We start from the raw sequence: 54,711 nt of genomic DNA, 5'->3' as shown, positions 1-54,711 counted from the left end.
AACGCTGCTCAACCCCATAGCCTGTACATGATGACCACGAACGAAAGAAGACGATGACTACACAACGCAAACGTCGGGTGCTGCTGAAACTGTCCGGTGAAGCTTTCGGCGGTGGCCAGCTTGGAGTCAACCCGGATGTCGTCTCGTCGCTGGCGAAGGAGATCGCCGCTGCAGCGGCGGATGTCGAAATCGCGATTGTTGTCGGTGGTGGAAACTTCTTCCGGGGTGCTGAGCTTAGCCAGCGCGGAATGGACCGCGGTCGTGCTGACTACATGGGCATGCTGGGTACGGTTATGAACGCCCTCGCCCTTCAGGACTTTCTTGAGCAGGCAGGAACAGCAACGCGCGTGCAGTCCGCGATCGCGATGACGCAAGTCGCCGAGCCATACATCCCATTGCGGGCCGAGCGCCACCTTGAGAAGGGTCGCGTCGTGATCTTCGGTGCTGGTGCAGGCTTGCCTTACTTCTCCACCGACACCGTTGCCGCCCAGCGAGCCTTGGAAATTGGCGCCGAAGAAGTTTTGGTTGCTAAAAACGGTGTGGATGGCGTCTACGACTCCGACCCTCGCAGCAACCCGGATGCTCGCAAGCTCGACTCGATCAGTTTTCAAGACGCTCTTGTGCAGGGTCTCAAAGTTGTCGACTCAACCGCATTTAGCTTGTGCATGGATAACGCGATGCCCATGCTCGTGTTTGGTATGGAACCGAAGGGAAATCTCACCCGCGCAATCGTGGGGGAACAGATCGGAACCCGCGTTCACGGCTAACATGCTGCGACCCTGACCTCGTCGCCCGACAAAAGCGATGTCGCTCAACAAGTTCAACGAAGCCCAACAACCCCGAGCTATGCGTGAATCGCGTGCGTCCTGCAGCCATCGTTGTGGCGACTGCACGCTAAACTCGGGTGAGACTAAGAGGAGTGCCAGTGATTAGTGATGTTCTAGCCGAGGCTAGTGAAAAAATGAACAAGGCAGTGGAAGCTGCCAAAGACGACTTCGGCACGGTGCGCACTGGCCGTGCCAACCCTGCGCTGTTCCAAAAAGTTCTCGTGGATTACTACGGAACGCCGACGCCGTTGCAGCAGCTAGCGTCGATGGTTAACCAAGAGGCGCGCACGCTGCTCATTACGCCGTTCGACAAGTCCGCTCTGAAGGACATCGAGAAGGCAATTGCTGGAGCACACCACTTGGGCGCCAGCGTTGGCAACGATGGCAGCGTTATTCGCGCCACGCTTCCTGAACTCACCGAGGATCGCCGCAAGGATTTTGTCAAGATTGTTCGCGATAAGGCGGAGCAGGCTCGTGTGGCGTTGCGCAATATTCGCCGCAAAGCTAAAGACGACCTCGACGCGCTGACTGAAGTTGGCGAAGACGAGGTTGCTCGCGCCGAGAAAGAACTTGAAGCAAGCACCAAGGCTCACGTAGACGCCGTCGACGACGCTCTCAAGCGCAAAGAGACCGAGTTGCTCGAGGTCTAATGGTTTCCGAATTCGAAGCTCAGGTTAGAGCGACAAACGACAAAATTAACGCCCGCACTGGGCGCCCATTGGCGATGGCTCTCACCGTAGGGCTAGCGCTTGGGCTTTCGTTGTTGTTCAGCCTGATCTTCGTTAAAGAGCTCTACATGCTCTTTGCCGGTGTGCTCGTAGCATTCACCGCTTTCGAGCTCGCCAGCGCGCTGCGGTTTGCAGGTCTTAATATCCCGCGCGTACCGACAGTTATCGCTGGCGTTGCGGTAGTTCCTGCATCGTTCTATTGGCTTGCCGAGGGGCAGTGGTACGTCACACTCGCGGGTATTGCCTTCGTTAGCCTTTGGCGGCTCGTCTACCTAGTTCGACCGAGTCATCGCGGTTCAGTTCGCTCTGTGCTGAGGGATCTGGGTGCTGGCGTTTTCGTCATGCTCTACGTTGCATTCTTGGCAAGTTTCACGGTGCTTCTCACGGCTCAAGACGGTGGCCAGTGGTGGACGTTGGCACTGTTGATCGTTGTCGTAGTGAGCGATATTGGTGCCTACGCCAGCGGGCTTTCTTTCGGAAAGCATCCGATGGCACCAAAAATTAGCCCGAACAAGACCTGGGAAGGTTTTGCTGGCGCCGCGCTTGCTTCGGTTATTGCCGGAGTGCTGTTGGCGCTCTTTATGCTCGGTCAGCCCGTCTGGGTCGGAATCATCTTTGGGCTCGTCATTCTCGGCACCGCAACGATGGGTGATCTAGCAGAGTCACTAATCAAGCGAGACTTGGGAATTAAAGACATCAGTACGTGGCTTCCCGGGCACGGAGGCTTCCTTGACCGCGTCGATTCTTCGCTCTTGTCGGCCGCTGCCGGCTATGCGCTGTTTCTTATCTTCACGTAAGGCAGAATAGAACTGTGAGCACCACATTCCCCCGCACCCGCAAGTCAAAGTTGGGCTACAACGTTGACCAAGTCGAGGACTTCCTTGAGGAGGCGCGCAGCGCCTACACCTCGGAACGCACTGACGCTGCTGTGGTTTCGTCGCGCACTATCCGCAAGTTGGCTTTCGTTATGCAAAAGGGCGGGTATTCGCCACAGCATGTCGATTCCGCTCTGGAACGTCTCGAAGATGCATTCGCTTCGCGCGAGCGCGACCGGGCGATCGCCGAGCTCGGTGAGTCGGCCTGGTACGCGAATGCCCGATCCGAGGCTCAAGAAATTCTGAACCGTCTAGCGCGTCATGCGGGCAAGAAGTTTTCCCGCGTTAGTTCCTTCACGACGGGTTACGCAGTTAAAGACGTCGATGCTTTCGCTGAAGAACTTGCCAGCTACTTTCAGCACGGCGCTCCGCTCACGATCGAACGTGTTCGCACGGTCGCATTTCGCAGTACAAAGGGCGGCTACCGTGAGTCTCAAGTCGACCATTTGCTCGACTCCGTGATTGACGTGATGCTCGCGGTTCGCTAGCTCCCGCCTGTTTTTCAGGTCTGTGCGCTAATATCGCAGTTATTGTGGTAAAAAATTCGCGAGCAGCAATCCTCCGCGCTCAGGCTAAAAGCCAGAGTGCGGATCTTTCTGGTCGCCACAAACGCTCCTCGTGGAGTCTTCCTGTCTTCGCATCGCTGGCGAGCTTGGGCTTCGTAGCCGCCTTTATGGTGGTTCCGCCTAATCCGGTTACTACAGTGTCTGCTGCCAGTGTTCCAGCGACAACTATTGAGCGCGCCGAAGTGCAGTCGATTACTATCGCCGAGGGATTCGTTAACGAAATTTCTCGCGATAAGTTCGCCATCAAAGAAATCGTGGTCGAACCTGTGCTCCCTGATGCGCCGACAGCGCCGACAGCGCCGGCGGCCGGAGTGCCTGATCCCGGCACAGCCCAAGCGATCGCACAATCCATCCTCGCTTCGCAGGGCATGGGCGCCGCGGAGTACAACTGCTTGGTCAGCTTGTGGAACCGCGAGTCGGGCTGGAACGTTTACGCCATGAACTCGTCGAGTGGTGCCTACGGCATCCCGCAGGCACTTCCGGGCAGCAAGATGGCCAGCGCTGGCGCCGACTGGGCGACAAACCCGGCGACCCAGATCTCTTGGGGCCTCAGCTACATTGCTGGCCGCTATGGCACGCCCTGTGGCGCCTGGGCTTACTCTGAGAGCCACGGCTGGTATTAGGTTCATTCGATCCAACGCATAAGCTTGAACTATGCCTCGTTCAAATCGCCCCCGTGGGAGGCGTCGCCCCGATGATGACCGCGGTGACCTGAACCAAGTGCTGTACGGTTCTCGACGAACCGAGAACAAGTCCGACGGCGAATGGAACGTTCAGCCCGTCTCGGCAAGCAGCGCGGCCAAGCTTTATACCTGCCCCGGATGCTCGCAGCCTATCTCCGTGGGAGTCGCACACACTGTCACGTGGCGAGCTGACGGAATAATGGGCGCAGCTGACGACTTAGCGGCACGACGTCATTGGCACCAGCACTGCTGGAAAATTAGATTGTGAGAAACCACCCGTGAGTGAAGCCATCAGAGGTGCCACCGAACTTCCCGCCAAGCGCGAGGAGATCGAACTGCAGACAAGTGACGGATTCACCCTTGTTGGCGAACTCTCGATACCGGAGTCTGGACATATCGCCGCGACTCTGGTTACGCTTCACCCGCTGCCGACAGCCGGCGGGTTCATGGATTCTCACATCATCCGCAAGGCGGCAGCACGTCTACCTGCGCTGGCAGACGTTGCGGTACTGAGGTTCAACTTTCGCGGCGTCAGCTCTCCGCGGGGAACATCAGAGGGCAGCTTTGGTGAAGGCGAGCTTGAGCAACATGATCTTGCCGCGGCGATGGACTTCGTGCACGAACGCGGACTGCCTAACGTCTGGCTCCTTGGCTGGTCATTCGGCACCGAGGTGACTCTCAAATTCGGTCGCGAGCACCCCATCACCGGCGCAATTCTGCTGTCGCCGCCACTTCACCGTGCCAGCGAGAGCGACGTTGCTGCGTGGGCTGGCGATGACCGACGTCTGGTCGCGATCATTCCCGAACTTGATGACTATCTGCGCCCGGAAGAAGCTGCGAAGCGTTTCGCTTCGGTGCCGGAACACGAGTTCGTAGCGGTCGAGGGCGGTAAACATCTCTGGGTGGGGGAGGCGCAAACCTACCGGGTGCTCAGCGAGATCGCAGAACGGCTGAACCCTTCGGTGTTACCGCTGCCGCGAACGTGGCCTCCGGAGCCCGTTACCTCGCTCTGAACGCGAAGACCGCATCCGGCTAAAGTTCTGCTTGGCGAGGAACGACTACCTGTTGCACAACGAGCAAGATTGCTGCGGCAACCGGGATCGCAATGAGGGCGCCCAAGATTCCCAACAGCGTTCCGCCTGCGAGGGCGGCGATGACGACAAGAGCGCCCGGCAGTTTTACGGCCTTGCTCATGATGCGGGGATTAAGCAGGTACGCCTCTACCTGCATGTAGATCAGGTAGTAGATCCCGACGGCTATGACACTCGGTGGACCGTTAAAGAGCAGCACCAGCAGGGCGATCACTACTGAACCGCTAAGCGTTCCCACGAGAGGGATGAGTGAGCCCAGGAAGGCTATGAACGCTAGGAGCGCTGAATATTTCACTGGCAGATCGAACGCCGGGAAGATCCACGTGAGCACGATGAATGACAGCACACCATTGACGAGGGCAAGGGAGCCCTGGCCAATTACGTAGCGGCCGACCGCAGTGCTGACTTGTTCAGCAAGGTCGATGAACTTGGCTCTTTTGGTCGCCGGGACCAGTTGATAGATCCCTGACTTGATGTTGTTGATTGACGACACGAAGTAGATCGTCAGAATAAGCACGATGATTGCGCCGGTAATACCGGTCGCGATTCCAATGCCAACGGCAAAGACGCCGCCGCCAATCGTAGTGAAGTCGAGTTCGGTAGCCCAGGTAGTAAAACCATCGAGTAAGTCTTCAACGTTGAGCCACGGAAAGGCAGTCTCGATATTTTCTTTGATCGTTCCATCAAAGAACGCCGTTACTAGGCGTGGAATCGCTCGGGATGCGTTGCGCACTTGTTCAGCGATGACGGGAACGATCGCGAAAACTAGCCCAGCAAACACTCCGAGCACGCCTGCGAGCACGGTGAGGATCGCTGTCCATCGAGGAAACTTTTTCGTCTCTAACCACGTCACCAAAGGGTCGAGGCCGAGCGCTAAGAAGAGGGCCGCACCAACATAGGTGAGAATCGTCGCCAAGGAGATGATTGTCTGGCCGATTCCGACCGCAACGAGTACGCCAAGGCCGCCGAGCAAACCGAGGCGGAAAGGGTTGAGAATCTTCATGGCGTGGCTCCGTTCAGCCTTGAGCGACGCGCTGTCAGGCTGTCCGCAATTCTAGAGGCCCGCAGGCAAATTACCGGCCAGCTTCCTCGGCTTGGTTGAGAACTCCGCGAAGGTTCTCAAAGTAACCGGCAACCGTTTCACGCTCCGTTTTGATCTTTGTCAAGCGCTCTTCTGCATCGCTAATTAGATCGTTGGAACGCTTCTCGGCGTCGTCCATCAACGACTTAGCGCGCTGCTCGGCATCGGCAATCTCAGCAGCGGCCCGCTCGGATGCGTCGGCGAGAATCGACTTCGCTTCGGCCTGCGAATTGTTGTCAAGCTCCTCAGCTTCGTGTCGTTTGGCATTTGCTTCGCGAACGGCTTCGCCCAACTGTGCTTGAGCTTCTTCGAGGTAGTTCTGGGTTTGCGTTGAGGCTTCTCGGTGCTGAGCCAGGAATTCCTTTTCGGCGTCATCGCGACGAGTAGCAAGCTCTTGCTCAAGTTCGATGCGTGCGGTTTCAGCTTCTCGTTCGATTGTGGTGCGGGTCTCTTCAAGCTGATGCTTGATGGATGCGCGAGTCGATTCAACTTCGTTCGCGAGTTCCGCACGCTGGCGTGCGACGTCGCGGTTGAGGTCTGCTGTTTGTTTCTGCACATCGTGGGCAAGTTTCGCGCGGGTTTCGCTGTCTTCGGTTTCGAGCGCGGTGCGCTTGCTGTCAATCTCGGCATCGAGGTCGGCGTGACGGCGAGCCATTTCTGCTTCGAGACCCGCGGTTCCGTTGGCGATTTCTGCTTCGAGCTCGTTACGCCGCGCAACCATCTCGGCTTCGAACTCAGCCCGTGCGGTCGTCGACTCTTTGGCGAAGAGCGCACGGGCGGTAGCGATCTCTTCCTCGAGGCCGGCTCTGGTGGTTTCGACATCGCTCTCCAAGGCTGCCTGCGTAGAGCTGACTTCCTTGGCGAGTGCCTTCTTGGTAGTTGTGACCTCGCGGACGAGTGCCTTCTTTTGCGCGGCCAGCTCTGCAGCCAGTTCGCTCCGCGAGGTTTTGACGAATGCTTCGAGTTCGGCGCGGGTCGTGGTGACCTCGTCGTCGAGTTCTGCTTTCGCGGTGGCAACTTCTTGCGCCAGATTTGATCGCGTGGTCGTGACTTCTTGTTCAAGCGCCGCCTTGGTGACCTTCACTTCCTGCTCAAGAGCAGTCTGCGTGGTCGTGACTTCTTGTTCGAGCGACGCCTTGGTGCTGGTCACTTCGTGTTCTAGGGCAGCCTGTGTAGTCGTGACTTCATCGTCGAGTGCTGCGCGAGTCGAGGTGACGTCGCTTTCGAGCTGCGCCCGACCTTCACGTTCGTCGTGTTCCCACTGCTCGCGCGCTTCGGTGAGTTCGCTCTCCAGTGCCGCGCGTGCGGTGAGGACGTCTTTCTCGAGCTCGCTGCGCACGCTAGCGGCTTCGGACTCCGCTGCAGTGCGGGTGGCATTAGTTTCTGCCTCAAGAGCCGCGTAGGCGGCATCCAGTTCAGCTTTCTGCTTGGCCTGAGCAGCCTGAGTCTCGTTTACGAGCTTGGCGTGCGCTGAATTTGTTTCGTTGGCGAGCTTGGTGTTGGCCGCTTTGGTGTCGTTCGCGAGAGTTTCTCGCGCAGCGATGGTTTCCGCTTCGAGTTCGGCGCGGGCGGTTTCTATCTCGCGGGCGAGATCTGTGCGAGCCTGCTCGACATCGCGTTCAAGGTCTTCACGCTGCTTGGTGTTCTCTGACTCGAACGTAGCGCGGCCAAGCTCAGCGTCACGAGCAAGGGACTCTGCGGCTTCACGGGCTTCGGCCACTTCAGTGGCCGTGCTTGCTCGAAGTTCAGCCATTGCGCGCTCGGTCTCGGCACGTAAGGCGGCGGCCTCACGCTTGGCCGAGGTGCGAGCATCCGCGGCTTCGGTAGCAACCGCCCCGCGAATTGTGGAGGCTTCGCGTGCAGCGTCTGTAGTGAGCTGCGCAGCTTCTTCGCGTGCGCGGGCGATGAGGCTTTCTGCCTCGGCGCGAGATCCTGCACTCAGGGACTCTGCTTCACGAGTGGCATCAGCCAGGATGCGCTCTGACTCGCTGGCGGTCTCATTGCGCAAGCTTGTGGTTTCCGCCTGAACGGCCTTACGCATCTTCTCGGCGTCAATATCTGCCTGGCTGATCAGCTGCGTCGAGTGCTCTTCAGCGACGCGGAGCATGCTCTCGAGCTTCGATCCGAGACCGCTATAGGTGGGGCTGCCAGTTTCGTCGAGCTCTGCCTGAAGATCCTCATTAACGGCAAGGAGTCGCTTTACCTCTTTTGTAGTCGAGGTGCGGTCGGCTTTTGCGGCGACAAGTTCGCGACGAAGTTCGCCAATTAACTTGTCGACATCCTCTTTCTTGTAGCCGCGCATTTCGGTGCCGAAATCAGTATCGTTGGCGGCCAAGACGTCTCCTCGAGGTCAGCGGAAAGGACCTTTAGAGTTTAGTGGTGTGAAGCGGCTAAACCGTCATTCCGGTTTCGCGGCAAACTGGGCACTCAACGTTCTCCCGGCTAGTTCCCAGACGCTGAGCTAGGCTCCCGCACGCCCATCCGCTATTCTTGAACGTCTTTGTTGTTGCCTACCCGCCTAGATCGGGCCCTCAACCTGCAGACCGAACTGAGGTTCCGCCACGGTGGCGAAGGGTTTCGTGACGCAATTCACTGTAGGCAACGCGAAAGGAGAGATAGTGAGATTTGTTCTCGCCATAGTTAGTTTTATGCTCGCGGCCGTAATGATTGGCTTCGGCATCGCGCAGCAGACCATTCTTGCGACGCCTGACGAGGTCAGTGTGTCGGCCGAAACAGACAGCACGGCACCGCTGACAGTGGTCGACGGCGCCGCATTTAACGCCTATTCGGGCAACCAGACCATTAGTGTCGCTGGTCCCGGACGCATCGTCGCAGCATACGGCCGCAGTACAGACGTTGTGGCGTGGGTTGGCGATGCTAGCTACAACATGGTCACCGTTGATCCCGATTCAGGCGAACTGGTCACCGAATCAATCGTCGGCAGTGAACAAGAAGTTCCTGATCCCTATGATTCCGATCTCTGGCTCGAAAACTACACGGCAGATCTCGAACTCGCTTTGACCGTCAAGATCCCTAGAGATGTCTCGTTCATCCTTGCGGCTGACGGTGTGAAGCCAGCGCCCAACTCTGTGTCGCTTTCGTGGCCGCTCGACAACACCACTCCGTGGGCAACGCCCTTGATTATGGGTGGCGCCGCGGTGCTTCTGCTCGGTTTGATCCTTCTTATGTGGGCAGTGCATCACATGCGTCGGGCTGGTGGGCCTCGCCGCAAGCCACAGAAAATGCCCAAGGTGCCCAAGAAGCCGCGCTACAAGCAGTCCAAGCGTTCTTCGAGAGGTTCTACCAGTGGCAGCATGCACACCACGACGCGCATTGCCGTGCCGGCGGTTCTCCTCAGCGCGCTTGTGCTGAGCGGATGCACGGTCTCTACGCCTCTCAGTGGTTCAGGCGATGCCGGTGTTCCGAGCCCGACCCCAACTTCTACCTCAGCAGGCAGCGAAACGACGCCGCCAGCCGCCACCGTGCGCCAGATCGAGAAGATTGTCGCGCGAATCAGCGCAGTCTCGTTAGCCGCAGATGAATCGCTCGATGCCGACCTCATCAAGACACGCTTTACTTCAGCCGCTCTTGAATACCGCGCCGCGAACTACACAATGCGTACTGCAGATGCAGCCATTGCGGCGCCGGTCGCTATCCCCGACGGGCCAGTGCAGTTGACGTTGCCGCAACAAACTGAGTCGTGGCCGCGTACCGTGTTCACGATCATCCTCGATGAGGCTGACACCACTGTCGCGCCAATTGCTTTGTTCCTCGAGCAGGCGTCACCGCGCGAAAACTACAAAGTCAGCTACTCGATGAACCTCGAGCCCTCGGTAGTGTTCCCGGATGTTGTCGCGGCAAGCGTGGGAACGTCACGGCTAGCCAAAGACAGCGGGCTATTGCGATCATCGCCCACTGAGGTAGCACTCGACTACGCCGAAATTCTCGAACAAGATGTCGACAGTGACTCCTACTTAGACTTCGATCCCGAGGGTGACAGTCTGCGCGTAAACGTCGGTCTCGCGGTGAAGCAGGCGGAGCAGGCGGAGCTTTCGAGCACCGCAACGCTTACCTACGGTCACGAGCTCGGCTCGGCTGATCCCATTGCTCTAGCGACCATCGATGCTGGAGCAATTGTGGCCGTGCACCTTTACGAAACGAAGGTGGCGAAGCCAAAAGAAGAGGGTTCTGCGGTGACCTTTAGCGGTCAGACGAAGGCGCTATCGGGAATCTCAATCACCGAGACAGGAATTCAATCCACCTACGGCGATCAGTTACTCTTTTATGTCCCGGCCGCAGGTAGCGGCGAGAAAATCGTCTTGCTCGGATACACCCAAGGACTTGTCGCAGCATCGGAGTTAAGTTGACAAACGCCCCATTGAACGCCGCCAGTTTGCGCGGAGCCGTCGACCTTTCATCATTGGTTCGTCAGCACAACACCCCTGCCGGTACGCCGGCTCCACCCGCTGATGGTGAAGCTCAACAACCCAGTGGTTTCGCGACCAACGCGAACGATGCATCCTTCTCGCAAGTGCTCGAGCTCTCTAACACTGTTCCGGTGATCGTAGAGTTCTTTGGTCAGGGCATTGAGCCCACGCTTGAACCCACGATTGCGGCATACGCCGGCAAATTTGCGTTGGTTACCGTTGACGCAACCAACAACCCGCAGCTTGTGCAGGCCTTCCAGGTGCAGCAAGTGCCGACCGTTGCCGCGGTGATCGCTGGTCGTCCCGTGCAACTCTTCGCGGGTGTCATGCCAGAGAACGACCTCAAAGAGGTGCTGGAGCAGGTGCTGCAGCTGGCGGCACAAAATGAGGTCACCGGTACGCTTCCGGCTGGCGAAGCATCCGAAGAAGAAGCTCCCGAGCCGGTCGAAGAACCTCTACCACCGCTGCACCAAGAAGCCTTCGACGCAATCTCCGCTGGCGACTTTGCGACTGCGGTCGCAAAGTACGAGTTGGCAATCGCGCAGAACCCTCGCGACCAGCAAGCGGTTGCCGGTCTCGCGCAGGTTTCGCTGCTTGCCCGCTTGGAGAATGAGACTGCGGAGTCCGTGCGCAGCGCAGCTGCTCAAGATCCGTCCGACGTCGCTGCGCAGTTGGCTGTTGCCGATCTCGATGTTTCTGGCGGACATCTCGGTGATGCTTTCGCCCGTCTGCTTGAGTTGTTCCCCGCAGCCGATGCCGAAGGCAAGAATGCTATTCGCACGCGGATGCTCGAGTACTTTGAAATCGCTGGATCCGAAGACTCTCGCGTTACTGAGGCTCGTCGGCGGCTGACGCTGCTGCTCTACTAGGGTCGACCCCGCTCAGTGCCGATTGCTGTCGCGGGCGATAGCGGCGATCGTGGCTCTTGTCGCTCGGGCGAGATCGTGTGGTGTTAGTTCGATGTCGAATCCACGTCTTCCGCCACTGACGAAAACGGTATCGAACAGAGCGATGGTTTCATCGATTACGGTGCGATGGGCAGTCTTTTGCCCAATTGGGCTGATGCCGCCGACGACGTAACCAGTGCGGCGCTGCGCGACGATCGGGTCAGCCATCACGGCCTTCTTGCCGTGAAAAACCGCAGCGAGCGCCTTGAGATCTAGCAGTCCAGAGACCGGAACAACGGCGACTACCATTTCGGCGTCGATAGAGACCATGAGCGTCTTGAATACCCGAGCTGGTTCGATGCCTAGTTCCCTTGCTGCTTCGGCGCCGAATTCGGTGGTGGTCGTGCGGTTCTCGTACGGGTGAGCGGTGAAGGTAATTCCTTGAGCGTCGAGGGCGACCGTCGCCGGGGTTCCGAAGGCCACTAGACGTCACCGGCATCACTTGGCGTAGTGAGAAGATCGAAGCACGGGTGCATGCGATCTAGAGTAATGACACGCGAGCATCCATGTGGAGTGCACGAGGAAAATACGGAGTTGCTGTGACTATTTATCTGGACCATGCGGCCACGACGCCCATGCGTCCTGCTGTCGTTGAGGCATTCGCCGCAGCACTTCCGGTGGTGGGCAATCCTTCATCAATTCATTCTCAGGGCCAGTTCGCAAAACGAATGCTGGAAGAGGCACGGGAGACGGTCGCTGCCAGTGTCGGCGCAGATTCTGTTGAGGTGACTTTCACCTCCGGTGGAACTGAGGCGATTAATCTCGCCATTAAGGGGCTGTTCTGGGCACGCAATTCGGGCGCCGTAGCGCGACCTCGAATTCTTGTGGCGCGTGCTGAACACCATGCAACGATCGATGCTGTCGAATGGATGCGGGAGCATGACGGTGCGGTGCTGGACTGGATTCCGGTCGACGCGTTCGGCCGCGTAGATGTTGACTATGTGCACGCTGCATTGGCGGATGATGTTGCGCTGATCACCATGCTCTGGGCTAACAATGAGGTGGGGACTGTGCAGCCGGTCTTTGAGGTCTCTGCGCTTGCTGCCGCCAGTGGAGTGCCGATGCACGTCGATGCGGTGTCGGCTTTTGGTTATGTTCCGCTCGATTTTCATGCGGCGGGTATTGCGGCGTTGAGTGTGTCGGCCCACAAGATCGGGGGGCCCGTCGGGGTTGGTGCGCTCGTGATTGCCCGTTCGGCGACCGTGACACCGCTGATTCATGGTGGCAGCCAACAGCGGTCGCGGTCGGGAACGTTGGATGCGCCCGGTGCCGTTGCTTTTGCGGCCGCGGCGCAGGAGGCGACTCACGATCTCGCCGCGACCGCTTCTCGGTTGATCGAGCTGCGAGATTCACTAATCGCTGGAATTCGTCAGGCTGTTCCGGATGCGGTGCTCCGGGGCGATTCCGACGACAGGCTGCCGGGGAATGTGCACTTTACATTTCCGGGTTGCGAGGGCGATTCGTTGTTGTTCTTGCTGGATGTTGCGGGGTTCAGTGTGTCTACGGGATCGGCCTGCCAAGCAGGCGTGCCTGAGGCAAGTCATGTGTTGCTTGCGATGGGCTTAGACGAACCCGCGGCGCGGGGAGCGCTCAGGATTTCTTTGGGGGAGACGACGACTGCTGATGAGATCGCGCAGTTCGTGGAGGCGCTTCCGCGGGCGGTTGGGCAAGCAGCGGCCGCCGGGTATTCGAGCCGCGACACGGTTCTTGGGCATTATCCGGGCGCGTAGTGTCGCCTGCTGGAGCTAAGCATTGACAACAATTCCCGACACCTGTAAGTTTTTTCTGACAGATGAAGGGAAGCTCGTGAACTCTGAGGAGCTCGGTGCTTGGTTGGCCGCGGTTGCTAACCCGCAGCGCATGCGAATTCTTGCGGAGCTCTCCGGCGGGCAAAGGCACGTCAGCGACTTGGCCAGGCGGGTAGGAATGTCGCGGGCACTTTTGTACATGCACCTCGCGAAGCTCGAAGAGTCTGGCTTTGTTGCCGGACACCACGAGCTAAGCGATGACGGCAAGGCGCTCAAGTTTTTCGAAGTCGTGCCATTTAGGGTCACGGTCACTCCCGCATTGCTGGCGAGAGCGGTGACTCAGTCGGCAAACCAACGTGACGCTCTCGAGGCGCCCGAAGACCAACACAACAATGATTCTCACAAAGGAAAATGATGGAAATCTTCTATAGTCTCTGGTTCTGGATCGGCATCATCGCGGTGGTAGGCATCATCGCGGGTGTCGTTATTCATGCCCTCGATAAGAAGGCGGAGATGGCAAAACACCTTGCAGATACGCAAGCCGGCGGCGATTATCGCGCTCTGGCAGAGCAAACGCTTGAAGCCAACCAAGCGCTCATTCAGCGACTTGATGTCCTCGACGGCCGACTGGCGGCAGTCGAAAAGACGCTCACTGACATCCCGCAGTAGGAACTTGCCCAGCAACACGTCTCGTACACTGGTTTTATGAAGGTTTTAGCGGCGATGAGTGGCGGAGTGGACTCCGCGGTTGCTGCCGCGCGGGCAGTCGAAGCAGGGCATGAGGTTGTTGGGGTGCATTTGGCCCTGAGCCGGCAGCCCGGCACGTTGCGCACCGGTGCCCGCGGCTGTTGCACAATCGAAGATTCGATGGATGCGCAGCGGGCGGCCAACATGATTGGCATCCCGTACTACGTGTGGGATTTCTCCGAGCGTTTCAAGCTCGATGTTGTGGATGATTTCATTGCCGAGTATTCGGCTGGTCGTACGCCGAACCCGTGCATGCGCTGTAACGAGCGCATCAAGTTTGCAGCGCTCCTTGAGAAGGCTGTCGCCCTCGGGTTCGACGCTGTCGCTACCGGTCACTACGCCAACATCGTTGAAGATGAAAATGGCAACCGCGAGCTTCACCGAGCTGCGGCTTGGGCGAAGGACCAGTCGTACGTGTTGGGGGTGCTCACCACTGAGCAGCTTGCCCACAGCATGTTCCCGTTGGGGTCTACGCCCTCAAAGGCGGAAATTCGTGCTGAAGCTGCCGAGCGCGGTTTCTCGGTAGCGAACAAGCCTGACTCGCACGACATTTGTTTCATCCCTGACGGCAACACTCGCGGCTGGTTGGCTGACAAGGTTGGCGCTGAGCAGGGCGAGATTCTTGACCGCAATGGCGAGGTTCTCGGCAAGCATGAAGGTGCTGTCGCGTTCACGATTGGCCAGCGCAAGGGTCTGAACGTTGGTTACCCCACGGATGACGGCAAGCCCCGTTTCGTGTTGGAAATCCGTCCCAAAACCAACGAGGTTGTTGTCGGGCCGCGCGAAGCTCTTGCGCTCTCTGAGGTGGCTGGCACTAAGTTCTCCTGGGCTGGTCTTGACCCGCTCGCCTCCGGATTCATTCGCGAGTCGGGTGAAAGCTTCGAATGTCACGTTCAGGTGCGCGCTCATTCTGACCCGATGCCGGCTACGGCCCGCATTGCTCCGGCTACCGAGGGCGTCGACAATGTTGGCGACGCGATGGGCCCCGAGCTCATTGTGCGGCCGCATGAGCCGCTCATTGGCGTCTCACCCGGCCAGACTGCCGTTATTTATGTGGGCACACGAGTGCTCGGGCAGTGCACTATCGCCCGTACTGTCTCTGCGGTTCCTGTCGAGGTTTAGGCTGCTGAATTCTGTGTCACTTCGACGTTGTGCAGCTTTAGTCAGAGGCGATGTTTAGACTTGCCTAGTGGCCAACAACACCGACAAATCTGGTTCAGCGAGCACGGCTGACGCGCCCGTTGCCGAGACTACTGATCCGCGTCTTGCCGCGGCACGCAACGACGTCGCGGCGTTAACGTCGCGCATCCTCGAACTGCGCGATGCCTACTATGGGCGCGATGAAGTGCTTGTTGACGACGCTGAATACGACGGGTTGATTAAGCAGCTCGGGCAGCTAGAGCTCGAGCATCCTGAGTTGCAAAGCCAAGACAGCCCAACATTGAGCGTTGGTGGGAGAGCGGCGACGCTGTTCGATCCGGTCGAGCATGTCGAGCGAATGCTCAGCCTCGATAACGTTTTTTCGCTAGAAGAGTTTGCCGAATGGGCCGCAAAAGTTCGACGCGACTCTGCCCGCAACATTGACTTCTTATGCGAGCTTAAAATCGACGGGCTCGCGATAAATCTGCGATACATCGATGGAGTCCTCGTGAGCGCCGCCACTCGTGGCGATGGTCGAGTTGGCGAAGACGTCACCGAGAACATCGTGCGGGTGCAAGGCATTCCGCAACGGCTAGAGGGCACCGGTCACCCGCCGATTGTTGAAGTGCGGGGCGAGGTCTTTATTCCGCTTGATTTGTTCCGTGAACTCAACGCCGAACAGATTCGTATTGGCGACAAAGTTTTTGCGAACCCGCGCAATGCTGCCGCTGGATCCCTTCGCCAAAAGTCAGAAGGCAAGTCAGAAGAAAAGCTGGCGAACATGCGCCGCCGTTTGTCGTCGTTGCGGATGCTCGTTCACGGCATTGGCGCGTGGGACGGCACTCGTGAGGGCTTTGATCCCATTCGCAGCCAGAGCGAAATCTACGGCGTTTTGTCAACCTGGGGGCTGCCGACGAGCTCTCACTTTTCCGTTGTTGATTCTGGTGAGAAAGCAGCCGACTTTATTCGCTATTTCGGCGAACACCGCAACAGCGTTGAACATGAGATCGATGGCATCGTCATCAAAGTCGATGAATTGGCCCTTCACGATGAACTTGGCGCAACCTCGCGAGCCCCCCGTTGGGCAATTGCCTATAAGTACCCGCCTGAGCAGGTAAACACCAAACTGCTGGACATTGTGGTTGGCATCGGTCGCACCGGTCGCGCCACTCCATACGCGGTCATGAAACCAGCGTTGGTCGCGGGATCTGTCGTGCGCCAGGCAACTCTGCACAATCAGGATGTCGTCAAGCGCAAGGGTGTTCTCATCGGGGACACCGTTGTGTTGCGCAAAGCAGGAGACGTGATTCCCGAGATCCTCGGCCCGGTGGAGGAGCTTCGCGACGGCACAGAACACGCGTTCGTCATGCCAACGCACTGCCCCGAGTGCGGCACGCCGCTTCGCGCCATGAAAGAGGGCGACATCGACTTGAGGTGCCCTAATGCGCGCAGTTGTCCGGCCCAGGTGCGGGGACGCATCGAACATGCCGGTAGCAGAGGCGGTCTCGATATTGAGGTTCTTGGCGAAGTGGTAGCGCGAGCACTCACGCAACCTCGTTCGCCAGAAGTTCCCCCGCTCCTCAACGAGGCGGGGCTGTTCGACCTCACGGTCGAAGACCTCTTCCCGATCGTTGTCGCAGTCCGTGATTCAGAAACGGGCGAAGTCGTCACCAACGACGATGGCACAGACCGGCTAATCACACCATTTCGGCGCCTGCGCAAAACTAGCGGAGCGGGGGCGGATGCACCATTCGACGCCGAGGCTGCGCAATTCGGCGGCGATGTCAACGCTGTTCCCTCGAGCAACGCGATTAAGCTCGTCGCCAACCTGCAGGAAGCGAAGACCAAGCCGCTGTGGCGCCTCTTGGTCAGCCTGAGCATCCGCCATGTCGGCCCGGTCGCTGCACGGGCACTTGCTGACTATTTCGGTTCGCTAGAGGCGATCCGTGCCGCAACTCGAGAGCAGTTGGCCGCCGTCGACGGTGTGGGCCAGATCATCGCTGATTCTGTCGGCGACTGGTTCGATGTTGACTGGCATCAGGAGATTGTTGCCCGCTGGGCGGCCTCCGGAGTTCAATGGTCAACTCCCGGTCACCCGGGCCCCGGTGCAGCGCAGTCACAGGACGGCCCGTTGGCTGGCCTCACGATCGTCGCGACCGGCAGCCTCGATGGATTTACGCGAGAAGGGGCTCAGGAAGCAATCATTGCTGCCGGGGCAAAAGCGGCATCGAGCGTGAGCAAGAAGACTGATTACGTAGCCGCGGGGCCCGGTGCAGGCTCAAAGTTAACAAAGGCGGAAGAGTTGGGGATCACGATTCTTGACGCCGCACAGTTTGCGCGGCTCCTGACCGGGGGGCCATCAGCTCTCGACGATCGGTAGTCGCTGAGCAATGCGAGCGTTCGCCCCCAAAGTAGGGACGTTCTACCCTAAGATTGCGCTAACGAGATCGCGTGCGGGGATGGCATGCGCTCGACGTTCCTGAGGGGAATTCCCGACATTGCTGTTAGAAATCGCAATTGTTTTGACCACCTCGGTTGTCGGCTTACCCGCCACCGGGGCTATCGGCGTCCCCTCGGTAATGTCTCAATCAGTCGTGACCAGCGACGCGCCGCCCTCCTTTGTCGGCCCGGTTCTTGAACCTGGCGCTGGCGTTTTTGCGCTGTCGAGCGGCGGCCCCGCTTCTTTTGGGGCGCAGACATTGACGACGTTGTCTCGACTTCCTGCGAGCAGCATTTCTCAGTATTTTGCCGCCCGTCCGGCGGCGGTCGAGCAGATTCTTGCTGCCCAACCACCCGCTCAAGAGGTCGCGCTGTGGTGGGGTGACCTCGACGCAGAACGCCGAACCTCCTTAGAGCTCGTCGCTCCCCGTTTGGTCGGAAATCTTGAAGGTGTTCCGTACACAATTCGTGATACCAGCAATCGCACAATGCTCAGTCAAACTATTTCTGATCTCACCACTGTGATGAACTCGGATGCCGGTCGTGCCGTTCAACAGAGCGCTCACCAGCAGCTCAATATGCTGTCGTCGATCTCCGAGTCCCTCACGGCTGACGCAGCAAATCCTGAACGCACTCTCGTGACACTTGACGTTTCTGGCCAGGGCCGCGCTGCGATCGTTTTGGGAGATCTCAACGAAGCCGACTACGTGAGCTTCTTGGTTCCTGGCATGTTCTTCACTATTGAGGGCCAAATGTCGTATTGGGTCGACGCGGCCAATGAGTTGTACTGTCAACAACAAATCTGGCTCGATCGCATCGAATCTGAGTCACCGTTCGTTCACAACGAATCAGTCGCGACGGTCGCTTGGATCGGCTATGACACGCCCAACCTGACCAACGTCGGCGCTATCGACAATGCGGATCAGGGCAGGGACACCCTTGCTGCCGCAATTCTTGGGTTGCAAGCCGAGCGCGGAAATGATCAGCCCTACATTTCAATCGTTGCGCACTCGTACGGAACAACCGCCGCGATGATGGCGTTGTCGGAATACGATTTCGAGATTGATGCTCTGGCGCTTGTCGGATCACCAGGAAGCCCTGCGGAATCTGTTGCCGACTTGCATGTTCGCGATGGCAACGTCTTTGTGGGGGAGGCGGCGTGGGATCCGATTCCCAACAGTTCGTACTTCGGCCCCGACCCGGGAGCGGCATCGTTCGGTGCCAAGTCGTTAAGCGTCAGCGGCGGCGTCGACATCATTACGGGGCAACCGTTAGCTGCCTCAGTCGGCCACAACGAATACTTCACACCGGCAGCGAAGCAATGCGAAACTTCGCGCTGTTGTGCATTGGCAGAAGTGATCTCGTCGTCGCTGAAGGTGCCCCCACCGTCTATCGCGCATTTTCGCTGGCATCGCACCGAGAAAGCTGATGGGCAGACGACGAGCCCAGCTTCGTCGGCTTCGATCGATCTCGTTCGTGCGCGGTCGTAGTGCTCAGTAATACTGCGGTGAGCGTTGATCGTCTTGCCCTGTCGCTCCTCGCCGCTCGCTAAGCCGAATACACTTATACGGTTCCCTGTCTGTTTCCCATCTTCGGAGCTCCATGACTGACACCAATCCGGGTGCGATCACTACCGAGGTCGTCACGCACCTCGCATCGCTGGCCCGCATCGCCCTTACTCAGGAAGAAATCGAGAAGCTCACTGGTGAGCTTGGCACGATTGTTGATTCCGTGGCCAAGGTCAGCGAGGTCGCAACCGACGAGGTTCCGGCTACAAGCCACCCGATTCCGCTCAGCAACGTCTTCCGCCCTGATGTCCCTGGGGTGACGCTCACTACCGAGCAGGCGTTGGCAGGAGCACCCGAACACGATGGTTCACGTTTTGCGGTTAGCGCGATTCTGGGAGAAGAGCAGTAATGGCAGATCTGAACGACCTCACCCGCATGTCGGCATCCGACTTGGCTAGCAAGCTGAGCTCGGGCGATGTGTCTTCGGTCGAAGCAACCCAAGCGCACCTCGACCGCATTGCCGCGGTTGACGGCAAGGTCAACGCGTTCCTGCACGTGTCGGCGGATGCGCTGGCCAACGCCAAGCGCATCGATGAGCGTCGCGCTGCGGGGGAGTCGCTCGGCGAGCTCGCCGGGGTGCCAGTCGCTGTCAAAGACGTGCTCTGCACGATCGATATGCCGACCACCGCGGGGTCAAAAATTCTTGAAGGCTGGGTTCCGCCCTACGACGCCACAACAGTGGCTAAATTGCGCACGGCTGGTTTGATCCCGCTCGGCAAGACCAACATGGATGAGTTCGCCATGGGGTCGTCAACCGAACACTCCGCCTATGGCCCCACGAAAAACCCGTGGGATCTCGACCGCATTCCCGGTGGTTCTGGTGGTGGCTCCGCTGCTGCAGTTTCCGCGTTCGAAGCACCGCTTGCTCTCGGGTCTGACACGGGCGGATCGATTCGCCAGCCAGCCTCTCTCACGGGTTCGGTTGGCGTGAAGCCCACTTACGGCGGAGTTTCTCGCTACGGCGCTATCGCTTTGGCATCGTCACTTGACCAGGTGGGTCCCGTTTCGCGCACCGTTCTCGACTCTGCTTTGCTGCATGATGTCATCGGCGGGCATGACCCGCGCGACTCAACGTCGCTCAAAGAGCAGTGGCCGTCGTTCGCTGCCGCGGCTCGTGCCGGTGCTGCCGCCGAAAGCCTCAAAGGACTCCGCGTTGGTGTGATCAAGCAGCTCGACAGCCCCGGCTTCCAAGCTGGTGTCTCGCAGCGGTTCCACGAAGCGCTGCAGTTGCTCACTGACTTCGGTGCTGAGATCGTTGAAGTGGATGCTCCCCACTTTGAGTACGCCGTTGAGGCGTACTATCTCATCCTTCCCGCCGAAGCTTCGAGCAACCTCGCGAAGTTCGACTCGGTACGATTCGGTCTGCGCGTGACGCCAGAGGGTGGCGGAACGGTCGAAGACGTCATGGCGGCAACCCGCGAGGCTGGTTTTGGTGCTGAGGTCAAGCGCCGCATCATCCTCGGTACCTACGCCTTGAGCGCCGGCTACTACGACGCGTACTACGGCAGCGCTCAGAAGGTGCGCACGCTCATCCAGCGCGACTTCGCTGCGGCTTTCGAGAAGGCGGACGTTCTCGTCTCGCCCTCGGCGCCCACCACCGCATTCAAGCTCGGTGAGAAGCTCGAAGACCCGATGGCGATGTACCTGAACGACGTCACCACGATTCCGGCAAACCTGGCCGGCATCCCCGGCATGGGTCTTCCGATGGGACTCGCGCCCGAGGATGGTCTGCCGACGGGATTCCAGATTATGGCTCCGGCTCGCGGCGATGCTCGGCTCTATGAGCTTGGCGCAACGCTTGAGCGTTTGCTTGAGCAGCAGTGGGGGCACACGTTGCCTAGCCAGGTTCCTTCCCTCGGCTAGATAGCTTTGTTTCTGTCGACCGACCCGTGTTCTCCTAGAGTGCGGGTCGGTTGCGTTAACGCGAATGCGTTCTTTGGTTGGGGCTAGGTGTTGTCGGCCGCTTGTCGCTCGCGATGCGCAATCTGGTTCATTCGGTTTCCGCATCGGATGGTGCAGAAGCGGCGTGAGCCGTTGCGCGAGAGATCAGCCATGAGTCCTTCGCAGTCTGGGGCTTCGCAGCGACGCAGCCGCCACATAGCGTCGGAGCGCACGACGTCGACGAGGGCGAGGCCGACCTCGGCCTGAATGCGCTCGGCAAGTGGTGCTTCGGGATCGTTGGCGTGCAGGTGCCAGTCGAAGTCGTCGTGCCGCGCCAGGAAAGGCAGTGCGTTTGCTTCGGCGAGCATGGCGTTGATTTCGATGGCGGCATCGTCGCGTGTCAGCTTCCAAACGTCGCGGATGCGGTCCCGAACTGCGCGCACTTCAGCGACTTCGGTGTCATCACGGTCAATGCGACCACTGAACCGAAACTGCATGACGAGAGAGTGCACTTGGGCGGCCGTGCCGAGCTCATCCTCGCCTGATCTGCTGGCGACCTGGTGCGTGTTTCCGAGTAAAACAGCGAACTCAAGGCTCTCTACCGTGTCAGGGGCAAACTGCAATTTGACTCCTTATTTCTTTCGAGACTAACGTCATCAGAAATACACGTCAATCTCGTTCGAAGCAGTCGCCAATGAAACGCTCAACCACAACTCTCGGAATGCTCATCGCCCTCGTCGCCGCGGCAAGTTTTGGCCTCTCTGGAGCCCTCATTAAGCCGGTGCTCGAGGCAGGGTGGAGCCCAGCAGCAGCAGTGACGCTTCGAGTGCTTATTGGTGGAACAGTTCTCGCCCCGTTCGCCATCGTCGCGCTCAGGGGGCGCTGGATCGCTCTCTGGTACGCGCGCAGTCGCATCCTTTTGATGGCAATCATCGGCGTCGCCGGCACTCAACTCGTCTACTTCGCGGCCGTCGAGCGCATCCCCGTCGGTATTGCGATTCTTTTGGAGTACATGGCGCCGCTGCTGCTGGTTGCATTTGCGTGGGTCACAACTCGGCGGATGCCCAAAGCGGTCGTACTCATTGGTTCCGTCGTAGCTCTGGGCGGATTGGTCCTTGTCGTGTCTCCTGAGGGCTCGGGAGCTCTCGATCCCATCGGAATCATGTTCGGTGCGAGCGCGGCGATCGGTGCCGCCGTTTACTACGTCGTCGCAGCACGCTCGAGCGAGGGTCTGCCCGCGGTCGCACTGGCGGCGGCCGGGCTGCTTATTGGCGGCATCCTTCTCGGTCTCGTTGGTCTGGTCGGAATTGTGCCGTTCGATATGCCGATGGTGGATGTCGCGGTGCTCGGCATCGTGGCGCCGTGGTGGGTTCCGCTGCTCATCGTGGGTATCGTCGCGACCGGTATCGCGTATTCGACGAGCATTATGGCCAGCGAGATGCTCGGTTCCCGACTCGCGTCGTTTGTCGGATTGCTCGAGGTCGTCACGGCGGCGATTTATGCCTGGCTGCTGATCGGCGAAAACTTGTCGCTGACGCAGTTCATTGGGGGAGCGCTCATTTTGGCGGGAATCGCGTTCGTTCGCTCAGAGAAGTCCGAAGAGTTCAGCGACTTCACGATCGAGGCTGAGGCGATCCCGAGTGACGATGACGAACCAATTTTGGCGCCAGCATCCGCGCCGCTCGAACCGGGTACCGATACGGTGCCGCTGCGCCACGTACAATCATCTGGTGGCTAAAGCTGAATTGATGGACTACGACAAAGCACTCGAACTATTTGAGCCGACGCTCGGTTTCGAGGTGCATGTTGAGTTGAACACCCAGACCAAGATGTTCTCGGATGCGCCGAACCCGGCAGCATCTGGTGCGGAGCATGCCGAACCGAACACGATGATCACTCCGGTGGATCTCGGTTTGCCCGGCAGCTTGCCTGTTGTCAACGAAGAGGCGATCAAGTATTCGATCTCGCTTGGCCTCGCGCTCGGTTGCCAGATTGCGCCGAGTTCGCGCTTCGCCCGCAAAAACTATTTCTACCCTGACTTGGCGAAGAACTACCAAATCAGCCAGTTCGATGAGCCGATTGCCTTTGAGGGCTCGGTCGACATCGAACTCGAGAGCGGTCGCACGATCACGATTCCGATCGAGCGCGCGCATATGGAAGAAGACGCCGGCAAGCTCACTCACGTGGGCGGCGCCACCGGTCGCATCCAGGGGGCTGAGTACTCGTTAGTTGACTACAACCGTGCGGGCGTTCCGCTGGTCGAGATCGTCACGCACATGATTACGGGCACTGAGGCGGATGCTCCCGAGGTCGGCAAGGCGTACGTGTCGGCCATTCGCGACATCGTTCGTTCGCTCGGTATTTCTGAGGCACGCATGGAGCGCGGCAACTTGCGCTGCGACGCCAACATTTCGCTGAGCCCGCGTGGTTCGGGAAAGCTCGGAACGCGCACCGAAACCAAGAACGTGAACTCGATGCGCAGCGTTGAGCGCGCGGTTCGTTATGAGATCCAACGCCAGGCGGCCATTCTTCAGAAGGGTGGCACGATCACTCAGGAGACCCGCCACTGGCACGAAGACACTGGTGTCACGAGCGCTGGTCGCCCCAAGAGCGACGCTGATGACTACCGCTACTTCCCAGAGCCCGACCTGCTTCCCGTTGAGCCTTCGCTCGCCTTGATCGAAGAGTTGCGTGCAGCTCTTCCTGAGCCGCCGGCCGAGCGTCGTCGTCGACTTCAAGCGGCGTGGGGCTTCACTGATCTCGAATTCCGCGATGTCAACAACGCTGGCCTGTTTAGTGAGATCGAAGCGACGATCGAGGCTGGCACTACGGCAGCTCAGGCGCGCAAGTGGTGGACGGGCGAGATTGCTCGACTCGCCAACATCCAAAGTGCAGACCCGAGTTCGCTGATTACCCCGGTGGATGTCGCGGCTCTCGTCACGCTCATCAACGATGGTGTTCTCAACGACAGCCTGGCCCGCCAGGTTCTCGAGGGTGTTATCGCTGGCGAGGGAACGCCGGAGGCTGTTGTCGAAAGCCGTGGGCTCAAGCTTGTTTCTGATGATGGACCGCTTATCGCGGCGATCGATGAAGCGCTTGCCGCTCAGCCTGATGTTCTTGCGAAGATTCGTGATGGCAAGGTTCAGGCTGCCGGCGCTGTTATCGGTGCGGTGATGAAGGCGATGAAGGGCCAGGCTGACGCCGCTCGTGTGCGTGAACTGGTCTTGGAGCGCGCCGCAGCCGAATAGCGGGAGCAGCGCATGTCGGCTGCAGGCGGTAGCGTTACAGTCATGTCTGACACTGCTGAACTCGTTGTTGAAATCCATGTTCCTCTCACCCCTGATACCAATGCGGCAGAGGGCGAGACTCGTTTTCCTTGGATTGAGACCTTGGTTGAATTCACGACTGAGCTCGATGAGGGTGGCGAGATTTTCGTTGTCGAAGAGGGCGATGTTTTCAATGATGCCTATGTCATCGTGATTACGGGTGCCGATGAAGCGACCCTGACGGGCATCGCGAATCGAGTCGCGAATCTTCCGGGCATCCCGACTGGCGTGTTTGCCATGATTACGGATGCTGATGCTGAAGAACTCGGCCAGGGCACGACGGTCGAAATTTCTTAGCGGCACTCGCGCTCCACTCTTAGTCAAATTTGTGGGAATTGCGAGGGTGGCGGCGTAAGCTGATCAAGCACCGCAGCCGCCAGCCACCGCGCGTGATTGTTTCACCGCGCTGACGAGGGGCGATCCGCCCCGTCTGCAGTAGCTTCGTACTACTGAAGAGCATCAAACATGACGAGCAAGACCCCGGTGGGCGCACCGATTGACGCGGAATCCGCTCCGACGAGCATCTTTGGCCCGCAACTGGTGTGGACGACGGTGGGAGCGTTCGCGCTCATTTTCTTGGGGGCGTTCGAGACTCTCGCGGTCACGACGATCATGCCAACGATTAGCCGCGATCTCGATGGTCAGTCGCTATACTCCGTCGCGTTTTCTAGCACGCTCGCTGCGAGTGTGATCGGCATGGTGTTAGCGGGCCAATGGTCAGATCGCACAGGACCGGCAAAGCCTCTAATCGCCGCAATGGCGGTCTTCATGGTCGGCCTTCTCGTGGCCGGTTTCGCCGGAGCGATGGGCATTTTTATTGTCGGTCGCTTTTTGCAGGGGCTCGGCTCGGGTGCACTTATTGTGGCGCTCTATGTTGTCGTGGCCCGGCTGTACCCGTCAGTGTTGCATCCGAAGATTTTTGGGTTGTTTGCTTCGGCTTGGGTCTTGCCCTCGCTGATTGGTCCGCCGCTTGCGGGAGTTGTCGCCGAGCAGATCAGCTGGCACTGGGTGTTCTTCGGCGTAGTTTTTCTGGTCATCGCCGCTGGTGCAGCAATTCTGCCGGCAGTGCGCGTCTTGATGCGTCAGCCGGCGTCTACCGGGCAGAAGTCGTCCGGTAAGCGCGCCGTCGTCTGGGCATTGGTGGTTGCGGTTGCTGTGATGGGAATCAGTTTGGGCGGCGAACGCGAGGGGGCTCTCGCGTGGCCTTTGGCGTTCGGCGCCTTAGTGGTCGCGATCATCGCGCTGCGGCCTTTGCTGCCCGCCGGATCCTTAATCGTCCGCCGGGGGCTTCCTGCCACGATTGTCTTGCGCGGATTGTTTGCCGCCTCTTTCTTCTCGACCGAGGTGTACCTGCCCTATCTCCTCAACGAGCGCTATGGTTTGCCGGCGTGGGCTGCCGGGCTCATCCTCACCGTCGGGGCAGTTTCGTGGGCTACTGGCTCCGCTCTGCAGGGACGCCTGCCGGAATCGGTCTCGCACGGCTCAGTTGTCGTGATCGGTTCGCTGCTCTTGAGCGTCGGCATCGCGACCCAGTTTGTTACCGCCCATTTCATGCTTTCGCTGTGGATCGCGGCTGTGGGCTGGCTCGTCGCTGGAGCCGGCATGGGAATCGCTTTTCCGCGGCTGTCGACGCTCGTACTCAGCCACTCGAGCACTCGTGATCAAGGCTTCAATAGCGCTGCTTTGTCGATTGCGGATGCTGCGGGTGGCGCCGTCGCGATTGCGTTTGGTGGTCTCGTTTTCGCTGCCGCCGGCGGGCTCGTGAACGGTGCCGGATTCGTGGCAGCTCTTGGCCTCGCCGCAGTCTTGGCTGTGGCATCCATTCCGGTGGCTCTGCGCGTTCGCACGCGCTAACGCCGCACGTTCTAACAGGGAATGAGCGCGGGCCGAGGCTCACAGAGTACTCGGAAAACTGGCGTCGGCAACCCGCGGTAAACCGCACTAGATTGCCCAGTGTTAAGCAGTGTTTCGGTCTATTACGTCACGGCCGCGCGCCCGCGGGGGATTGCGATTACCGTCGCCGCATGACACTTCTTACTAACGAATCCACGTTCACCGATACCGCCACCGATCGCGCCGCTCGCCTCACTGCAGCGGGTGTAGCCTGGAACTCGCGTATTGCCGCGAAGCCCGCCGCTGCAGAACTCACCTATGCCGTCACCGGCAAGGGAGAGGGTTCTGTTGGCACCGTTCTCAAGGCCGGAAATCACGTGTTCCACATTGATGAGCCCGAAGGGCTCGCCGGTGATGATCTCGCGGCAAGTCCAGTTGAGATCGCGCTCGGCGCACTCATCGCGTGCCAGGTCGTTGTCTTTCGCCTTTACGCTCAAGCCCTCAGCATCCCGTTCGACGACATCTCGGTGAAAGCCGAGGGTGATCTCGATGTGCGCGGCCTCTTTGGAATTGACGAGAATGTGCGCAACGGGTTCGGTGCAATTCGCTTGAACATCACGATCACCGGCCCAGAGTCGCAGGAACGCTACGACGAGCTTCGCGAAGCTGTCGACGCTCATTGCCCCGTACTCGACCTTTTCGCCAACCCCACTGCGATCACAACCCAGCTCGTTAGGGGTTAGCCGACCGCCGCTGCAACCTGAAGTGTCAGGGGACGCGGTTGCTGCCGGTCGTTGAGGCTGACAGCAACCGCATTCCCGCCGAAGCGTTCTCCCCAAAGGGGGCCACTCAACACGTCTGAGCCCGTGCTGGCGCCGATAGGCTGGATCCATGAGCCGTACCTTCGAACGTCGACCATGGATTCGCAGACGTTCGAGCAAGATCGGTATCACCGCACTGGCGCTTGGCATCATCGCCGCCCTCGTGTGGACCCTCAGCCCGTGGCCAGCCACCCTCCTCATTCGAGCACTCTTCGATTCGAATGCGGCCTCGACCGTTGAAGAGCTGGAACGGTACGCCACTGACGTGCCGCTAACTGAAACTCTCGACGAAGAGTACGGCGACTCGGGAGCCGATACTTCGCTCGATGTCTATTCGCCCGCCGAGTCATCCGGCCCGCTCACTACCGTCGTGTGGATCCACGGTGGAGCCTGGATATCGGGCGACAAATCAAACGTCGCCCCCTACGCCCGCAATCTGGCTGCCGAAGGTTTCACCGTTGTGGCCGTCAACTACACCGTGTCACCCGAAGCTACCTATCCGACGGCGCTCAACGAGCTCAACGACGCGCTGGCCTACATTCTCGATAATGCCGAACGACTGCGAGTCGATCCCCAGAACATTGTGTTCGCGGGTGACTCTGCCGGTGCTCAATTAAGCGCACAGCTGGCTACGGCCGTTACTAACCCCGCCTACGCCACAACCGTGGGAATCGCGCCGAGTCTCTCGACAGACCAGCTCCAGGGGGTCATCCTCAACTGCGGTATTTACGATGTCAGCGGCATTCCCAATGCACCGGGGCTTGGCGGCTGGGGTTTCCGCATTGCACTGTGGGGTTACGTCGGCGTGAAGGACTGGTCGAGCACGCCAGGAGGCGAGCAGATGTCGGTACTCGATGACGTCACAGCTGACTTCCCGCGCACATGGATTTCGGGAGGCAACGCCGACCCGCTCACGGCATCGCAATCAGTGCCGTTCGCGAAGACACTTTCTGAACTGGGAGTCGACACGACAACACTGTTCTACCCGGAAGATCACACGGAGCAATTGCCCCACGAGTACCAGTTCCACCTCGATTTCGAGGACGCACGTTCGGCCTTCGACTCCACGGTGACTTTCCTTAACTCCATCGAGGGCTCACGGGCCACGAGTCAATAGCGGGCTGGCGGACAGTCGCGACTCGCGACCGAGGGCTACTCTCGAGGTATGAAGCCCGCATTCGAATTCACTTCTGAGCTGACGCCGTGGGCGTCGAAGCCGAGCGTGCACTTTCTTCAGGTGCCGCCGGAGGTGGGGGTCGAAATCAAGGAGATTCCGTCGCCACCCCGAGGGTTCGGCGCGATAGCCGTCGAGGTCACGATCGGGGCAACAATCTGGACAACGTCGATCTTTCCCGACAGCAGTCTGGCCGACAGTTTCTTCTTGCCCGTCAAAGTTGCTGTGCGGCGCGCTGAGGACTTGGAGGCCGGTGATACGGCCGAGGTTACGATCCAGTTAATCTAACGTCGGGCATGGTCTGCTGCGGCGGCACCCAACTTCGTTGACCGGCGCGCGAGTCGACTAGGCGGGCCAGACACCGATAATCAGTGCCATGACAACGATTGTCACGAATTCGTGGCTCACGTTAAGAACGGTGAGGCCATTCGGGCGCCCATCGAACTGATCGTGGGTGATGAATCGAGCGGCGGTGAATCCGCCCCACAGCACAATGCTCGTCAGCAGAGTATTCACGAAGAAGCTGCCGCCGTAAAAGTCGAAGGCGATAAACGCAGCGCCAGCGAGAACCCAGGCGGTAATGAAACTCACGATGACGGTAACGACAATCGGACGGATGGCATCCGCAGCGTTTCCACTCGGCGTGATTCCGGCGGCCTTCATCCAGTAGTTGCCAAAGACCCGTGGCGTGTACCAAATCGTGCCCACGATCATGCTTGAGAGCGTCGCGAGGATTACAGCGATGTAGTTAATTTCGGGAACCATGACAACCTCCGGTTGATAATTGGTGCCCGAATCCTACTCCGTCGATTAGCTAGCCGGTGATGCCTTCTTCGAATCGCTGAATAGGGTCGTACCAGCCCTGTTCAAGAACGTAGCTTTGGAATTGCTTGTCTAACCCGAGGATCACGGCGAGACCCACGACGAGCAAAATAATTCCGACAATGCGCTTGAAGACGCCGTTCGGGTTGGCGAGCCAACCCAATTTGCGAGCGAACGCTTGACCTAAGAATGCGATCATCAGCAGTGCGATCGCGAGCCCAAGCGCGTAAACAACGATGTAGAGCAGACCTTCGCCGAACGAAACGGGAAGCACTGTTGCAAGTATGAGCGCATAGGTGGGGGAGCAGCTGCTGAAGGTGGGGCCGAGGGCGGCACCGAGCATCACATCGCCACCGAGGCCACCGCGCGAGTATGAGCGGTTCATCACGGCATTTGCACGGTTCTGGATACCAGTGGCGAGCATGAAGCGTTCCCAGAGTGCGGGGAACACGAGCGTAAGGCCGAAGATGATCAGGATGCCGCCAGCGATAACCTGCCAGACCAGTTGCGGAACGCCCAAGAGCGCCGTTGTTGCCTTGAGGAGCAGCGTGAAGAGGATGACGGAGCCCGCAAGACTGAGGGCGATAACCACCGGACGAAACCACTGACGTTCGGCGACGGTCGAGTTGCTACTGGTACGGGCGATGGAGCCGCCGACGATCACGGGGAGAAGCGGAAGCACGCAGGGCGCCGCGACGGTGAGAACTCCCGCCACAAACGACAGCAGTATGAGGCTGAGCATCGCAGCCTAGTTGAGCGCGGTAAGAACGGCGTTCAACGTGGGGTCTGCGTAGGCAACGAAGTTTTCGTGAACCTTCGCGCCGTCGGAGTCAACCTCGACGAACGTTGTCTGCTGAGTGACGCCATACTCGGCGCGCAGATCTTGGTTGGTGTCGTAGTCGACTTTTACGATGGTGATTCCCGAGGGAACGCCTGAGGCTTTGATGTCACCGTCGGCAGAAACGCACTGGGGGCACCAGGTGGCGTGGAAGAAGAGTATGACGCGGCCATCCGCATCCGCAATTGCGGCCGGGCTGTAGTCGACGTAGTTACCACCGCCATCATTGGCAACCGGAGCGACCTCGTCTGTGCTGCTGGAGCTCTCGGAGGCGGGAGAGCTACCGTTCGAGGAGTTCACGTCGGCAGTGTCATTCGAGTTCTGGGCTGTGACGATCGCGACCGCTGCAACAACAATGACAGCAAGAGCAATAATGACGGCGAGGATTCGCTTATTCATGCTCACCAGTAACGTACGGAGTATCAGAAATGTTCCGCTGTGAGCAAAATTTTCTGGTTATACCCAGACTTCGGCAGTGTGCGAAAAGAGGCGCAGATCGCCGAAAGTTAGTGCACCCGTGAATCTGGCTCGCGTATACGGCAGTAAAACCATCAATGCTGCGCCCGCGCGGTGCTCGATTCGAACCTCAATCGCGTCCGTCTTTTGGGCGGCAATCCTGGTGTTCGAGACGATCGCGCTGCAGCGAGAGATGTTGGCCATCTGACGCAATTGCGTGACGGTTTGGTTGAGCAACGCCTGGGCGTTCGGATGCTTCTTACGTAAAGCGTCATCCGCTGTCATTTCTAATACTCGTCCGCTGCCATCGGTCATGAGAGCGAACGTCATGAACTCGCTGGCGTGGCCAAGATTAGCTCGGGCCACTTGTAGTGCGGAGTCGAGAATTCGATCAACGTCGGCCTGTTCGTCGGCGTTAAGCGCGTCCCTCCACGATTGCATATCCAAACCGTAGCGACTCGATTGCCATCTTGTCCCACGAAGCGCCCAAATCACCCGCGTTTTGGTGTCAAAGCCCATTGGTGCGGTTCGGTTGCATTTCGGGCCGCTTGCGGCACGTTGGGTGGTGCTGCGCTAACGTCGAATCATGCAAAAGGCCCAACTCACCAGTGCTCAGCGTGGTCATTCTCTCGTTGCTGGAGCGGTGCTTGCCAGCGGTGCCATCCTCAGCCGGGGAAAGGTGCGCAAACCGTGGCCCGTCACGTTCCAGTCTCTCGGCATTGTCGCGCTGCTCGACATTCCTCTTTTTGTCGTTTATTTGTCAATTGCTGCGGGCGTCACTGATACCGCGGTGAACGGGCCGGCGTTACGGCCACGGGGTCGGCAACGGCCGTCACCCTCCCGAACGACTGAGTGAGGGAGTTTGAGATGACGCAGCACGGACGTATCGAAACACTGATCATCCTCGGTGCCGGGGGAGACCTGACCGCTCGGTTGTTGTTGCCGGGGTTGGCGTCATTTTTGGCGAGCGACGAGGCGCAAAATTTGTCGTTGATCGGTGTCGACCGTCAAGAAATGGATGACGCTGCGTGGCAGAAGCGTGTCGCCAGCTCGTTTTCTGCTCAGCAGTCGTCCGCGTCGAGCGCGGTGGTTCAGGGAGCGCGCTACCTTCAGGCAGATGTCACGGACGCTGCCCAGTTGTTGGAGGTGCTCGGTCAAGCATCGGGTCGAATCGCGCTCTACTTTGCGCTCCCTCCCGCCATTACGCAGAAGGTGTGCACGGCGATCGCTAATGAGCAGTTGCCTGCGGGCATTGTCTTCGCATTGGAGAAGCCGTTCGGAAGCGATGAGGCTAGCGCTCGCAGCCTTAACCGGTTGCTGGCGAAAATTCTGCCGGAAGAACAAATCTTTAGAGTCGACCACTTTTTGGGCAAATCGACGGTGCTCAATTTGTTGGGGCTCCGCTTTGCGAACCGCGTCTTCGAACCTTTGCTTGGTTCGCCGAATGTGGCCAAGGTCGAACTGATTTTTGATGAGGATCTCGCTCTTGAGGGCCGAGCGGGTTACTACGATCGCGCCGGCGCTGTTGTCGACATGATTCAGAGCCACCTTCTCTTAGTGTTGGCCTTGACCGCTATGGAGCCGCCAGCGAGTGTCAGTTCTGAAGATCTTCGCGGTGCGATGGCTCAGGTACTGAGAGCGACCAGGGTGCAAACGCACGACGGCACGTGCGCCCGCCGCGCGCGTTACACCGCCGGCACTATTGGCGATCGTGAACTGCCTTCCTACGTCGATGAAGACGGAGTTGATGCGCAGCTCGCAACCGAGACTCTCGCCGAAGTGACGTTCGAGATCGACAATTGGCGCTGGGCCGGTGTGCCGTTTATTTTGCGGTCAGGAAAGGCGCTCGGTAAAGCGCGTCAAGACATTGTTATTACATTCGCTCCCGTGCCCCACTTGCCCCGTGGTCTCACCGGCGTGGCTGACCCGGCTCAGCTCACCATCTCGATCAAACCGGCAACGCTCGAACTCGATCTGCTCATCAACGGTGAAGGAGATCCGTTTACGCTCGACCGCACGAAGCTCACGACAACCCTCGGTGATGCCGCGATGAGCGCCTACGGAGAAGTTATTGCCTCGCTCATCGATGGCGATCCCGTGCTTTCAGTGCGCGGCGACGTTGCTGAGCAGTGCTGGCGAATAGTGACTCCGATTTTGGAGGCGTTTCGGCAGAACCGGGTGCCGCTTGAAGAGTATCCGGCGGGGTCGTACGGCCCGACGAGTTGGAGCCCTTCATGACCGAGCGTCGTTCCCGCGGCATCAGCGCTATCGCCGAGGCGCGAACGCGAACCAGTGCGCTGCAGGCCTACGAATTTTCAGGCCCCTTAGATCCCACCCTGTTTTATCCTCGCTTCGGTCCTCTTCCGGCGGTTGTTGAGGTCCGTGAGCAGTCGGGCCACTGGAGCTCAGTGGGTCGTACGCGCACCCTGATGCTGTCTGACGGTGGTCATGTTGTGGAGACCATCACGGATGCCGATTCGCCTGGCTTGTTCGCCTATGAGTTGAGCGACTTCCAGAAGCTATTTGGCAACCTTGTCTCGGGGGCACGGGCCGAGTGGCGTTTTGAGCCTCGCCAGAGTGGCTCGGTTGTGCGCTGGCGCTATACCTTCTTTGCGCGTCCGGCTCGCGGCTGGATCGTGTGGTTAGTCGTGAAGCTTTTTTGGGCGCGCTACATGCGTCAAGTGTTGCCTCCCATCGCTAGAGAGATTGACAACCTCGCGTCTCGCTAACCGCTCAGGGCAGAGGAATTTGAGCCAGCAGTTACCGAATCGTTGTCACTTTGGGCTCCGTTCACACTCCACTTGCACCCTACTCACAACTGGCACAAAGATGCGCTTGTGAGAATGTCACTATGTTCCGATCGAGATTAGTAGTTGCGGTGTGCGCCGCGCTCTACTTTGCCATCCTGGCGAGTCTCGCTTTCGTAATCGCTCCTGGCAGCAATGGTCGCTTTTGGCTGTGGACAGCTCTCGCGTTCGTTCCGGTTGGGGTGTTTCTGGTCTGCATGTTCGGGCGCTCCCGCTGGTGGGCAGCACTCGCCTTCAGCATTGTTGCCGCCGCTTGGCTCGAAGCCGCTCAGACCGTGTGGATGCCCGCAGGCTATGCCGACGTCGTCGATATCTTGCTCGCCAGCATCGGTGCCGCAATCGGGGTGGCATCGACCGTGGGTATTTCTTCGTGGCGTGAGCACCTGCGCAATTCTCCGCGGGCACATGGCGATCAGCCGGCCGTCAACCTCGCTTCACCTCGCCGCGCCTCCGGCCGCAACTAGGCAGCTGCGCTTAGCCTCGACCGGTGACTAACGACCGCTACTCCCACGACGTGCTCGCTGATTTCTCCATCCGACGTGGGCCAGCGGTGCTGCCTAAAGTGCCGCTCGAATCCGGGATGGTCGTCGAAGTTATCGCTGATGGTTACGTCGGTGCTCTTGTTCGTTTCGCTAACGGGCTCATGGAACTTGAAGACCGCGCAGGCAAGTCGCGCGCATTCCCACTCGGCAGCGGCTACCTCATCGACGGTGTGCCGGTCGAACTCGTCAAGCCCGTGCCCAAGGCCGCGGCCACCCGCAAGACCGCCTCCGGGTCGTTTACGGCGCCAGAGCAACGTGCCCGCACCGCACTTCCGAGCCGCATCTATGTCGAGGGCCGCCACGACGCTGAACTTGTCGAGAAAGTGTGGGGCGATGATCTGCGCGCAGAGGGCGTCGTCGTCGAATTTTTGGGTGGCATCGATGATCTCGAAGCGATCGTCGCCGAGTTTGCTCCGACCTCCGAACGCAAGCTGGGTATCCTGGTCGATCACCTTGTTGCCGGGTCTAAGGAGAGCCGAATCGCGGATGCGGTTAGCCGCGGCAAGTACGGCAAACATGCCCTCGTGGTCGGTCATCCATTCGTGGATGTGTGGCAAGCGGTGAAACCTCAGAGCCTCGGTATCGCCGCCTGGCCAACGGTGCCGCGAAGTATCGAGTGGAAGCACGGAATCTGTGAAGCCTTCGGCTGGCCGCACAAGGATCAAGCCGATATTGCGCGCGCCTGGCAGTTCATCCTCTCGAAGGTCACTAGCTATGCAGACCTTGAGCCCGCGCTATTGGGGCGCGTCGAACAACTGATCGACTTTGTGACGGTCGACCAGGAATCATAACTCGAGCGTGACGTGCGGCCTCATCGCGCTGGACACGACCTCATCAATCTGCGACAGGCCCTCAGTCAAGCTGGGGCAGTACCTCGCGGGCGAGAAAGTCGAGCTGATCGAGGTCGTGAAAATCCATCAGCTGAAAGTAGACCCGAGTAAAACCGAGAGTCTGTAGTTGGGCGATTTTGTCGACGACCTCGCTTGCGCTCCCGGCGAAACCGCCGGCGCGAAGCTTGTCTGGAGTGCTGTCGGCGGCCGTGGCTCGTGCGGAGATCTGTGTCTCGGTGGCGCCAACGGCGGTTGTGCCCGCAATCGATAGCACCAGCGTTTCGGGGTCGCGGCCGAAGTGTTCGCATGCAGCGCGCACGCGGTCAATGCGCTCCTTCAGCGGGGCGATCGTGGCGAAGCCGGCGTTGTATTCATTGGCAAACTTGGCAGTGAGCGCCGGGGTGCGGCTGGGGCCGCTGCCGCCGATGATGATCGGTAGCGGGTTCTGTACTGGCTTGGGCAGCGCGGGGGATTGGCTCAGTTGGTAGTGCGTGCCCTCGTAAGAGAACGTGCTGCCGGGGTCGGTGCCCCAAATGCCGGTGATCACGTCGAGCTGCTCTTCAAGCATCCCGAAGCGCTTTGCCGGAAAGGGAATGCCGTAGGCGGAGTGTTCGCGCTCAAACCAGCCGGTTCCGAGTCCCAGTTCGATTCGACCACCCGACATTTCGTCGACCTGAGCCACCTGAATGGCCAAAATTCCCGGATGCCGAAACGTTGCCGACGAAACCAGAGTGCCGAGACGGATTGTCGACGTTTCGCGCGCGAGCCCCGCCAGAGTCGTCCACGAGTCTGTCGGGCCGGGCATTCCACCGTTGCGGTCATCCATCGTCAGATAGTGATCTGAACGGAAGTAGCCAGTGAAGCCGAGCTTCTCTGCGGCCTGGGCGAGGAGCAACTGATCGGTGTAGGTGGCGCCGTTTTGTGGTTCGGTGAAAATGCGGAAGTCCATACTGCGAGCCTATTGATGATTAGACTGGGTGGCGAACACGGGAGTCCGGTGAGCCGGGCTGAGAGGGAGCTTCTCCAAGCTTCGACCGTCGAACCTGATCTGGATCATGCCAGCGCAGGGAGCAGACACTCTTGAAACCCGTGCCATTCACTAGTGAAAGGCACGAAAGTGACCACAACATCCCCATATAGCTCCACGTCCACATCCACGTCCACACCGCCTCGATCGCGTTTTCAGTGGCGGGTCATCGACATCGTCGTTGCCAGTGTCATCGGCGTCGCGAGCGGACTGATTTTCGTCGTCTGGAATATCGCCTCGTCTCCGGTCACCGCGCCGCTGCAAGCGTTGCTGCCGGGACTGCAAGCGCTTGGCGGTGGATTTTGGCTCTTCGCCGGCGTTCTCACGGCGCTCGTTATTCGCAAGCCTGGCGCGGCGATTTATGGCGAGATGGTTGCGGCCTCAGTCTCCGCACTCATCGGCAACCAGTGGGGTGCGTTGACTCTCGTCAGCGGTTTCACTCAGGGTCTTGGCGCCGAGATTGTCTTCGCGGCTTTCCTTTACGCTAACTGGCGGGTCAGCGGTGCTGTTGTTGCTGGCGCAGGCGCCGGCCTCGCAATGGCGATCACTGACCTTGTGCTGTGGTACCCCGGTTCGGCGCTCCCGTTCATCGTGATCTACACGATCGCGGCCGTCATCGGCGGAATGTTGATCGCGGGGGTGCTCTCCTGGCTAGCCACTCGTGGCCTCGCCGCTACCGGGGCGCTCAACCGTTTTGGCGCCGGTCGCGAGATTGCGAAGCGAGTCTGAGCCCCATCAGGCCTGCTGGCGTCACCGTCGAAGGATGGGGGTGGCGCCACTCCAGCAGGTTGGCTTGGGCGGTGCGCGGCCTAGATTTGCGCATTGCGCCCGGTGAACGGGTTTTGATTCTTGGTGAATCGGGCGCAGGAAAATCTACCCTCCTGCATGCTCTTGCCGGTGTTGTCGGTGACGATGAGGGAGAGTCAGAAGGCTCCCTGCTGGTTGACGGTGAGCATCCGACAGCCCACCGCGGCCGCACCGGGCTCGTGATCCAAGACCCCGATAGTCAAGTTATCTTGGAGCGCGTTGGCGACGACGTCGCTTTCGGCTGCGAAAACCTTGGTGTGCCCCGCGATGAGATTTGGCGACGAGTGCGGCACAGCCTCGAACAGGTTGGCCTTGATGTTGCCCTTGATCGCAACACCAGCGCCCTTTCTGGCGGCCAGAAGCAGCGGCTGGCCCTTGCCGGGGTCTTAGCGATGCAACCGGGGCTCATTGTGCTCGATGAACCGACCGCCAACCTCGACCCGGAGGGGGTCGTTGAAGTTCGGGATGCCGTAATCCGGGTTGCAGAATCCACCGGCGCTACCATCGTCGTGGTCGAGCATCGCGTGTCTGTGTGGAGCGATGTAGTTGATCGTGTTGTTGTTCTCGCGGCCGGCGGCGGAGCCATTGCCGACGGTTCGCCAACTGACGTTCTTTCTCGTCAAGGAGAAGAGCTCGCGGCTCGCGGCGTCTGGGTTCCCGAGTTTCCGCCGGCGCGACCGGTGCGATCGCAGCGGGCTGCGCAGCAGACGCTAATAACCACTCAAGACCTGTTTGTCGGGCGCGCCAAACGCGCCGTTGCGGCGCCAAGCGATCTCGGCATTGTCAGCAGCCGCGCCATCGCTATCACCGGCCCAAACGGTTCGGGCAAGTCGACGCTCGCCCTCACGCTTGGCGGGCTGTTGCCCCCGGTCGGCGGTGCTGTAGTGGCCGCCCCTGCACTTGCGGCGGGCGCGGGCGAGCATCCGATTCGCTGGAAATCTCGCGAACTACTCACCCGCATCGGCACTGTCTTTCAAGACCCGGAACACCAGCTGCTCACCAGCACTGTGCGCGCCGAGCTTGAGGTCGGACCGCGGGCCCTCTCACTGCCCGAGACCGAAATGGATGCTCGCGTCGACGAATTGCTCACACGGTTGCGGCTTGAGCACCTGGCCAACGCCAACCCCTTCACCCTCTCGGGTGGCGAGAAGCGCCGACTGAGCGTCGCGACGGCGCTCGCAACTCGGCCACAAGTGCTGGTTCTTGACGAACCGACGTTCGGCCAAGATTCGCGCACCTGGAGCGAGTTGGTGATTCTTCTCGCGAAACTCGTGGATGACGGCGGCAGCGTGATCGCCGTGAGTCACGATCAAGAGTTCGTTGCCGCTCTCGCCGACTCAACGGTCGTGCTCGCATGATCCCCATCGCCTCGGTTAATCCTGTAGCCAAACTTGGCGCAGGGCTGTTGGTGAGCGTATTTCTGATCGCGACGATCGACTGGGTATCAGCGACCACCGCGCTTGTGCTCGAACTGGTGGTCATCGCGTTCATGGGTATTGAGCCCAAACGTTTCTGGCTGCGCACGCTGCCGGTGTGGGTGGCGGCACCGCTCACCGCACTCACGATTCTGCTGTACGGCCGCTACGACGGTGAGGTGTATTTTCAATTTCTCCTCATCCGGATCAGTGATGGGTCCATTGAGCTTGCTCTCGCGACCTTCCTGCGAGTGCTTGCGATCGGCCTCCCTGCCGTTGTTCTGTTCATCTCGATCGACCCCACTGACTTTGCTGATGGGCTCGCACAGCGCCTTCGGCTTCCCGACCGTTTTGTGCTCGGGGCGTTAGCAGCGGTGCGCATGGTTGGCCTATTTCTGGATGACTGGCGTTCGCTCGAGCTGGCGCGACGCGCGCGTGGTGTGGCTGATCGCGGTCGCATCCGCCGAATTGCCGGGCAGGGTTTTGCGCTTCTCGTGCTCTCGATTCGGCGCGGGAGCAAACTATCCATTGCCATGGAGGCACGAGGATTCGGTGGGGATACCCCGCGAACGTGGGCGCGCGAATCTCGTTGGGGAACCGCCGAGTGGTTGACTCTGGTCGTAGGCGTCGTGATCGGCGTCACCGCTACCGTGGTCGCTGTGCTGACCGGAAGTTGGAACCCCATTGTTGGATAACGCAGACGCTCTCAGCGCCCCCAGCCCGCGCTGGAGGTGCCTCATCGACGGCCGATCCGGCTCGGGAAAGACCGAGTTGGGGCGCGCCATAGCTGCGAAGTGGCCCGAAGTGCAACTGGTGAAACTTGACGACTTTTACCCCGGGTGGGATGGACTCGATGCTGCAAGTGCGATGGTGCCCAACATTCTGAGCACGTTGCAGTGGCAGGAATGGAATTGGGAAACGAACGAGGCTGGAGCGTGGCATGAACTCGACGGTGATCGCCCGATCGTCATCGAGGGCGTTGGCGCGGTTAGCCGCGCGTCGGCGCCGCTAGCCGATCACACAATGTGGGTCGAGCTCGATGATGTGACTCGCAAGAAACGAGCTCTCGAACGCGACGGAGACGCTTATGCACCCTACTGGGAGCGCTGGGCTCGCCAAGAGCTTCGATTCATCGCCCGCGAAAACCCAAAAGCACTCGTCGACGAAATTCTCGACGGAACAGCGGCAGCTAGCTGGATTTTGTCCAACGCTGAATGAAGTCAGTTCCGCGCGGGTTGATCGTCATTATGTCTGCCTCGCACGTAATAATCAGCCCGAGTTTGTCATCGAAATCGCTGCGCGGAATCACGTAGGGGACAGCCTCTAAAGGCTCATCATTCAACGCTGCCGACGTTTCGACTTCGTAGTCAGTCACATCCCAATTGCGGGGGATTGCGACATCCACGTTAATGAGTGCTTTGCCAAGAACTGTGCCGTTGTACGCCTGCGTGAGCGTATAAATCTGGTCGGCGGCGGGAGCAGCGGTAATCGTGAACTCCAAGTCAGAATCAATGGTGACCGCGCCGGTTTCTTCCCACACGAGGGTCTGCCCACCGCTGGGCTCTACCGCTGTTGCCGGAACGCCATCAATGGGCAACTCGACAAGAAGTTTCTCCGAAAGATCGACAGTATCGAGTTGCCAGGTGTGACCGAGAGCGCACGTTTGCATGGCCGTTGGTGGCTCGCTGGTATCGGCGGGTTCGATCAAGGCGCACCCCGAAAGAATCAGCAGTGCCGCGGGTGCCATCAACAACGCACTAGCGCGCTTGCTCGAAATCATTAATCCTCCAGAAGTTCGGAACACTCACGAAATCTTACGCGGTTGTGGCTCGAAGACCTCCCAACGTGGGCTACGCCCAGCCGAGTTCGTGCAATTGCTCGTCATTTATCCCGTAGTAGTGCGCGATCTCGTGAACGAGAGTCACGTGAATCTGCTCTTTCAGCTCATCAAGGGATTCGCAGATCGCGAGAAGCGGCTCACGAAACAGGATGATGCGGTCGGGCAACTCTCCGAAACCGTATTGACCACGCTCGGTCAGCGCCACGCCGTCATAGAGCCCCAGGACTGAGAGTGAACCGTCTTCGGGGCGATCCTCAGTTACGAACACAACATTCTCTAGGCCATCGACAATCTCATCAGATAGCGCATCGAGTTCATCGATTACGAGCGCCTCGAACTGTTCTGCGTCGAGAGTCTCCATGAGTACAGCTTGCCAGTCCACGCTGGAGCGAAGATTCGATTCAGCGTTACGCGAAGTGATGCCGTGTTAAATAAAACAGTGACCTGGCACTTGTTGAGATCACTGAGTGAAATCACGGGTGCCAAGCCACTGTTTTCTTGGGGTGAACGACGGGGCTCGAACCCGCGACTTCCGGCTCCACAAGCCAGCGCTCTACCAACTGAGCTACGCCCACCAAGGCTGTTCTCGCCCTTCGGCGATAAGCAACTCTACAAGTGTATTACAGACGAGAGGCGAATCCGTCCACTACGTCAGCAGAAATTATTTTGACCTGATCGGTAGTCGGTCCTGGTTCGCCGACGAAGACTGCTTTGCGGTAGTAATCGAGCTCGCGGATGGACTCCAAAATGTCGGCAAGGGCGCGGTGTCCGCCATCTTTTGCTGGCGCGTTGAAGTACACCCGTGGGAACCAGTGCTTGGAGAGTTCTTTGATCGACGACACATCAATGCTGCGGTAATGAAGGTGACTGTCGACGCGAGGCATGTATTTAGCCAAGAAAGTTCGGTCGGTGCCGATCGTGTTGCCAGCCAGTGGTGCCGAGCGAGGATTCGGCACGTAGCGCACGATGTACTCGTTCACGGCGAACTCGGCGTCTGCCAACGACACCCCATGGGGCATCTCATCGATGAGGCCACTGGAGGTATGCATTTGGGTCACAAATTCGCCCATATTTTCGAGTGCTGCGGCGCTCGGTTTGATGACGATCGTCATTCCCTCATCGACAGGAACGAGGTCATAATCGGTGATGACCACCGCAACTTCGACGAGTTCATCGATTGCGACATCCAGTCCCGTCATTTCGCAGTCGATCCAGACGAGATATTCAGCGTGAGATGCCATAAGTCGATTCTACCGTTGATGCGGTGTCACCAGCGTTCGCTCACTCTTGTCTGATAAAACTGAGGGCATGACCGAATCAACTCCCACGCTCGCGCACGGCGACGAGTACATCGTGTTCTACGTCGACGGCCCCTACGACGGCCAGAACGACAAGCGCATTGCAACTGAAGAGGGGTGGGATGATTACGTGACTCTCATCGCGGCAGATGCCGAAGGGTCAGAAACCCAACTGCGTTATGACGCCCCTGTTGCCAAGCAGGTCGGCGAGCAGGTTCACGTGACTTACACGTGGGATAAAGCAGACAGCGAACCTCTGGAAGATCTTGACGAGCGAAACGACCTCTAAGAACCACTCCGACGTGACGAAGAGCAACACCGTGAACGCTGATAAGCGCCCAACGGTGTTGTTCTTTTCATCGGCATTTTGCGACCCCTGTGCGACAGCCCGCGACACCCTCGATCAGGTATCGAAGCTCGTGACGCAGGTGGACTACGCAGAGTTGGATGTCGCCCGCCACTCAGATGAAGCTGAGCGCGCAGGAATCGTGTCGACGCCGACCATCGTTATCGTTGCTGCCAACGGCGATGAAGTATTCCGGGCTCAGGGTGCCCCGACGGTAAATCAGATGCTCGTGGCGCTAGCGAAAGCTGTATGGGCTCCGACGCGAACCGATTGCTGAGTTATCTGGTGATCAGCCCGCAGCGATTTTTTCGACGTGTGCGATGGCCGCCAGCGGATCGCCGAGCAGGCTTCGTTGTTCCGGATGCTGAAGAAAATAGCTAGCGATTGCCGCAGCCTCGTTGGGATCCGAACCAAGCCACCGCGGCTCAATAATGACGGCGGAACCCGACGTCGTGGTGATCGCCAGCTTTGCTCCACGGTCTGAGACAGCGGTGATAGTTGAGATGTCATCCCAGTCGAACGCGAGGTGAGAGCCTCCGCGCACACCGCTCAGGCCGTCGACGGAAAGTGTGAGACCGAGTGTGAGTCGAAAAGACCACACCAGTTGAGCAAGCCAGGCCAGGGCGAGGATCGCGATAGCGAATGGTCCCCAGCGCACAAGTCCATCCCCCATTGTGGATGGCAGTCCTGCCCAGGAGAACCCGACCACGACCAGTGCTGGCATCAACGCGCTTACTGCCAGCACGGGAAATAGGGCAAACATGCCCGGTGAGGCTGCAAAACGAAGGCTGGGTGCTCGTGAATCGAGTTGCACCCTGCCCATGCGGGCGGAATTTGTCCACGTGAGTCCAACAAACATGCCGATCACCATGAACAGCACACCAGCGCCGATGAACATGCGAAACCCGGGCTCTTGTGCCGCAAACACAGGAATAGCCCCGATGAGCGCAATTGCGCTGAAGATGACAATAAAAGCGATACGGCGGTTGCGCGAAAGTTCAACGATCACGCGTCGCTGGGAGTCCACAACCACACGAGGCGAAAGGGTCAGCCGACTCACTTCGTCACGCGCTCCAGCGAGTTAAACGACATCATCGTCTCCCTTGTAGATATAACGACCCGCTCATCCTAGCTAGAGGTCGACCTGAGCAACCCTCGAAGGGCAGGCCGAGGGGATATTCGCGGGCCGGCAACACGCTATCGTTTAAGGTGTATACCCCGCCCTCGTAGCTCAGGGGATAGAGCAGGAGCCTTCTAATCTCTTGGTCGCAGGTTCGAATCCTGCCGAGGGCACCGTAGTGAAAGGGTCGCCGATGACAAACCAGCCGAACAAGACCACTCCCACGGCGTCGAGCGTCTCGGACTTTATTTCTGCTGTGGAATCGGAACGGCGTCGCGAAGAAGCAGAAACACTGCTGACCATCTTCGAACGGGCCTCAGGCCAGAGCGCCGCGATGTGGGGACCGTCAATCATCGGGTTTGGGTCAAGCCACTATCGCTATGCGACTGGCCGTGAGGGCGATACTGCCTCCATCGGGTTTTCGACCCGAAAAGCAAAGATTTCGTTGTACACCGCCCGCAATTTTCGGGAGTTTCCCGAGCTGTTAGAGCGCTTGGGTACGCACGAACTGGCTGTGGGCTGTCTTTATGTGAAGAAGCTCGCGGATGTCGATCTGACTGTCCTTGAAGAACTGCTGACGCGCAGCTACGAGGTTGCCCGGTTCGATTACGATGCACTCGCTGAAAGCGACTGAGCGCGGTCATGATCGTGCGCTCCGCGCTGTCGGCGACGGCTATTGCTTGTGCATTGGCGGTGACGCTGTCGGGCTGCATCTCTGGGCCTGAGCCGACGGTGGCGACGTTCGAAGTTGCTGGCGGCGAGCGTTTCACAATCGAGTTGGCGACACCCGAACTTATTGCGCATGCCGAGGCACTGTTGGCGGGGGAGAGTCTTGCGGCAATTCCGAGCGGCGTTGTGGTGCGTGACGATCCGAGCGTGAATGCGCCTTGGACCTGGCATATTGATCCTCAATCGCTGGAGTTCGCGAACATCACGATCGAGGTGTGCGACGGCACCCCTCAGCAAGTAGAGGACGAAGTCATCACGTCAGACAGGTTTTGTCCGTGGTCCGCGCGCATTGTCGCCATTGACGGACCAGATTCTTGAAATAATCTAGCTCGCGAGCGCCAACGTCAGCTGCGTGTCGAGTGGTTCGCGCTCTCTGAGCGCGCTGTTAGTTGCGGTCGGGGGTGACGACGGTGGGGGCGGTTTCTGACGCTGAATTTGACGTGCTTGGCGTCGCGGCGCTAGAACTGGCCGCGCTGGAGCTCGACGTGGATGCTGCTGATGTTGCTTCTTCGGCAGCTTGTCGTGAAGCCCACTCTTGTTGCTTGACGACGAGTTCGTCTTCTGCTTCGCCTGTCTCGTATTTCCAGCTGGCGAGGTCTTGAGCAAAGAGCTTCTTGGCGCGGCCGGGACGGGCTTGCCAATCGAGGAGTCCCTCTTGCAATTCGGCGAGGTCTTGCTCGGCTTGGAAGCTGTAGTTGACGGAGTTCTTCTTCATCGTGGCGAGCTTGTGCGCTGCCCAGTCGGCGGCGATATCGGCGCCCTTGAGGGGGAGGAGGCGCACGCGAACTTCGGCTTCGCTCGCCTGGTGGTCAACATGCTCTTTTTCGCCAGCGGAGAGAGTGCTCCACGTCGCTGCGCGACGGCCTGACGAGATGAGGGCGGCAACGGCGGCAGCTTTTGCCTGGCGGTCTTGTTGGCCGATGAGGCGACGCAGCGATGAGCGAGCTATCAATCCCACGATGATTCCCCCAACAATGATCGCGAGGAAGGGCACGAGGGCGCCCGTAATGAACGCCGAACCCTGATCGGAGTTGAACCAGTCAACGAGGTCATTCCACCACTGAAGAATCATGTTGGAACTGTAACCCCGCTAGTGAGCGGGGACGCATAGCGACAGGCGAGTCCCATCAAAATCGAAAGATATCCAGTGCGTCGTCGATAGACCAGAAGTCTCCTAGCGGGAGAAAACGACGCTGGCGCTGCAACATCCGTTTGGCTTGAAAGCGTGCCCCGGCATCAGACTGCCAGCGGTGCACATAGCCAAGAACTTCGCCATCGGGGCGGGTAATCCTCCAGAGGTCGTCGTTGAGTTCTACGGTGACGATGCCCGAGGTGATCGAGCGTGTGGTTTCAGCAAAGTCGAGGGTCGTCATGGCTGCTCCTTCAGATAGCGCCTGCTTATGTGGGCAATTCGAATATATGTTCGACTACTGACATTCTGCTGCGACCATCTGATCCGGGAGCTTCTCGCGGCGCTTTAATGAAAAAACCGGGTCTCGCGTGACTAACGTGAGACCCGGTTTCGAGGTCTGGCTCGCTATCTTTAGCGCAAGCCAGTTCCTTTAGCGCAGGCTGGTTCCGTCGACCGCGAGCGCGTCGATTGCCGCAAGTTCCGCTTCGGTTAGGGTGGGGCCCTCAAGCGCGGCAAAGTTGTTCTCTAGCTGGGCCACACTGCTGGCACCGACCAGTGCTGACGTGACCTGCGGATGACGCAGCACCCACGTCAACGCCAACTGAGCGAGGCTCTGCCCACGGTTCTGCGCGATTTCGTTGAGTGCACGAACACGCTGAAGGTAGGTGTCGCTGATGGGGCCGGGCTGAAGCCAGCGACCCTCTGCCGCGCGCGACCCAGTGGGGATGGTTCCGTCCATGTAGCGATCGGTCAGAAGCCCCTGAGCTAGCGGCGAGAACACGATGCTGCCGGCGCCGACCTGATCAAGCACTGGCAGGAGGCCGCTTTCAATGTGGCGGTCGAACATGTTGTAGCGCGGCTGATGGATGGTAAGCGGGATGCCGTACTCGGCAAGCGCTTCAGAAGCGGCGAGAGTCTGCTCGGGGCTGTAGTTCGAAACTCCCACATAGAGCGCCTTGCCCGAGTTCACCGCGGTTGCTAAAGCGCCCATCGTCTCTTCGATAGGGGTGTCGGTATCTGGACGGTGGTGGTAGAACACGTCAACGTATTCGAGTCCCAGGCGGTCAAGGCTCGCATCGAGCGATGACAGAAGGTATTTGCGCGATCCGCCATCTTGATAGGGGCCAGGCCCCATGGTGTAGCCGGCCTTAGTCGAGACAAGAATTTCGTCGCGGTACGGCTCAAAGTCGTCGGCGAAGATCTCCCCGAAGTTCTGCTCGGCAGCGCCAATATCTGGCCCATAGTTGTGGCGAGGTCGAAGTGGGTGATTCCCAAATCAAAGGCGCGGCGGAGGATTGCGCGCTGAGTGTCTCGAGGGCGATCGGACCCAAAGTTGTTCCATAGTCCTAAGGAGATTGCGGGCAGTTTGAGCCCGCTGTGGCCTACGCGGTGGTATTCGGTGGTGTCATATCTGGTTGATTCGGCGTCATAAGGCATTCGTTCAGCCTATGCCCAGCGACTGAGGGAACACCACACGGGAAGTGTGTGTTGTATGAGTCATCCGGCTCTAGAAAGTAGGCTCAACTTATGCACACATTTCATCTCGCAGGCGGCTGTTTCTGGTGCCTCGACGCGGTCTACCGCACCCTCAACGGAGTTACCGATGTCGTTTCGGGTTACACCGGTGGTCACGTTGCTAACCCCAGCTATGAGCTGGTGTGCACCGAAACCACGGGCCACGCTGAAGCCGTAGCGGTCACCTTCGACCCCGCCGTCATTCCCGCTGAGGTAATTCTCGACGTGTACTTCACCCTGCACGACCCACGCCAGTTGAACCGGCAGGGTAACGATGTTGGTTCGTCGTACCGTTCAGCGATGTTCTATGAGAACGATGAGCAGAAGGCTCTCTTCGAGGCCGCGCGTGATCGAGCATCCGAGTACTGGGATGGCGGCATCGTGACGACCATTGAACCTCTCGACAACTATTACAACGCCGAGGACTACCACCAAGACTTCTTCGCGAAGAACCCCGGCCAGGGCTATTGCATGGCCGTGGCATTGCCTAAGGTCAACAAGATTCGTTCTCGTTCTCGAGCTATATCAAGTAGGTCTCTGACGCGCGCTCTGTACGCCGTCTCGCAATGAAGGTCTTTATCTTCGGAGCGAGGCGGCGTACGGTCGTTAATAAGCGACATTGGCGTCGTTTAACTAAGTCGAAGGAGGTTCGGAAATGACTGATCACACTCTGACCGGACAAACCTGGGTGGCGTTCACTCAGGCCGGAGCGGTTGGCTCGGTCCACCGGGTAACAGATGGTTTCACCTTCAAGTTATTGAAAGACGAAAATTTTCGAGCGGTCTACCCGTCGTTGGATGCTGCGAAGTCTGCGCTGCATGCCAACCTTCTGCCCGGCACAGCTTGGCCGGAATTCCGCGAACACTAGGTAGCGCAGGGCAGTTTCAGTCACTGACTGGCCTCAGGTCTGTGTGGCCGAACTACTGCTCCTGAACGGGCCATCGGCGAGCGCCGCTTCCACAGATCGCTGCGCTCGCCGACTTCTGCCGTGGCGGCCGACGAGCATTGCTCTCAGACGGATGCCGGGTCGGCTTCCCGGCACGAGTGTCGGCCCGCATCTGTCTCCCAATTCGGCCGCGCGCTGTGCAGTGCGGCCCAGATCAAGGAGCAGACATGACCGACAGCATTACCGTTTCCGGGCTCGTAGCAACGACTCCCCGACACATCGTGACGGGCGAAGGCTTGCCCATTACGTCGTTTCGACTCGCGTCAACTCAACGCCGTTTTGATCGAGGTACTCAGCGGTGGATCGACGGCGAAACTAATTGGTACACGATTACGTCGTTTCGGCAGCTTGCGATTAACAGTGCCACTTCGGTGAGTAAAGGCGATCGCGTGGTGCTCACTGGGCGACTGCGTATTCGCGAGTGGGAAAACGCTGATCGCAGCGGGACCAACATCGAGATCGAAGCAGACTCGCTCGGTCATGATCTTATGTGGGGCACCGCGCAGTTCTCGCGGACGATCTCCACAAGCGGTAGCGCCGGTGCAGCTCAACACGGTGGCAGCGATAGTTCCGCGCGTGACGAGTTTGGGTCGACAAATGACTCAGACGAGTCAGAATCCGGGGAGGGCGCAGACGTCGATGCGGAGGAGGCAGCAGACAGCGAGCTTGCCACGGTTACCCCTTTCTGAGCGGATCGTACGCGCAGGCAATCTAGACTTGACGCGGCCCTGACTGCCCAAGGCCGGCGAAAGGATTGCAATGCGCGTACGACCAGCTCACCGAATCGGCGGAGCGATCGCACTAACCCTTGCGGCTGTACTCGTGCTCAGTGGCTGCGTGGCATCAACGCCTGAGGCGCCGACGGCGGCGCCGACAACCGAGACGTCGGCTACCCCAGAGCCCGAAGCTGCGCCCACTGGCCCAATTTTGCGCCCCGGCGAAGCAGCAGCGGCAAACCGGCAGTTTTTCGACCTGATCAATGCTGATTATCATGCAGCAAATGGGCGGGGCGATGGCAGAACCATCGTCGATAATCTCATCGCCAATGGCTTCGAGAAACAAGACATGGAAGTTACCTCAGACGAGACGGCGATTGGTCTCGCCGCCGACTCCATCGTGGTCTCGGTGCGCATCAAGGGCGAGTGTCTTCTTGGCCAGTTCGCGCCAGACAATTACGCGTCGTCCATCGAGCCGCTTCTCGGCACCGGTGGCTGCCTTGTCGGAAAGACCCGACCAATCGACTGGTAGTACCTCAAACGGGTTCGCCCAAGCCTGAACGCTCCGTAGAATGGTCCCATGGCCGAATTCATTTATTCCATGGTGCGCGCGCGAAAAGCGGTCGGCGACAAGCTCATTCTTGACGACGTCACAATGTCGTTCTACCCCGGCGCAAAGATCGGTGTGGTTGGTCCCAACGGTGCCGGTAAGTCCACAATCCTCAAGATCATGGCGGGTCTCGACACCCCCAGCAACGGTGAAGCCCGGCTGAGCCCCGGTTACTCCGTGGGAATCCTCATGCAGGAGCCCGAGCTCGACGAAACAAAAACGGTTCTCGAAAACGTGCAAGAAGGCGTCGGGCCGATCAAAGCAAAGGTTGACCGTCACGCGGCCATCGGCCTCGAAATGGCGGAACCTGACGCTGATTTCGATGCTTTGCTAGCCGAAATGGGCGCACTGCAAGAAGACATCGACGCTGCTGACGCGTGGGACCTCGATTCCCAGCTCGAGCAAGCTATGGATGCACTGCGCACGCCGCCGGGAGACTGGCCCGTCAACAAACTCTCCGGTGGAGAAAAGCGCCGTGTTGCGCTCACCAAGCTCCTTCTCCAGAAGCCCGACCTGTTGCTTCTCGATGAGCCCACTAACCACCTTGACGCCGAAAGTGTTCTCTGGCTCGAGCAGCACCTCTCCAAGTACCCGGGCGCCGTACTGGCCGTAACCCACGATAGGTACTTCCTCGACCACGTCGCCGAATGGATTGCTGAAGTCGACCGCGGTCACCTCTATCCCTATGAGGGCAACTACTCCACCTACCTCGAGAAGAAGCAAGAACGTCTCCAGGTGCAGGGCAAGAAAGACGCCAAACTCGCGAAGCGTCTCTCGAGCGAACTTGAGTGGGTGCGGTCTAACTCCAAGGGCCGCCAGACTAAGTCGAAAGCTCGACTCGCACGCTACGAAGAAATGGCGAACGAAGCGGAGAAGACCAGAAAACTGGACTTCGAGGAAATTGTCATCCCGATGGGGCCTCGCCTTGGTGCGCAGGTCATCGACGCCAAGAACCTCAAGAAGGGCTTCGACGAGCGCATTCTGATCGACGGACTGAGCTTCACGCTTCCCCGTAACGGAATTGTGGGAGTCATCGGCCCGAACGGTGTCGGTAAGACCACGCTGTTCAAGACCATCGTTGGTCTTGAGCCTCTCGATTCTGGAGATCTCAAAATCGGCGAGACTGTCGATATTTCCTACGTCGACCAGAGCCGCGGTGGAATTGACCCCAACAAGACACTGTGGGAGGTCGTCTCTGACGGCCAGGACTACATCCAAGTCGGAAAGACCGAGATCCCTTCGCGTGGCTATGTCTCGCAGTTCGGATTCAAGGGACCAGACCAGCAGAAGAAGGCTGGCGTGCTTTCCGGTGGTGAGCGCAACCGTTTGAACCTCGCGCTCACGCTCAAGCAGGGCGGAAACCTGTTGCTGCTTGACGAACCAACTAACGACTTGGACGTGGAAACTCTGGGAAGCCTCGAGAACGCACTTCTCGAATTCCCCGGCTGTGCTGTGGTGATCACTCACGATAGGTGGTTCCTCGACCGCATCGCGACCCACATCCTCGCCTACGAAGGCACGGAAGCGAAGCCGGGCTACTGGCACTGGTTCGAAGGAAACTTCGACGCCTACGAAGAGAACAAGATCGAGCGACTCGGTCCAGACGCCGCAAAGCCGCACCGCAGCGCCTACCGCAAGCTCACTCGCGACTAGGGATGAGACTTCACGTACCACTCCCGCTGCGCTGGTCAGATGTCGACGCGTACCAACACGTCAACAATGCCGAAGTGTTTCGCCTGCTCGAAGAGGCGCGCATTCACGCATTCTGGCCCGCTGCGGGAGTGGATGCGCCCCTCACCGCTGTGCTTGATGGTCGCCCTGGCGGCCCAACGATGACGCTCATTGCGCGTCAAGAAATCGAATATCTTCTCCCGATTCCGTACATGCGCGAGCCCATAGACATTGAACTGTGGATCGGCCGCGTTGGGGGAGCAAGCCTCGAAGTTTGCTACGAGATCTACACCCCTGTCGGCGTCGAGCCGCGGCAGCTGTTCGTTCGCGCGGCAACCACGCTGGTGCTCGTCGACGCCCTAACCTCACGCCCACAGCGCATCAGCGATGAGCAGCGCGCAGTATTCGCGCGCTACGCAGAAACACCGCTGCAGTTCGCCAAACGCCGTTAGAACGGCATTTCAGCATTTCAGCGATTCTGCAGTGCCGCTCGCTATAGCTGAACTGCTCTTGCCGCTGTCGCCTTCGTTGAACTCGTAGGGACGCGACGTTAAGCGACTGCCTAGGCGCCGTCTTCAGCCTCATCATCATCGAATTCTGCTTCTAGATCCGTGGGATCGAGCCATTCGGCGATAGCGTGCGCACCGCGAGCTTCGAGAAGGGGACCGGCATACTGAAAGAGCTCTTTGCGGCTTTGGATGCCCGTGCCGAGCGGTAGCGCCAAGTCGATGCCCGCAGCAGCGGACTCGTCCGGAGTGAGATGGTTGACGCCAGCAACGACGGCCAACCACGCGGTGGGGCTCTTAGCGCCGCGCAGGTAGTCGATAACTTTGCCATCGAGCGATTGGTGGTCGAGGCGACCTTCGCCCGTGAGAATGACATCCGCCGTCGTGATGGCGTCGCTGAGGCCAATCGCGTCAGCGACAAGCTGGGCGCCAGGAACGAGCTTCGCTCCGAACAGCGCGACGAGTCCTGCCGCTATGCCGCCGGCTGCTCCCATTCCAGGCAACGAGGCGATTCCCGCAGCAGAAAAGCCGCGCTCAGAAGCGTGGGTGGTCTCAGCCAGCACCTCAGAAAGCCGGGTCAGCCCGGCGTCCAACAGCGTAATGTCGGATGCCGAAGCTCCCTTCTGGGGTCCGAATACAGTGGCGGCGCCGTGTTCTCCGGTGAGCGGATTGGTGACGTCGACGGCGACGCGCCAGGTCGTCTCCAGAGCGCCGTCAATGAGTCCATCGAGGTCAATCGTCGCGAGCGAAGTTAGCTCACCGCCACCAGCGGCCAGCTCGACACCGTCGCTGTTGAGAAAGCGTGCGCCGAGCGCGCGAAGCAGACCCGTGCCGCCGTCGGTGCTTGCTGAGCCGCCGAGAAAGAGGGTAATCTCGCGTGCGCCACGAGCAATAACACTCGCAGCGATAAGACCGACGCCGTAGCTGTCGGCGCGAAGCGGCTGAAGAGGTACTTCGGAGACGTAGGGGAGACCGTTGGCCTGTGCCGCTTCGATTACCGCACGGCGGCCGTCGAGGTCGAATCCGTAGGAGGCGTCGCGCTCACGACCGATTGCGTCGACCGTCGATAGTGTCAGGGCCGGTTGCAACCACGCGGCGAGCACGGCATCTAGAGAACCTTCTCCGCCATCGGCCATCGGAAACGTCAACACCGTCGCTGTTTCGGGAAGCATTTCTCGGGCACCGCGTTCGAGCGCGGCAGCGGCGTCGGCAGCGCTGAGGCTTCCCTTGAAAGAGTCTGGGGCAATCACGACGACCGGGGTGGGGTTCTCAGGCATCCTTCGACTTTAGCGGCAGTGGGCACCCCGGAAAGTTCACCAGCAGATCTAGCGCGCACGAAAAAAGGGGCCGCCCGAAGGCGACCCCTTTTTCGTAGATCACAGTGCTAATAGCACCGTAGGTTCACACAGTTTTAGCTGGTGAGGCCGTCTACGTAGTCCTGGTTCGCTGCGATCCAGTCTGCAACGATGGGCTCGAAGTCGGTTCCTTCGTACTCGTTGTACATGACGTTCTCGAGCGAGTAGAGCAGCTCGGAGTCCATCTTGAAGTCAGAGATCCACTCAGTGATTTCTGGCATGTCGTCGCTCAAGGTGTCGCGTGAGAAGGAGTGAATTCCTTCTGCGTCGCCGAGAGTTCCCTCAGGGTCAGCAAGGTCCTTGATGGGGAATGCATCGTAGGCCCAGTGCGGACGCCAGAGAGTAACGGCAATGTTCTCGCCGTTATCGAGTGCTGCCTGAAGTTCAGCAAGCATGGCGGGAGTCGATGACGTGAGAAGTTCCATGCCCTCGAGACCATAGGTTGGCATGGTCTTCGTCATGACTGCCTCGGTCAGGCCTGCGCCTGGCTCGATGCCGACAATGCGGTTGCCGAAGGCGTCAGCGTTAGCTGCGAGCTCTTCGAGCGAGTCGATCGGTGCATCTTCGTTCACTGCAACGGTCAGTCCCGCTTCAGTGTTCCAAGCGCCGAGGTCGGTGATCGTCTCACCGTATTCTTCCATCAGGCTTGCGTGGGTGACGGGAAGCCATCCATCAAGCGCGATGTCGTAGTCGCCGGTGCTGAGGCCCGAGAAGATGGGGGTAACGTCAGCGTATTCGAGCTCTACGTTGTAGCCCTTTTCTTCAAGGATTGCCTTCCAGAGGTACGAAACTGCTTCGCCCTCGGGCCAGCCGTTGAATACGGCGATGCTGAGATCCTTGTTTTCAGGAGCGTCACCTGCCGCGGTGTCGTCTCCGCCTGCGGCGCAAGCCGACAGACCGAGGAGCGTTGCCGCTCCAATTGCAATGGCAGCGCGTGTCTGCTTTTTCATTGTGTCGTCCTTTTCTGTCAACGCTGAAGCGTCGACGATGTTGACGTCGATGCACACAGGATTTTCTGTGTGCGGGAAAACGAGCGCGGGTGAGCGCCCGAAAATTAGCGAACCGGAGGAGTCAGTTCTGCGGGCTCGGCATCGGCAGCTGCCGAAGTCGTGCCAGAGCTGTCAGCCTCAGCCGTCTCAGTTCCGTCGGACTTGCCGCGAAAGTTGAACGAATCGAGGATGAAGCGGAAGTACCCCTTGCCGGAGCCGAAGGATGCCGTGAGTCGGTCAAGGAAGATGGCCAACAGTACGACTGAGAGTCCAGCTTCGAACCCGAGCGAGACATCCGCCCGGCTCAAGCTCTGGATAACCGGCTGGCCGAGGCCACCAGCGCCAACCATCGAGGCGATAACAACCATCGAGAGTGAGAGCATGATCACCTGGTTGATACCAGCCATGATCGACGGAAGTGCCAGCGGAAGCTGAATCTGGCGGAGGATGCGACTCGGTGAAGAACCGAAGGCCTGTCCAGCTTCAACAACCTCTTTATCGACACCGCGGATACCAAGTTCAGTAAGACGCACGCCGGGAGCGAGGGCGAAGAGCACTGTTGCCACGATTCCGGGCACGTCACCGATGCGGAAGAGGATCAGCGCCGGAATCAGGTAGACGAATGCGGGCATTGTCTGCAGGAAGTCCAGGATCGGCTTCACGATTGTGGAGACCGGTTGGTACTTCGCAGCCAGAATTCCGAGCGGAACGCTGATTATCACAGCAATTGCTGCAGCGACCAAGACCAACGCGAGGGTATCCATCGCGTTTTCCCACTGATTCAAGCTGAGGATCAGGAGGAAGCTGACGGTGGTGCCGAGGGAGAATACCCAACCGCGTGCCACAAAGGCGACTGCCGCGAAGATGATCAGCATCACCCAGAATGGCGGCGAGGCGAACAAGAAGTTCATCCCGTCGGCGACTGAGGCGATGATGAACTTGATTACGTCAAAGAAACCACCGAATGTTTCGGTAATGAAGTCAATGCCGTCTTCGACCCACTGGCCGAGGGGAAGTCTAGGGAAGTCGTTCATCGTGCGGCCTCCGTTTCGGGTGCGATTTCTGGCGTAGCAAGCGCGTCAGAGATCAATTCAGTAGACACGGTGAGTGCCGGTTCGATTACGGGCAACTCGCCAGTATCGGTGGTGACGTTGCCGAGGGCGGCAAGAAGCGTCACTCGAGGCACGGCGCCAATGAGGCGACCGCGGTCATCCACAACCGCTAGGGGTAGTGGGCTCTCGACTGAGGGAACGAAGAGTTCCGAAAGTGACGTGTCAGCCTGCACAACGTTGAAGTCGTCGCTAATGATCGACGAGAGGTCAGTCTCACCGCGGCGAACGAGCTTCATTGCCTCAGCATCACGAACGATGCCCTTGAGGGTGCGATCGCGGCCGATGACGAACGCCATCGAGCTTTGCAGATCGCGCATCGTCTTCAACGCAGCACGCGGTCCAGAACCAGCGAACGCGGTGACGCGGGCAGGCTCCATAACGCTGGATGCCGTGAGAACACGAGAGCGGTCAACATCCTGAACGAACTGCGCAACATAGTCATTGGCGGGGTCAGTGAGGATGTCTTCTGGTGTACCGATCTGAACGATGCGGCCGTCACGCATTACTGCAATGCGATCTCCAAGGAACATAGCCTCGTTGAGGTCGTGAGTGATGAAGATGATCGTCTTGCCGAGTTCCGTTTGAAGCTCAAGCAGCTGCTCTTGCATTTCGCGACGAATCAGCGGGTCGAGAGCGCTGAACGCTTCGTCCATGAGGAGAACGTCAGTGTCAGCGGCCAAGGCGCGGGCGAGGCCAACGCGCTGCTGCATTCCACCAGAAAGTTCTGAGGGCATCTTGTGGCCCCAACCCTCGAGGCCGACGAGGTCAATGACCTTTTGAGCACGAGCGAGGCGTTCGGTGCGGGGGATGCCCTGCACTTCGAGCGCGTAAGCAGCATTCTCGAGAACGCTGCGGTGCGGGAACAGCGCGAAGTGCTGGAACACCATCGAGATGCGGCGACGGCGAACGTCGCGAAGTTTTGATGCGCCGATGCCGGTGATGACATCGTCGCCAACAGTTACTGAGCCGGAGGTGGTTTCCCACAGTCCGTTGAGCATGCGGATGAGCGTAGATTTGCCCGATCCGGAGAGGCCCATAACGACGAAGATCTCGCCCTTGTGAACATCGAAGCTTGCATCGATAACGGCAGCAGTGCCCAGTTCTGTGATCTCGTCTCGAGAGGCCCCGTGCTGGAGTCGCTCGACTGCTTCTTTCGGGCGGCGGCCGAAGACCTTATAGAGGTTCTTGGCGCTGACTGCTATTTCTTCGGTCACGTTCTCCTGAGTGCTCGGCACCATTTGGGCTTTGCTCTTCTCGGTTACGGTCCGGGTTGCAGGCACCTTGCTAGTCATGTGGCTCCCAATTGAGCCAGATGAGAAGGGGAAACATTGTCGGAATGGTTCCAGTGCGAAACAACCGTACGAGCGTCAACCCAACTAG

The 54,711-nt window shown here is 59.2% G+C and carries 62 protein-coding genes, 2 tRNA genes and 1 pseudogene; 44 read left to right on the top strand and 21 right to left on the bottom strand.

What is annotated here, in order from left to right; translation table 11 throughout:
- Nucleotides 1-53: 53 nt before the first annotated feature.
- The 7 genes from pyrH (at nt 54) to ON14_RS03520 (ending at nt 4,692) form a co-directional block, all read left to right on the top strand.
- The gene (gene pyrH, locus ON14_RS03545; RefSeq protein WP_010203208.1) at nt 54-767 is read left to right on the top strand and encodes a UMP kinase; all 714 of its coding nucleotides are present in this window, start codon (nt 54-56) and stop codon (nt 765-767) included.
- 158 nt (nt 768-925) lie between these two features.
- Nucleotides 926-1,477, top strand: a complete 552-nt coding sequence (gene frr, locus ON14_RS03540; protein ID WP_010203206.1) for a ribosome recycling factor — start codon at nt 926-928, stop codon at nt 1,475-1,477.
- Nucleotides 1,477-2,352 (top strand): phosphatidate cytidylyltransferase, encoded by an 876-nt coding sequence (locus tag ON14_RS03535; RefSeq protein ID WP_010203204.1) that lies wholly within the window; start codon nt 1,477-1,479, stop codon nt 2,350-2,352. The genes frr and ON14_RS03535 overlap by 1 nt, the downstream gene beginning before the upstream one ends.
- A gap of 14 nt (nt 2,353-2,366) precedes the next feature.
- Nucleotides 2,367-2,918 carry a DivIVA domain-containing protein gene (locus ON14_RS03530; protein ID WP_010203202.1) on the top strand — a complete coding sequence of 184 codons (552 nt, stop codon included), beginning with the start codon at nt 2,367-2,369 and terminating at the stop codon, nt 2,916-2,918.
- 44 nt (nt 2,919-2,962) lie between these two features.
- Nucleotides 2,963-3,619, top strand: a complete 657-nt coding sequence (locus tag ON14_RS03525; RefSeq protein ID WP_237719678.1) for a transglycosylase SLT domain-containing protein — start codon at nt 2,963-2,965, stop codon at nt 3,617-3,619.
- A 31-nt stretch (nt 3,620-3,650) separates the two neighbouring features.
- Nucleotides 3,651-3,947, top strand: a complete 297-nt coding sequence (locus ON14_RS16090) for a hypothetical protein (protein ID WP_081503510.1) — start codon at nt 3,651-3,653, stop codon at nt 3,945-3,947.
- A gap of 10 nt (nt 3,948-3,957) precedes the next feature.
- Nucleotides 3,958-4,692 carry an alpha/beta hydrolase gene (locus ON14_RS03520; protein WP_010203199.1) on the top strand — a complete coding sequence of 245 codons (735 nt, stop codon included), beginning with the start codon at nt 3,958-3,960 and terminating at the stop codon, nt 4,690-4,692.
- Between the two features lie 19 nt (nt 4,693-4,711).
- Here ON14_RS03520 and ON14_RS03515 read toward each other — a convergent pair whose 3' ends face one another.
- Together ON14_RS03515 and ON14_RS03510 are read right to left on the bottom strand one after the other, a co-directional pair.
- Nucleotides 4,712-5,773 carry an AI-2E family transporter gene (locus ON14_RS03515; RefSeq protein WP_010203198.1) on the bottom strand — a complete coding sequence of 354 codons (1,062 nt, stop codon included), beginning with the start codon at nt 5,771-5,773 and terminating at the stop codon, nt 4,712-4,714.
- Nucleotides 5,774-5,843: 70 nt separating this feature from the next.
- On the bottom strand, nt 5,844-8,186 hold the full coding sequence (locus ON14_RS03510; RefSeq protein WP_010203197.1) for a hypothetical protein: 2,343 nt from the start codon (nt 8,184-8,186) through the stop codon (nt 5,844-5,846).
- A 283-nt stretch (nt 8,187-8,469) separates the two neighbouring features.
- Here ON14_RS03510 and ON14_RS03505 point away from each other — a divergent pair, with 283 nt between their 5' ends.
- Complete coding sequence (locus tag ON14_RS03505; RefSeq protein ID WP_202800901.1) at nt 8,470-10,218, top strand: hypothetical protein; 1,749 nt, start codon at nt 8,470-8,472, stop codon at nt 10,216-10,218.
- Complete coding sequence (locus ON14_RS03500; protein WP_010203195.1) at nt 10,215-11,147, top strand: tetratricopeptide repeat protein; 933 nt, start codon at nt 10,215-10,217, stop codon at nt 11,145-11,147. The genes ON14_RS03505 and ON14_RS03500 overlap by 4 nt, the downstream gene beginning before the upstream one ends.
- Before the next feature lie 12 nt (nt 11,148-11,159).
- Here the strand turns inward: ON14_RS03500 and ybaK are convergent, their stop codons facing one another.
- Complete coding sequence (gene ybaK / locus ON14_RS03495; RefSeq protein ID WP_010203193.1) at nt 11,160-11,648, bottom strand: Cys-tRNA(Pro) deacylase; 489 nt, start codon at nt 11,646-11,648, stop codon at nt 11,160-11,162.
- Nucleotides 11,649-11,764: 116 nt separating this feature from the next.
- Between ybaK and ON14_RS03490 the strand changes: the two genes are divergently transcribed.
- The 8 genes from ON14_RS03490 (at nt 11,765) to gatA (ending at nt 20,730) form a co-directional block, all read left to right on the top strand.
- Entirely contained in the window at nt 11,765-12,955 is a 1,191-nt protein-coding gene (locus ON14_RS03490) for a cysteine desulfurase family protein (RefSeq protein WP_010203192.1), read from the top strand.
- A gap of 76 nt (nt 12,956-13,031) precedes the next feature.
- The gene (locus ON14_RS03485) at nt 13,032-13,388 is read left to right on the top strand and encodes an ArsR/SmtB family transcription factor (RefSeq protein ID WP_010203191.1); all 357 of its coding nucleotides are present in this window, start codon (nt 13,032-13,034) and stop codon (nt 13,386-13,388) included.
- Nucleotides 13,388-13,642 carry a hypothetical protein gene (locus ON14_RS03480; protein WP_010203190.1) on the top strand — a complete coding sequence of 85 codons (255 nt, stop codon included), beginning with the start codon at nt 13,388-13,390 and terminating at the stop codon, nt 13,640-13,642. The genes ON14_RS03485 and ON14_RS03480 overlap by 1 nt, the downstream gene beginning before the upstream one ends.
- A gap of 36 nt (nt 13,643-13,678) precedes the next feature.
- Nucleotides 13,679-14,842, top strand: coding sequence for a tRNA 2-thiouridine(34) synthase MnmA (mnmA, locus tag ON14_RS03475; RefSeq protein ID WP_026037510.1), 1,164 nt, complete (start codon nt 13,679-13,681; stop codon nt 14,840-14,842).
- A 67-nt stretch (nt 14,843-14,909) separates the two neighbouring features.
- Complete coding sequence (gene ligA, locus ON14_RS03470) at nt 14,910-17,240, top strand: NAD-dependent DNA ligase LigA (protein WP_010203188.1); 2,331 nt, start codon at nt 14,910-14,912, stop codon at nt 17,238-17,240.
- A 199-nt stretch (nt 17,241-17,439) separates the two neighbouring features.
- The gene (locus ON14_RS03465) at nt 17,440-18,789 is read left to right on the top strand and encodes an alpha/beta hydrolase (protein ID WP_141629934.1); all 1,350 of its coding nucleotides are present in this window, start codon (nt 17,440-17,442) and stop codon (nt 18,787-18,789) included.
- Nucleotides 18,790-18,901: 112 nt separating this feature from the next.
- Nucleotides 18,902-19,216 carry an Asp-tRNA(Asn)/Glu-tRNA(Gln) amidotransferase subunit GatC gene (gene gatC, locus ON14_RS03460; RefSeq protein ID WP_010203186.1) on the top strand — a complete coding sequence of 105 codons (315 nt, stop codon included), beginning with the start codon at nt 18,902-18,904 and terminating at the stop codon, nt 19,214-19,216.
- Between the two features lie 8 nt (nt 19,217-19,224).
- Nucleotides 19,225-20,730: an Asp-tRNA(Asn)/Glu-tRNA(Gln) amidotransferase subunit GatA gene (gatA, locus tag ON14_RS03455; RefSeq protein WP_026037509.1), complete on the top strand. Its 1,506-nt coding sequence runs from the start codon at nt 19,225-19,227 to the stop codon at nt 20,728-20,730.
- Nucleotides 20,731-20,813: 83 nt separating this feature from the next.
- On the opposite strand, the gene ON14_RS03450 is transcribed toward gatA, so the two are convergent.
- Nucleotides 20,814-21,371, bottom strand: coding sequence for a CGNR zinc finger domain-containing protein (locus ON14_RS03450; RefSeq protein WP_010203183.1), 558 nt, complete (start codon nt 21,369-21,371; stop codon nt 20,814-20,816).
- 71 nt (nt 21,372-21,442) lie between these two features.
- Between ON14_RS03450 and ON14_RS03445 the strand changes: the two genes are divergently transcribed.
- The 7 genes from ON14_RS03445 to ON14_RS03415 all read left to right on the top strand — a co-directional run bounded on the left by ON14_RS03445 (nt 21,443) and on the right by ON14_RS03415 (nt 28,190).
- Entirely contained in the window at nt 21,443-22,486 is a 1,044-nt protein-coding gene (locus tag ON14_RS03445) for an EamA family transporter (RefSeq protein WP_010203182.1), read from the top strand.
- A complete protein-coding gene (gatB, locus tag ON14_RS03440; RefSeq protein WP_010203181.1) occupies nt 22,479-23,996 on the top strand; it encodes an Asp-tRNA(Asn)/Glu-tRNA(Gln) amidotransferase subunit GatB in 1,518 nt (505 codons plus the stop codon). Before ON14_RS03445 ends, gatB begins: the two co-directional genes overlap by 8 nt.
- Before the next feature lie 42 nt (nt 23,997-24,038).
- Nucleotides 24,039-24,371 (top strand): hypothetical protein, encoded by a 333-nt coding sequence (locus ON14_RS03435; protein ID WP_026037508.1) that lies wholly within the window; start codon nt 24,039-24,041, stop codon nt 24,369-24,371.
- 168 nt (nt 24,372-24,539) lie between these two features.
- Nucleotides 24,540-25,928: an MFS transporter gene (locus ON14_RS03430; protein ID WP_010203179.1), complete on the top strand. Its 1,389-nt coding sequence runs from the start codon at nt 24,540-24,542 to the stop codon at nt 25,926-25,928.
- Between the two features lie 170 nt (nt 25,929-26,098).
- Nucleotides 26,099-26,650: an OsmC family protein gene (locus ON14_RS03425; protein WP_010203177.1), complete on the top strand. Its 552-nt coding sequence runs from the start codon at nt 26,099-26,101 to the stop codon at nt 26,648-26,650.
- 148 nt (nt 26,651-26,798) lie between these two features.
- The gene (locus ON14_RS03420) at nt 26,799-27,845 is read left to right on the top strand and encodes an alpha/beta hydrolase (RefSeq protein ID WP_010203176.1); all 1,047 of its coding nucleotides are present in this window, start codon (nt 26,799-26,801) and stop codon (nt 27,843-27,845) included.
- Nucleotides 27,846-27,893: 48 nt separating this feature from the next.
- Nucleotides 27,894-28,190 (top strand): DUF1905 domain-containing protein, encoded by a 297-nt coding sequence (locus ON14_RS03415; RefSeq protein WP_010203175.1) that lies wholly within the window; start codon nt 27,894-27,896, stop codon nt 28,188-28,190.
- Nucleotides 28,191-28,247: 57 nt separating this feature from the next.
- Here the strand turns inward: ON14_RS03415 and ON14_RS03410 are convergent, their stop codons facing one another.
- Genes ON14_RS03410 through ON14_RS03395 form a run of 4 tightly spaced genes read right to left on the bottom strand, consistent with a single transcriptional unit; the run spans nt 28,248 to nt 30,459 of the window.
- On the bottom strand, nt 28,248-28,667 hold the full coding sequence (locus ON14_RS03410; RefSeq protein ID WP_010203174.1) for a DUF1761 domain-containing protein: 420 nt from the start codon (nt 28,665-28,667) through the stop codon (nt 28,248-28,250).
- A 49-nt stretch (nt 28,668-28,716) separates the two neighbouring features.
- Complete coding sequence (locus ON14_RS03405) at nt 28,717-29,466, bottom strand: cytochrome c biogenesis CcdA family protein (RefSeq protein WP_010203173.1); 750 nt, start codon at nt 29,464-29,466, stop codon at nt 28,717-28,719.
- Between the two features lie 6 nt (nt 29,467-29,472).
- The gene (locus ON14_RS03400; protein WP_010203172.1) at nt 29,473-29,961 is read right to left on the bottom strand and encodes a thioredoxin family protein; all 489 of its coding nucleotides are present in this window, start codon (nt 29,959-29,961) and stop codon (nt 29,473-29,475) included.
- Nucleotides 29,962-30,018: 57 nt separating this feature from the next.
- A complete protein-coding gene (locus ON14_RS03395; RefSeq protein ID WP_010203171.1) occupies nt 30,019-30,459 on the bottom strand; it encodes a hypothetical protein in 441 nt (146 codons plus the stop codon).
- Nucleotides 30,460-30,604: 145 nt separating this feature from the next.
- Here ON14_RS03395 and ON14_RS03390 point away from each other — a divergent pair, with 145 nt between their 5' ends.
- The 5 genes from ON14_RS03390 to ON14_RS03370 all read left to right on the top strand — a co-directional run bounded on the left by ON14_RS03390 (nt 30,605) and on the right by ON14_RS03370 (nt 34,158).
- Complete coding sequence (locus ON14_RS03390) at nt 30,605-30,874, top strand: hypothetical protein (protein WP_010203170.1); 270 nt, start codon at nt 30,605-30,607, stop codon at nt 30,872-30,874.
- An 11-nt stretch (nt 30,875-30,885) separates the two neighbouring features.
- Nucleotides 30,886-32,256 (top strand): glucose-6-phosphate dehydrogenase, encoded by a 1,371-nt coding sequence (locus ON14_RS03385; RefSeq protein ID WP_010203169.1) that lies wholly within the window; start codon nt 30,886-30,888, stop codon nt 32,254-32,256.
- Entirely contained in the window at nt 32,253-32,747 is a 495-nt protein-coding gene (locus ON14_RS03380; RefSeq protein ID WP_010203166.1) for an SRPBCC family protein, read from the top strand. Before ON14_RS03385 ends, ON14_RS03380 begins: the two co-directional genes overlap by 4 nt.
- Nucleotides 32,748-32,869: 122 nt before the next feature.
- Complete coding sequence (locus ON14_RS03375) at nt 32,870-33,289, top strand: VanZ family protein (RefSeq protein WP_039741751.1); 420 nt, start codon at nt 32,870-32,872, stop codon at nt 33,287-33,289.
- Between the two features lie 23 nt (nt 33,290-33,312).
- Nucleotides 33,313-34,158 (top strand): DUF3097 domain-containing protein, encoded by an 846-nt coding sequence (locus ON14_RS03370; protein WP_010203164.1) that lies wholly within the window; start codon nt 33,313-33,315, stop codon nt 34,156-34,158.
- A gap of 61 nt (nt 34,159-34,219) precedes the next feature.
- Here the strand turns inward: ON14_RS03370 and ON14_RS03365 are convergent, their stop codons facing one another.
- On the bottom strand, nt 34,220-35,146 hold the full coding sequence (locus ON14_RS03365) for an LLM class F420-dependent oxidoreductase (protein WP_010203163.1): 927 nt from the start codon (nt 35,144-35,146) through the stop codon (nt 34,220-34,222).
- A 168-nt stretch (nt 35,147-35,314) separates the two neighbouring features.
- Between ON14_RS03365 and ON14_RS03360 the strand changes: the two genes are divergently transcribed.
- From ON14_RS03360 to ON14_RS03345, 4 genes are all read left to right on the top strand, one after another.
- Nucleotides 35,315-35,953 carry an ECF transporter S component gene (locus tag ON14_RS03360; protein WP_010203162.1) on the top strand — a complete coding sequence of 213 codons (639 nt, stop codon included), beginning with the start codon at nt 35,315-35,317 and terminating at the stop codon, nt 35,951-35,953.
- 71 nt (nt 35,954-36,024) lie between these two features.
- Nucleotides 36,025-37,389 (top strand): ATP-binding cassette domain-containing protein, encoded by a 1,365-nt coding sequence (locus ON14_RS03355; protein WP_010203158.1) that lies wholly within the window; start codon nt 36,025-36,027, stop codon nt 37,387-37,389.
- Nucleotides 37,386-38,141, top strand: coding sequence for an energy-coupling factor transporter transmembrane component T family protein (locus ON14_RS03350; RefSeq protein WP_010203157.1), 756 nt, complete (start codon nt 37,386-37,388; stop codon nt 38,139-38,141). Before ON14_RS03355 ends, ON14_RS03350 begins: the two co-directional genes overlap by 4 nt.
- Complete coding sequence (locus ON14_RS03345) at nt 38,134-38,664, top strand: hypothetical protein (protein ID WP_010203155.1); 531 nt, start codon at nt 38,134-38,136, stop codon at nt 38,662-38,664. The genes ON14_RS03350 and ON14_RS03345 overlap by 8 nt, the downstream gene beginning before the upstream one ends.
- Here ON14_RS03345 and ON14_RS03340 read toward each other — a convergent pair.
- The 4 genes from ON14_RS03340 to orn form a co-directional block, all read right to left on the bottom strand.
- Nucleotides 38,636-39,226: a hypothetical protein gene (locus ON14_RS03340; protein ID WP_010203154.1), complete on the bottom strand. Its 591-nt coding sequence runs from the start codon at nt 39,224-39,226 to the stop codon at nt 38,636-38,638. The two genes, ON14_RS03345 and ON14_RS03340, sit on opposite strands and share 29 nt — an antisense overlap.
- A gap of 70 nt (nt 39,227-39,296) precedes the next feature.
- Nucleotides 39,297-39,647: a metallopeptidase family protein gene (locus tag ON14_RS03335; protein WP_010203153.1), complete on the bottom strand. Its 351-nt coding sequence runs from the start codon at nt 39,645-39,647 to the stop codon at nt 39,297-39,299.
- 138 nt (nt 39,648-39,785) lie between these two features.
- Nucleotides 39,786-39,861, bottom strand: a tRNA-His gene (locus tag ON14_RS03330).
- A gap of 45 nt (nt 39,862-39,906) precedes the next feature.
- Nucleotides 39,907-40,527, bottom strand: a complete 621-nt coding sequence (gene orn / locus ON14_RS03325) for an oligoribonuclease (protein WP_010203152.1) — start codon at nt 40,525-40,527, stop codon at nt 39,907-39,909.
- Nucleotides 40,528-40,594: 67 nt separating this feature from the next.
- Here orn and ON14_RS03320 point away from each other — a divergent pair, with 67 nt between their 5' ends.
- The gene (locus ON14_RS03320) at nt 40,595-40,873 is read left to right on the top strand and encodes a hypothetical protein (protein WP_010203151.1); all 279 of its coding nucleotides are present in this window, start codon (nt 40,595-40,597) and stop codon (nt 40,871-40,873) included.
- 13 nt (nt 40,874-40,886) lie between these two features.
- Nucleotides 40,887-41,207 (top strand): thioredoxin family protein, encoded by a 321-nt coding sequence (locus ON14_RS03315; RefSeq protein ID WP_010203150.1) that lies wholly within the window; start codon nt 40,887-40,889, stop codon nt 41,205-41,207.
- 12 nt (nt 41,208-41,219) lie between these two features.
- Here ON14_RS03315 and ON14_RS03310 read toward each other — a convergent pair whose 3' ends face one another.
- The gene (locus tag ON14_RS03310; protein WP_158000067.1) at nt 41,220-41,957 is read right to left on the bottom strand and encodes a hypothetical protein; all 738 of its coding nucleotides are present in this window, start codon (nt 41,955-41,957) and stop codon (nt 41,220-41,222) included.
- A 193-nt stretch (nt 41,958-42,150) separates the two neighbouring features.
- Here ON14_RS03310 and ON14_RS03305 point away from each other — a divergent pair.
- The 3 genes from ON14_RS03305 (at nt 42,151) to ON14_RS03295 (ending at nt 43,097) form a co-directional block, all read left to right on the top strand.
- A tRNA-Arg gene (locus ON14_RS03305) sits at nt 42,151-42,223 on the top strand.
- 20 nt (nt 42,224-42,243) lie between these two features.
- Nucleotides 42,244-42,684 (top strand): DUF1801 domain-containing protein, encoded by a 441-nt coding sequence (locus ON14_RS03300; RefSeq protein WP_010203147.1) that lies wholly within the window; start codon nt 42,244-42,246, stop codon nt 42,682-42,684.
- 8 nt (nt 42,685-42,692) lie between these two features.
- Entirely contained in the window at nt 42,693-43,097 is a 405-nt protein-coding gene (locus tag ON14_RS03295) for a BP74-related protein (RefSeq protein ID WP_010203146.1), read from the top strand.
- A gap of 67 nt (nt 43,098-43,164) precedes the next feature.
- On the opposite strand, the gene ON14_RS03290 is transcribed toward ON14_RS03295, so the two are convergent.
- The 3 genes and pseudogenes from ON14_RS03290 to ON14_RS03280 form a co-directional block, all read right to left on the bottom strand.
- The gene (locus ON14_RS03290; protein WP_010203144.1) at nt 43,165-43,851 is read right to left on the bottom strand and encodes a hypothetical protein; all 687 of its coding nucleotides are present in this window, start codon (nt 43,849-43,851) and stop codon (nt 43,165-43,167) included.
- 55 nt (nt 43,852-43,906) lie between these two features.
- The gene (locus ON14_RS03285) at nt 43,907-44,152 is read right to left on the bottom strand and encodes a hypothetical protein (RefSeq protein ID WP_010203143.1); all 246 of its coding nucleotides are present in this window, start codon (nt 44,150-44,152) and stop codon (nt 43,907-43,909) included.
- Nucleotides 44,153-44,341: 189 nt separating this feature from the next.
- Nucleotides 44,342-45,348 (bottom strand): annotated as a pseudogene (locus ON14_RS03280) (aldo/keto reductase).
- Between the two features lie 90 nt (nt 45,349-45,438).
- Between ON14_RS03280 and msrA the strand changes: the two are divergent.
- From msrA to ON14_RS03250, 6 genes are all read left to right on the top strand, one after another.
- On the top strand, nt 45,439-45,996 hold the full coding sequence (gene msrA / locus ON14_RS03275; protein ID WP_010203140.1) for a peptide-methionine (S)-S-oxide reductase MsrA: 558 nt from the start codon (nt 45,439-45,441) through the stop codon (nt 45,994-45,996).
- Between the two features lie 85 nt (nt 45,997-46,081).
- Nucleotides 46,082-46,294 carry a hypothetical protein gene (locus tag ON14_RS03270; RefSeq protein WP_010203139.1) on the top strand — a complete coding sequence of 71 codons (213 nt, stop codon included), beginning with the start codon at nt 46,082-46,084 and terminating at the stop codon, nt 46,292-46,294.
- A 245-nt stretch (nt 46,295-46,539) separates the two neighbouring features.
- The gene (locus ON14_RS03265) at nt 46,540-47,061 is read left to right on the top strand and encodes a single-stranded DNA-binding protein (RefSeq protein WP_010203138.1); all 522 of its coding nucleotides are present in this window, start codon (nt 46,540-46,542) and stop codon (nt 47,059-47,061) included.
- Nucleotides 47,062-47,131: 70 nt separating this feature from the next.
- Nucleotides 47,132-47,620, top strand: coding sequence for a DUF6993 domain-containing protein (locus ON14_RS03260; protein WP_010203137.1), 489 nt, complete (start codon nt 47,132-47,134; stop codon nt 47,618-47,620).
- A gap of 48 nt (nt 47,621-47,668) precedes the next feature.
- Nucleotides 47,669-49,351 (top strand): energy-dependent translational throttle protein EttA, encoded by a 1,683-nt coding sequence (gene ettA, locus ON14_RS03255; RefSeq protein ID WP_010203136.1) that lies wholly within the window; start codon nt 47,669-47,671, stop codon nt 49,349-49,351.
- Between the two features lie 2 nt (nt 49,352-49,353).
- Nucleotides 49,354-49,821 carry an acyl-CoA thioesterase gene (locus ON14_RS03250; protein ID WP_010203135.1) on the top strand — a complete coding sequence of 156 codons (468 nt, stop codon included), beginning with the start codon at nt 49,354-49,356 and terminating at the stop codon, nt 49,819-49,821.
- Nucleotides 49,822-49,931: 110 nt separating this feature from the next.
- Here ON14_RS03250 and ON14_RS03245 read toward each other — a convergent pair whose 3' ends face one another.
- From ON14_RS03245 to ON14_RS03230, 4 genes are all read right to left on the bottom strand, one after another.
- Nucleotides 49,932-51,152: a glycerate kinase gene (locus ON14_RS03245; protein WP_010203134.1), complete on the bottom strand. Its 1,221-nt coding sequence runs from the start codon at nt 51,150-51,152 to the stop codon at nt 49,932-49,934.
- A gap of 134 nt (nt 51,153-51,286) precedes the next feature.
- Nucleotides 51,287-52,237, bottom strand: coding sequence for a glycine betaine ABC transporter substrate-binding protein (locus ON14_RS03240; protein ID WP_010203133.1), 951 nt, complete (start codon nt 52,235-52,237; stop codon nt 51,287-51,289).
- 47 nt (nt 52,238-52,284) lie between these two features.
- The gene (locus tag ON14_RS03235; protein ID WP_010203132.1) at nt 52,285-53,253 is read right to left on the bottom strand and encodes an ABC transporter permease; all 969 of its coding nucleotides are present in this window, start codon (nt 53,251-53,253) and stop codon (nt 52,285-52,287) included.
- Nucleotides 53,250-54,569 carry a quaternary amine ABC transporter ATP-binding protein gene (locus ON14_RS03230; protein WP_050992997.1) on the bottom strand — a complete coding sequence of 440 codons (1,320 nt, stop codon included), beginning with the start codon at nt 54,567-54,569 and terminating at the stop codon, nt 53,250-53,252. Before ON14_RS03230 ends, ON14_RS03235 begins: the two co-directional genes overlap by 4 nt.
- Nucleotides 54,570-54,711: the final 142 nt, after the last annotated feature.

This window comes from Salinibacterium sp. PAMC 21357, from assembly GCF_000247645.1.
Classification (GTDB): Bacteria; Actinomycetota; Actinomycetes; order Actinomycetales; family Microbacteriaceae; genus Rhodoglobus.
This window is presented reverse-complemented; position numbering and strand designations above follow the sequence as displayed.

Bases quoted from the DNA above. Each gene is read 5' to 3' on its own strand.
- ON14_RS03235 (WP_010203132.1), bottom strand. From the start codon at position 53,253: ATGAACGACTTCCCTAGACTTCCCCTCGGCCAGTGGGTCGAAGACGGC.
- ON14_RS03405 (WP_010203173.1), bottom strand. From the start codon at position 29,466: ATGCTCAGCCTCATACTGCTGTCGTTTGTGGCGGGAGTTCTCACCGTC.
- ON14_RS03260 (WP_010203137.1), top strand. From the start codon at position 47,132: ATGCGCGTACGACCAGCTCACCGAATCGGCGGAGCGATCGCACTAACC.
- ON14_RS03295 (WP_010203146.1), top strand. From the start codon at position 42,693: ATGATCGTGCGCTCCGCGCTGTCGGCGACGGCTATTGCTTGTGCATTG.
- ON14_RS16090 (WP_081503510.1), top strand. From the start codon at position 3,651: ATGCCTCGTTCAAATCGCCCCCGTGGGAGGCGTCGCCCCGATGATGAC.
- ON14_RS03375 (WP_039741751.1), top strand. From the start codon at position 32,870: ATGTTCCGATCGAGATTAGTAGTTGCGGTGTGCGCCGCGCTCTACTTT.
- ON14_RS03365 (WP_010203163.1), bottom strand. From the start codon at position 35,146: ATGGACTTCCGCATTTTCACCGAACCACAAAACGGCGCCACCTACACC.
- ON14_RS03245 (WP_010203134.1), bottom strand. From the start codon at position 51,152: ATGCCTGAGAACCCCACCCCGGTCGTCGTGATTGCCCCAGACTCTTTC.
- ON14_RS03385 (WP_010203169.1), top strand. From the start codon at position 30,886: ATGACGCAGCACGGACGTATCGAAACACTGATCATCCTCGGTGCCGGG.
- ON14_RS03430 (WP_010203179.1), top strand. From the start codon at position 24,540: ATGACGAGCAAGACCCCGGTGGGCGCACCGATTGACGCGGAATCCGCT.
- ON14_RS03335 (WP_010203153.1), bottom strand. From the start codon at position 39,647: ATGGAGACTCTCGACGCAGAACAGTTCGAGGCGCTCGTAATCGATGAA.
- ON14_RS03390 (WP_010203170.1), top strand. From the start codon at position 30,605: ATGCAAAAGGCCCAACTCACCAGTGCTCAGCGTGGTCATTCTCTCGTT.
- ON14_RS03480 (WP_010203190.1), top strand. From the start codon at position 13,388: ATGGAAATCTTCTATAGTCTCTGGTTCTGGATCGGCATCATCGCGGTG.
- ON14_RS03465 (WP_141629934.1), top strand. From the start codon at position 17,440: ATGTCTCAATCAGTCGTGACCAGCGACGCGCCGCCCTCCTTTGTCGGC.
- ON14_RS03400 (WP_010203172.1), bottom strand. From the start codon at position 29,961: ATGAATAAGCGAATCCTCGCCGTCATTATTGCTCTTGCTGTCATTGTT.
- ON14_RS03230 (WP_050992997.1), bottom strand. From the start codon at position 54,569: ATGGTGCCGAGCACTCAGGAGAACGTGACCGAAGAAATAGCAGTCAGC.
- ON14_RS03350 (WP_010203157.1), top strand. From the start codon at position 37,386: ATGATCCCCATCGCCTCGGTTAATCCTGTAGCCAAACTTGGCGCAGGG.
- ON14_RS03445 (WP_010203182.1), top strand. From the start codon at position 21,443: ATGAAACGCTCAACCACAACTCTCGGAATGCTCATCGCCCTCGTCGCC.
- ON14_RS03410 (WP_010203174.1), bottom strand. From the start codon at position 28,667: ATGGTTCCCGAAATTAACTACATCGCTGTAATCCTCGCGACGCTCTCA.
- msrA (WP_010203140.1), top strand. From the start codon at position 45,439: ATGCACACATTTCATCTCGCAGGCGGCTGTTTCTGGTGCCTCGACGCG.
- ON14_RS03535 (WP_010203204.1), top strand. From the start codon at position 1,477: ATGGTTTCCGAATTCGAAGCTCAGGTTAGAGCGACAAACGACAAAATT.
- ON14_RS03395 (WP_010203171.1), bottom strand. From the start codon at position 30,459: ATGCAATCGTGGAGGGACGCGCTTAACGCCGACGAACAGGCCGACGTT.
- ON14_RS03435 (WP_026037508.1), top strand. From the start codon at position 24,039: ATGTCTGACACTGCTGAACTCGTTGTTGAAATCCATGTTCCTCTCACC.
- pyrH (WP_010203208.1), top strand. From the start codon at position 54: ATGACTACACAACGCAAACGTCGGGTGCTGCTGAAACTGTCCGGTGAA.
- ON14_RS03380 (WP_010203166.1), top strand. From the start codon at position 32,253: ATGACCGAGCGTCGTTCCCGCGGCATCAGCGCTATCGCCGAGGCGCGA.
- ettA (WP_010203136.1), top strand. From the start codon at position 47,669: ATGGCCGAATTCATTTATTCCATGGTGCGCGCGCGAAAAGCGGTCGGC.
- ON14_RS03420 (WP_010203176.1), top strand. From the start codon at position 26,799: ATGAGCCGTACCTTCGAACGTCGACCATGGATTCGCAGACGTTCGAGC.
- ON14_RS03290 (WP_010203144.1), bottom strand. From the start codon at position 43,851: ATGATTCTTCAGTGGTGGAATGACCTCGTTGACTGGTTCAACTCCGAT.
- ON14_RS03265 (WP_010203138.1), top strand. From the start codon at position 46,540: ATGACCGACAGCATTACCGTTTCCGGGCTCGTAGCAACGACTCCCCGA.
- ON14_RS03340 (WP_010203154.1), bottom strand. From the start codon at position 39,226: ATGATTTCGAGCAAGCGCGCTAGTGCGTTGTTGATGGCACCCGCGGCA.
- ON14_RS03320 (WP_010203151.1), top strand. From the start codon at position 40,595: ATGACCGAATCAACTCCCACGCTCGCGCACGGCGACGAGTACATCGTG.
- ON14_RS03250 (WP_010203135.1), top strand. From the start codon at position 49,354: ATGAGACTTCACGTACCACTCCCGCTGCGCTGGTCAGATGTCGACGCG.
- ON14_RS03300 (WP_010203147.1), top strand. From the start codon at position 42,244: ATGACAAACCAGCCGAACAAGACCACTCCCACGGCGTCGAGCGTCTCG.
- ON14_RS03515 (WP_010203198.1), bottom strand. From the start codon at position 5,773: ATGAAGATTCTCAACCCTTTCCGCCTCGGTTTGCTCGGCGGCCTTGGC.
- ON14_RS03425 (WP_010203177.1), top strand. From the start codon at position 26,099: ATGACACTTCTTACTAACGAATCCACGTTCACCGATACCGCCACCGAT.
- gatC (WP_010203186.1), top strand. From the start codon at position 18,902: ATGACTGACACCAATCCGGGTGCGATCACTACCGAGGTCGTCACGCAC.
- ON14_RS03415 (WP_010203175.1), top strand. From the start codon at position 27,894: ATGAAGCCCGCATTCGAATTCACTTCTGAGCTGACGCCGTGGGCGTCG.
- ON14_RS03285 (WP_010203143.1), bottom strand. From the start codon at position 44,152: ATGACGACCCTCGACTTTGCTGAAACCACACGCTCGATCACCTCGGGC.
- orn (WP_010203152.1), bottom strand. From the start codon at position 40,527: ATGGCATCTCACGCTGAATATCTCGTCTGGATCGACTGCGAAATGACG.
- ON14_RS03270 (WP_010203139.1), top strand. From the start codon at position 46,082: ATGACTGATCACACTCTGACCGGACAAACCTGGGTGGCGTTCACTCAG.
- mnmA (WP_026037510.1), top strand. From the start codon at position 13,679: ATGAAGGTTTTAGCGGCGATGAGTGGCGGAGTGGACTCCGCGGTTGCT.